Genomic DNA, 55817 nt, shown 5'->3' with positions numbered 1-55817 from the left:
GGTAAAAACTTATATTCTTAAAAAAGCTAACGATATGGCTGGGTATTTTGAACTTATTTTCCATGAGGAAAAAAAAGAGACAGAAATTGCTTATCTTGGTTTACTCAAAGAATATCAAAATAAAAAATTAGGCTCTTTCCTTTTAACATCAGCTATAAAAAATTCTTTTTCTGAAAATACTAATAGAGTTTGGGTACACACTTGCTCTTTAGACCATAAAAATGCATTAAATAATTATATTTCAAGGGGCATGAGAATTTATAAAACGGAGTCTATTTCGATTTAATTTTGTTGAGGTAAATTAAATAAATTACTATTTAATTTTTGATTTCTTTTAACCGAATCTAAAAAAGTGATACTAAGATTTTGATAAATATCTGTAGTTTGCCAACCAATCAAATCAAGAGTGTTATAATCAAAGAAAATATTCACTTCAAAATCTTCTTCAAAAAACTTAAAATTTATAAATTTTTTATCCAAGATTCTTTCATCTAAATTTTTGATTTTATTAATTAAAAATTTTTTATTTAATATTAAATTTAATGGTGTTCGTTTAAGGGGATATAAGTAATAGCTACTATTAGTTTTTATGACTATGGATTTTCCATTGGAAACTAAAATTTTGTTATTTTTTAAATTATATTTGCAAAATATCTTTTGAGGGTATGAAAGAGCACAATGACCATTTTCTGTTTTACCGTTAACGTTTTGCTCAAAGTTAAATGTTAAGTTATTAGTGGTTTCTAAGTTTTGAATAATCTTTTCTTTAATGTTCGCTGAAGCTTCAACAATTGAAAATAAAAGAAATAAAAAAATAAACCTATTCATCATTAAAGAACATCACGTTTTCCTACATGATTGGCTTTACTCACAATTCCCTCTTCTTCCATCATATCAATTATTCTTGCTGCTCGATTATATCCAATTTGTAGTTTTCTCTGTAAAAAAGACGTTGATGCTTTCCCTTCAGATTTTATTATTTCTACAGCTGTTTGATAAAGTTCATCTTTATCACCCATATTTTTGGATCCATCGCCTATTTCTTTTTCATCCGCAAAATTAAGAATTTCGTCCACATAATCTGGTTCTGCTTGAGATCTTAAAGAATTGTTTATATTTTCAATCTCATTGTCAGATACAAATGGGGCATGTATTCTCACAACTCTATTAGCAGATGACATGTATAACATATCTCCTTTACCTAATAATTGTTCAGCACCTTGTTCTCCTAATATGGTTCTACTGTCTATTTTAGATGTCACTTGGAAAGATATTCTTGTAGGAAAGTTTGCCTTAATCGTTCCTGTAATTACGTCAACACTCGGTCTTTGAGTAGCCATGATAATGTGTATGCCAGCTGCCCTTGCCATTTGAGATAATTTTTGAATATAGTTTTCAATTTCTTTTCCTGCAACCAACATCAAATCTGACATTTCATCGACTACTACGACTATATAGGGCATTGGAAGTTTATGTTTTGAATTGTAACCATCTATATTTCTAACTCCTTCTTTAGTCATAAGTCTGTATCTACTTTCCATCTCTTTAACCACCCATCCTAAAACTGAGGCAGCTTTTTTCGCTTCAGTTATCACCGGACACAAAAGATGAGGCACACCTTCATATGTTGATAGTTCAAGCATTTTAGGATCAATTAAAATAAATTTACATCTCTCAGGAGTATGTCGGTAAAGCAGTGATAATATTATTGTGTTGATGCAAACCGATTTTCCAGATCCAGTTGTTCCAGCTATTAATAAATGAGGCATTGAGGATAAATCACCAACTATTGGATTTCCAGAAATACTTTTACCTAAAGCGATCGGTAATTTAATTTCTTTTTTCTTAAAGTCGGAGTTATTTAAAATCTCACTTAAGTAAACATTTTCTCTTGATGAATTAGGTAGTTCAATTCCAACAGTGTTACTTCCTGGAATGGTTGAAATTCTTGCTGACTCAGAACTAGTATTTCTCGCGATATCGTCAGATAGATTTATAATCTTCGAAACCTTTACACCAGCAGCAGGTTCAAATTCATTCAATGTAACAACTGGTCCATGACTTATTTTTTTGATTTTTCCATTAACACCAAAATCTAATAATATTTTTTCTAAAAATTCAGGATCGCTTGATTGGTTTTTTTCAGAATTCTCTCTTTCCTTTTTAGACGGAATTTTAAGTAAATCTAGGCTAGGCAATTTAAATTTTTGTATTTCAGTTTTTTTTATTTCGTCAGCTTTTATAAAAGGTAGATCTTCTTGGATTAAATTTTTAATTTCTTCTTGTGGAATATATTCATTAATAACCTCACTTTTGTCTGTATAATTTTTGTTACTTTTAGGATTGAGAAAATTAATTTTTTTAAGAACATTAAAAAGTTTCTTTGGACTAAAATTTACACTAAGAAAAAAAAGGCTGACTATTAAGATGATTAAAAAATAATAGGATATATTTTCGTTTAAACTTAATAAATTTTTGAAAAAATTTTCATTTAAATAGTTTCCTATAAAACCCCCGTTTCCGTTAATAAAAAGGGCAAAAGCAGTATTATAAAAATGGTTTAAAAATATTGTTCCAAAAATTGAATATAAAATTGAATAAAAAATGTTTTCAATTATTAAAAAAAAATCCTTTCTTAAAATGATATTTATACCAGTAAAAATTAGAGTTAATGAGACTAAATAAGAGATCAAGCCAATTGATTGAAAAAAAATATCAGAAATATAACTTCCCCTAAAACCCAAAAGATTTCTGATTTCTGTATTCTCAGGAAATATAAAATTTGGGTCATCCGGAGAATATGAAACTAATGAGACAAATAAAAAGATACCAGCAGATAATATCAGGAAACCAAATATTTCTGTTAGCCTTTTAGCAATAAAAATAAGAGTTATATTAACAATTTTTTTTACGTTCATATTAAGTGAATCAAATTTATCACTTTGTATCATCTAATTTTTCTTGTTAAAATTAAATTTATTATGAAAGTCTGTATATTGGGTGATAACCTTACTAGCTTAGCTGTGGCAAAAGCCTTAGTTAAAAAAGAGATATTTGTTGATTTATTTAATAAGAAAAAAAACACTAAAATAGATACTAATCGTACAATTGGAATTTCAAAATCAAATATTGATTATTTTAATAGGGAAATATCAAATATTAAAAAAATGTTGTGGCCAATTAAAAAAATAAAAATTTTTACAGAAAACTCTAACAATAAAGAAATTTTAAAATTCGAGGATCAAAAGAACAATCTCTTTTCAATCTTACAGAATCAAAAAATATTTAATCAACTAACTATTGAACTTAAAAAGAATAAATTTTTTAAATCCAAAAAATATGTAAAATATAAAAAATCTGTTAATTTAGGTTACAATTTGATAATCAATTGTGACACCGGAAATGAAATAACAAAAAAATATTTTTCAAAAAAATTTGAAAAAAAATACAATAGTATTGCATTCACAACAATTATAGATCATAAAAAATTATCATTTAATAATGAAGCAACACAGATTTTTACAAATGATGGCCCGATAGCATTTTTGCCAATATCGAAAGACAAGACTTCAATTGTTTATTCTGCAAGAATAAAAAAAAATAAAACTGAATTAGAAATTAACAAAATAATTAATAAGTTTAATCCAAAATATGAAATTAAGAAAATTCATAAGATTTCAAAATTTGAATTAAAATCAATAAATTTGAGGGAATATTATAAAGATAACATTTTAGCTTTTGGAGATTTGTTACATAAACTTCATCCTTTAGCTGGTCAAGGTTTTAATATGTCAATTAGAGATATTAAGGAATTTTTAAAAATAGTTGATTATAAAATAAAGCTTGGTTTACCTATAGATCAAAGTGTATGTGTTGAATTTCAGAATAATGTAAAAAGTAAAAATTTTGTTTTTTCGGAAGGAATTAATTTTATCTATGAATATTTTAATTCTGAAAATAAGATCGGAGAGGATTTAATTGACTCAACAGCTAGATTAATTGGACAGAATAAAATATTAAACAAATATTTTAAAAATATCGCTGATATGGGTTTACAAAATTAATTTATTGAAGAGTGGTATTATCAAATTGATCGTAAGTATAAGTGTTTAAAATTTCAGAAATTTTTGTTTTTCTAATTTCTAGATTTTTAGCTTCTAATAAAACTTGTTTTTCCTCCAGACTAAATGGTGATGTCATCGCTAGAGCGTTTATTGTTTCGTCTAAACTTTGTTTTTCTAGAGCTTTCCAATTAATGATAAATCCTCTTTTTTCAAATAAAGTTTTTAAATCTTTGAAAATAAGTTCCAAATCAGAAAATTTTAAGTTTTCTTTTTTTTCTTCTAAATCATCTAAAAAATTCTCAAAATTTATCTCAAATTCTCTATACTTTTTATTTGAATCTATTTCTTTTTTGATTTCAAATCTAATTACACCCTTTAGGTCAATTAAATATCTTCCATCATCAGCTTCTTTGAAGCTTGTAATTTTACCTAAACAACCAACTTTATGAAGTGAAGGTAATTTATTATCATCGAAATTCTTTGTGATTTTTGGTTGAACCATGCCTATAAACTTATCTGCTTTCATACTATCATTGACCATATCTATATATCTTGGTTCAAAAATGTTTAAAGGCACTGTAGTTTTAGGAAAAATTATAAAATTACTGAGCGGAAAAACAGGTATAGTTTTTGGAAGTTTCATAATTTATTAAATATATATTAATAATATAAAAATAATTAAAAGATAAAAATATGATAATTTGGCTCGCTTCTTATCCTAAAAATGGAAACACATGGTTAAGATCGTTGATAAGTGCTTATTATTATACAAAAGACGGCATTTTTCTTGGTGATAATCATTTAAAGAATATTCAACAGTTTCCTGTAAAAAAATATTTAGAAAGTTTTGATTATGATTTATCAATACCAGGAGATACTTCGAGATTATGGGTCTTAGCGCAAGAAAAAATTAATGAAGACCGAAGGATAAAATTTTTCAAGACACATAATGCTTTAGTGAAATTGGGAAATTATGATTTTACAAATCGAGCTAATTCACTTGGTGGAATTTATATAGTAAGAGATCCTAGAAATGTTTTAGACTCCATGTCCAGACATTTTCAAATCGATCACGATAAAGCTTTAGAAGTGATGCAAGATAAAAAAAACTTTACTTATGATTTTAAGAAGAAAAAGGATTATAGTGATTATCAATTTATAAGTTCTTGGGAATTAAATTATCAATCTTGGAAAAATAACAACTTATTACCAACAAAATTTTTAAAATATGAAGATTTATTGTCAGAAACTTTTTTTGTATTTAAAGAGATAATAGAATTCATAAATAAACTAACAAATGATAAAAGTGGATTCAGTAGGGAAAAAGCTAAAAACGCTGTTAACACTACTTCTTTTGAAAACTTAAAAAAAATAGAAGAAACAAATGGGTTTAGTGAGTCTATTATCTCACGAGAAGAAAAAAAAAAGATACCTTTTTTCCATTTAGGTCCAAAGAATAATTGGCAAGAAAACTTTGATAAAGAATTTGTTAAGAAATTAAATAATATTTTTAAAAAGAATTTAATTGAATTAGATTATAAATAACTTAATTTCTTGAAATAATAATTTACTTTCTCTATATTAAATTATATTGCGGGCATAGCTCAGTGGTAGAGCGTCTCGTTGCCAACGAGAAGGTCGAGGGTTCGACCCCCTTTGCCCGCTCCAAAATTTAAATTGTCTGTAAATGAATATTGAAAATATATTTAATGACATAAGTTTCAAAGTTAGTCCAAAAGATGATTATAGATCTTCTTATAAATTTAGATTTATGAAATCTTTTTATAAAATTTTTAAAAAAGAAAAAAATTACGTTTTTGATAATTGTATTATAAACAAAGAAAAGATTGATTTAGATTTAAGAAAAGAATTAATTAAGATAGATAGCATGTCAACATACGCTATTGGATACTTGATAAACAGAATATGTAAAAATTTATCTAAAAATCAGGTTTACTTAAATATTGGATGTTGGAAAGGCTTTTCCTTAGTTGCAGGGATGATTAATACCCAATGTAAAGTAATTGGTGTTGATAATTTTTCTCAATTTACAGGACCAAAAAATGATTTCATTAAAAATTTTGAAAATTCAAAAAAAAGTAATCATTTTTTTTTTGAGCAAGATTATGAAAAATATTTTGAGTCTTTAGACCATACCAAAGATAAATTTGATTTTTATTTTTATGACGGAGAACATTCTTATAATAATCAATTTAAAAATTTAGAAATAGCTGACAAATTCTTAAATATTGGTTCTGTAGTATTAATTGATGACATAAACTTTGATGAAGTCTATGAGGGTACATTAGACTTTATAAACAAAACTAAATCTAACTTTAAAATCATAAAAGAGATAAAAACTGCTAATAACCATTGTCACCCAAGTTTTTGGAATGGAATAATGATATTAAAAAAAGTATAATTTTTATTTATGAGTGATTTATTAGAAAAAAAATGTGTTCCTTGTGAGGGTGGTGTTAAGGCTTTTGATATTTCTGAAATTCATAAATATCAAAAAAAAGTAGATGGCTGGGAAATTGTTCAAAATGATAAAAAAGTTTATCTTTTGGAAAAAAAATTTGAGTTTAAAAATTTTATAGAAAGTCAAAAATTTGTAAATGAGGTAGGAAGAGTCTCAGAGAACGAGGGGCATCATCCAGATATTATGTTTGGATGGGGATATGCTAGGATTAATATTACAACTCATGCTATCGAAGGTTTATCTGAAAACGATTTTATATTAGCTGCTAAAATTGATAAAATTATTAATGTCTAAAATGACGAGTTTTCGAAAAAATCAAAACAGTATTTGTTTCGTTAGCAAATTTTATAATTTCCTTATCTCTTATTGATCCAGCAGGCTGAACTATTGCACTAACTCCTGACTGAACTAGTTTTTCTACCCCATCAACAAATGGAAAAAAAGCATCTGATGCAGCTACAATATCATTTTTGATTTTTGAAAACTTGTTCATTTTGTCTACTGCAATCTTACAGCTGTCCAATCTACTGGGTTGTCCTGATCCAATGCCAATAGTAGATTTATTACTAGCAAGAACGATTGCATTTGATTTTGTATATCGACAAACATTAAATGCAAACATTAAATTATCAAGCTGAGATTTACTTGGTTGTTTTTTTGAAACAATTCTAAAATCTTTTTTTGAAAAAATCTTTTTATCTTCTGATTGCATAAGTGTAAAATTATCTAAAGAGTTGAATTTCCATACTTCACTGAATGAAATTTTTGAGGAATCTATCAGCCTAAGATTTTTTTTTGATTTTAATATTTTAAGAGCCTTTTTATCAAAACCATTGGCCACAATTACTTCAAGAAAAATTTTATTTAGCATAAAAGCGAGTTTTTGAGTGACCTTATAGTTACATGAAACGATACCACCAAATGCACTTATTGGATCGGTTTCTAAGGCAGATTTATAACTTTCTAAATTATTTTTTAAAGCCGAGACGCCACAAGGGTTTCCGTGTTTGACAATAACTGTACCAGTATTTTTTGGTAGTGATTTTGAAATGGTAAGTGCAGCAAAAATATCACTGTAATTATTATAACTTAAAGTTTTTCCATGTATTTGTTCTAATTTATTTTTTATGTTTTGAGAATAAAAGGCACCTAATTGGTGGGGATTTTCTCCATATCTAAGTTTTTCTACTAAATTAGTATAAAGAATTTTTCTTTTAGGGAAATTAATATTGTAAAACTTATTAAAATAATTAGAAATTACAGCATCATAATACGCAGTCTCACCAAATGCTAATCTAGACATTTTTTCTCTAAATTTAAGTGAAGTGCTACCTTTGTTTTTCTTTAATTCATTTATAAGTTCTGAATAATGATCAACAGATGTTATTACAGTCACATCATTATAATTTTTTGCAGCAGCTCTAACCATAGTTGGCCCGCCAACATCAATATTTTCTATTATTTTTGAATGATTCTTAGTTTGTTCAATTGTTTTTTCAAATGGATAGAAATTAACTATTACTAAATCAATATTCTCAAAATTATTTTTTTTAATATCACTAGAGTGAGATTTGTTACTCCTTTTGTTTAAAATTCCAGCATGTATTTTTGGGTGTAAAGTTTTGACTCTTCCATTAAGTATTTCCTTAAATCCTGTAAAATCTGAAACATCTAAACATTTGAATTTAAGTTTCTTAATTGCTTTAAATGTTCCACCAGAACTAATCATTTTGATATTATTTCTACTCAATTCTTGTAATAAAGGCTTAAGATTAGATTTATCAGATAATGATATTAAAGCTGATCTAATTTTTTTCATTATATCTTTTTAATTTCCCATCTAACGTTCTCTTCATTATTATTTAATATTCCAGATATAAAAATATTTTGGTTCTCAATATATGAATTTTTATTACCGAAGTATAATCCATTATCAATATTAATTTCATAATTATCACAAGTAAATTTCCAACCCTCATCTTCCAATTCTATTAAAATGGATTTATTATCTTGAGTTTTCATTAATTTAATATTTGGTTCTAAATGAAATCGAATATCAAACTTTAAATTATGATTATTTTTTTTTCTAATAATCTTATCATTTCCAACAAATTTCATTTGCTCAGGAAAAAATTCAATATTTCTCTCATGAATTGATTTAAATTTTTTCAAATATCCATCATGAGCAGCATTGATTTTCCAATAATTTTTCTCACACACAGAATTTCTTTGAGTAATTTTTAAACCTGTTTTTAAAATCAACTCATCTTTCTTTTTTGTAAATTTGCATGAGGAATTATCGTCAATTATTAATGTACTGTGTACGGCAGAAGATTTTGATATCTCATTAAGGTTTTGATTATTTTTTTTGTAATAACCACAATTAGTTATAAGCTTTCTTCCATTTGAAATTATTTCAAATGAAAGAGCACCCGATTGATAATCGTGAGTATACTTGGAATTCGGTGAAGATCCTGCATCCATTGCTAAACAAATTTTTTTGTTTTTTAAGATAATATATCCACCATAATCTTTGTTTTCATTTTTAAATTTATAACCAAGCCTCTTAAGATAATTATCTAAATCATAAGTATTAGAATTATTATTCCCATTAAACAAAAGATCTGTAGCTATATTTTGTCTTATAAAAGCATAACCTTGTCCAAAGTAATAAATATTTTCTTCTATGTGATCTGGAACTTCAACTTGAGCTTCTTTAAACCATTCTCTTATAAGAACAAAATATTTTAAAAAAAAAATTAACTGTTTTATATTTCTTGATCTTGTAAAACCTTGATTATCTATTGAGGAGACAGTAATTTTCTTTAGAAAACTTAATCCAATCTCTAAATAGTTTTTATTAATTTTGTAACATAGTCCTGTTAGAATTATTGCTGTGCAACCAATTACTTTATTTTCTAAATCTTTAGAGTTTTTTATCTCATTTAATAAATGATTAGTTTGTTTTTGAATCATGTGATCAAATATTGATCTATATTCTTTATCATTATCGTCATAAGTAAGCTGGTGATTAGATAGACAAGAGATAATACGTTTAGCAGTCATATCAAATTCCCAACTTTCTTTTTTGAAGTGACTATTATTGTTTATCCAATTAGTTATAACTTTTTTCACAGAATTTTTTGAGGATTTAAGGTCAAGACTAAACAACCAAAAAAAATTATTCAATTTTTTAAAATCTCTAGATTTAATTTGATTATTCCAAACTGTCTCTAGTTCAAAATCCTCAATTTTATATTTTTTGTTTTGGTATTTGATTATTGATGAAAGTAAGTGAGGACTTGGTTTGTATATGAACTCATTATCAAAAGTTTTAGAGATTTTCTTTTCGTAGAAACTCGAATTTTGGTAAATATTTCTGAATTTTTTTTTTATTATGTCTGTAAACTCACTTAAGGTTTCAAAAAATCCATCTAACAGCATTCTACACTTCTTTAAGTGTTTCTATATTTTTTTTAATGTTTCCGTTGTTTTCTTTAAATATTGTAGTTCCTGATACAAGAATATTTGCACCTGCATTTATTACATCCTTTGAATTAGAAAAATTTATCCCACCATCCACTTCAATATCGTATTTATAATTTTTATCATCTTTAAGTTTTTTTAATAATTCAATTTTTTTAATAACTTCAGGAATAAATTTCTGACCTCCAAAACCTGGATGTACACTCATGACTAAAATCAAATCTACATTTTCTAATTCATTTTCTATTATGTTGACCTCAGTATTTGGATTTAGAGAAATACCAACCTTTTTTTTAAAACTTTTAATATGTTTTATTGACTCTGCCAAATTATCAGTAGCTTCCGGGTGTATAGTAATTATATCAGCTCCTGCATCTGCAAAATCCTTTATATATTTGTGAACAGGTGAAATCATTAAATGCACATCAAAAGTTAATTCTGAATATTTTCTAAGAGCCTTAATGACTGGAGGTCCAATAGTTAAATTGGGAACGAAATGACCATCCATTACATCAACATGTATCATATCGGCTCCCGCATCCTCGAGTCTCTTAATTTCATTTCCTAATTGACTAAAGTCAGCAGATAATATCGAAGGAGAAATTTGTATTTTTTTCATTGGTTATCAAATTAACTAGTACCAAATTTTAAAATCTAATTTAATTAAAAAATTGATAAATTTGTCTTGAAATCTCACTTTCTAATGGAAATGATAACATACCCATCACTGAGTATCCTAAAACCCAAGGCATAAAGTAAAACCTTATCATGAAGAAAAACCAAGCGACATAAAGAGGTACGATTGGTTGTATGATAAAAGATGGAGTTATGGGTTTGAATAAGTTGATCAAAGGATTGGTAAATTTAACAAAGACCCTCATGAAAAAAAATTGAGAATCCTCCCTTTGAAAAATATTCATTGCAACCCTTCCAATCAAAGTCCACATGATTACCCCAAGAATATAGTCAATTATATATACTAAAGGATGAAAGTTAGCCGACATTAAGAAATTTATATTGGAAAAAGATCGAAATTAAAAGGGGCGAAATTAATCGCCCCTTAAAAAGATTATTTAGTGTTGTTTGCCAAGGATCGATTTACCAGCTGGTACACGAACCTCATCAACCATTTTCTGCGTTGCAGCGTTTGGTGCTTGAGTCATTAAACTCACTACAACCATTGCTACTAAGCTGACAGCTGAACCGAAGATACCAAACGTTAACTGAGTAATACCTAAGAATCCACTTCCGCCTGTTCTTACCCAAATTAGGTAAGCAGCACCAGAAACTAATCCTAAGAACATACCAGCAATAGCACCCTCTTTGTTAGCTCTCTTCCACCATACACCAAGTACAAGTGGGAAGAATAGTCCTGACATCGCAAAGTCAAAAGCCCAGATTACTGAACCTAAGATACCTTGGATCTCAAGAGCTGCGATTGTTGCTCCTGCAAAACCAATTACTACAAGTAATACCCTTGCAACAACTAGTCTCTTCGCAGTCTCAGCTTTTGGATCGATGATCTTATAGTAAACATCGTGTGAGATTGCGTTTGCAATTGCTAAAATCAAACCATCGGCTGTTGACATGGCAGCAGCCATACCTCCAGCAGCAACCAGACCTGAGATTACATATGGTAATCCAGCTATTTCTGGAGTTGCTAACACAACGGCTTTACCACCCATGAAAAACTCGTTTAATTCAAGAGTTCCATTTCCGTTAAAGTCGCTTACAAACATTAAGTTTGCTTGGTTCCAGTTTTGATACCAATCTATCGATTGAACTTCAGCTATTGATTTACCGATAATACCTGTTGGTAGTGACGGATCAATCAATGACAACTTAGATAGTGTCGCTAACATTGGAGCAGAAGAATAAAGTAGGAAGATAAAGAATAATGACCAACCTACTGATTTTCTAGCTGCTTTTACACTTGGAGTAGTAAAATATCTCATCATAACGTGAGGCAATGAAGCTGTTCCCATCATCATCGCTAACGCTAATGAAATAAATGCCCAAGGTGTTGCGTTCACCGCTGAGTGAGCTTTAGTTATTCCAGCCAAACCTTTTGGCACTTCTTTTAGATTTTCAGCAGAGTTTTTAACAAAACCAAACTGAGCCTCTAATTCAGCTATTCTAGAAACTTCATCAGCTAACATGAAGTGAGGGAAGAAACCCGCACCCATTTTGTTACTGATCCAGAATACTGGTAATAAGTAAGCTATGATTAGTACGATATACTGAGCTACCTGTGTCCAAGTTACCCCTCTCATACCACCAAGCATTGAACAAAGTAAGATACTTACAAGTCCAACGTATACAGCGTATTGGAATGGAATATCAAGTGCAACAGATGCAATTGTACCTGTGGCGTTAATTTGTGCAGTCACGTAAGTAAATGAAGCAACAGTTAATACCACTACCGCCATAAATCTACTTAAATTACCACCGTATCTTGTTCCTATAAAATCTGGAACTGTGTAACAGCCAAATTTTCTTAGGTATGGTGCTAATAGTGATGCAACTAATACATATCCACCAGTCCAACCTACAAGTAGTGCCATATAACCGTAACCTTTAAAGTAAATACCACCTGCCATTGCAACGAATGATGCACCAGACATCCAGTCTGCTGCTGTCGCCATTCCGTTGAACACGGTTGGTACTTGTCTTCCAGCTACGTAATACGCATCAGCTTGAGCTGTACGTGATAGATAACCAATTATAGCATAGATGGCTACCGTGAAGGCAACGAAACAAATACCAATTGTTTTCGCTGTCATACCCATCTGCTCGGCAATTGACATAATGATTATGAAAGCTAAAAAACCACCTGTATAGATTCCATAAACCTTAGGTAAATTGTCTATAAAATTACCTTTTATCATTAGTCATCTCCTCTTTCACTGAAGCCGAACTCTTCATCAATTTTTTCTTGCCTGTTCGCAAACCAGAAAATCAGTAATACGAAAATTCCAAGAGAACCTTGACATGTGAACCAATAAGTTAACGGATAACCAAATGGTCCCGTAACTTCGTTCATTTCAGCCCCGAATAGGAAGATGCCAATTGAGAAAACAAACCAAATTGCTAACGTCATCATTAGCAAACCCTTGGATTTTTCCCAGTGTTGTTCTTGTTTTGACATTTATACCTCTCTCTTTTTAGTTATAACTGGCCAAAACCATAACCATTATGAAATAGATTTAAAGTGTTAAAATTGGTAAATTTACTAGCCTTTTCTAGTTATAAGTGTCAAAAATAGGGCTTTTTATGGGGAAATACAAATTAACATGGAGAGACTTAACTTGGCATGATTTCAAGACTTATCTTTTCGCCATGTTCAAAGCTTTCATTCCAAAGGGAAAAATTAGCAATTTGGATGAACTTGAAATTTTTATTCAAACAAAATCTGCCTGGGTGAGTCAGGTTACTCTTTACGGTTATCTTAAAACGAGGATGGGAACTAGGTACGTTCTTCATTTCGAAAATGATACTTTTATGGACTCAGTAAACTTGGCTAAGTGGAATATTTATTCAGTTGCTCTTCAAGATCTTACATTGTTTACATTTTCAAAATTGAAAGCGAATTTTAATTACCAAGATACAGAGAAAGCAAAGGAAATTTTTTTAAAAATTTTAGATGATGAAACTTCTAATAAGATGCCAATTGATATTATAGAAAATGCAAAAAAAAGTTTTGATGAAAGAATACAAAATATTAATTGGGATGATCATCATAATGATTTACCATTCAATCCTAGCGCTTTATCATTATACAAGTGGGCCCCAATCGCAGAAGATTTAAAAACTTTAGATCGCAAAATAGTTCTAAACTCAGTTATTTTAAAATGGGATGTTGTAAAAAAAGAATTTAATGAAAGAATAAAATTTTAGATATTTTTTCTATTTTCAACTAAACTATCGACCACACCAGGATCAGCAAGAGTAGTTGTATCACCTAATTGTCCATGTTCATTTGCTGCAATTTTTCTTAAAATTCTTCTCATGATTTTTCCAGATCTTGTTTTTGGAAGCCCCGGGGTAAAATGAATTAGATCTGGTGTTGCCAAAGGTCCTATTTGTTTTCTTACCCAAAGTTTTAATTCTCTATCCAAATCACCTGTTTCACTTTCTCCAGCGTTTAAAGTTACATAACAGTACAATCCATTTCCTTTGATATCATGAGGATATCCAACCACTGCAGCTTCAGCTACTTTAGGATGTGCAACGAATGCACTTTCAATCTCAGCAGTACCAAGATTGTGCCCCGAAACGATAATTACATCATCAACTCTACCAGTTATCCAATAGTAACCATCTTTATCTCTTTTACATCCATCTCCAGTGAAATATTTTCCATCAAATTGAGAAAAATATGTATCAATAAATCTTTGATGGTCACCGTATACCGTTCTCATCTGACCAGGCCAAGATTGAGCTATACAAAGTCTACCTTCACCCTCACCTTTTATTTCTTTACCGTCTTTATTCACTAGCACTGGTTTAATTCCGTAAAAAGGTTTTGTTGCTGATCCAGGTTTAAGCGGAATAGCTCCAGTTTGTGGTGCTATAAGAATTCCTCCTGTCTCTGTTTGCCACCATGTATCTACTATTGGACATTTTGAATTACCAACAGTTTTGTAATACCACATCCATGCCTCTGGATTTATGGGTTCACCAACAGTTCCTAGTAGTTTTAAAGATTTTCTTGAAGTTTTATTAACTGGGCCATCACCCTCTCTCATTAAGGCCCTTATGGCTGTTGGTGCCGTATAAAAAGTATTTACTTTGTATTTATCTACTATCTGCCACCATCTCGAGCTATCTGGATAATTTGGAACACCTTCAAACATAATAGTAGTAGCACCATTTGCTAACGGCCCATAAATTATATAACTATGACCTGTGACCCACCCAATATCTGCTGTGCACCAATAAATATCATTTGGTTTATAATTAAAAATATATTGATGAGTCATGGAAGCATAAACCATATATCCACCAGTAGTATGCAAAACTCCTTTCGGTTTTCCAGTTGAACCAGATGTGTAAAGAATAAACAAAGGATCTTCCGCACTCATTTCTTCAGGTTCACAATGATTTGGAACATCTTTAATTAAGTCGTGATACCAAACATCTCGACCTTGATCCCAGTACACGTAATTACCAGTTCTCTTTACTACAATACATTTTTTAACATCTGGACAATTAGATAAAGCTTCATCTGTTGTCGCTTTTAAAGGAATAGTTTTACCCCCTCTTACTCCTTCATCAGCTGTAATTATGTATTCGGATTTACAATCATTAACTCTTCCTGAAATTGATTCTGCAGAGAAACCACCAAAAATTATTGAGTGTACGGCACCTATCCTTGCACAAGCCAACATCAAGATCGCTAATTCAGGTATCATCGTCAGATAAATAGTAACACGATCACCTTTTTGTATTCCAAGTTTTTTAAGACCATTTGCAGCCTTTGAAACCTTTTGATGTAATTGTTTATAAGAAATTTTTTGAGTGTCTTTAGGATCATCTCCTACCCAAATAATTGCAGTTTTGTCTTTTTTATCTTTTAAATGACGATCAATGCAATTAGCAGATGCATTTAAAGTGCCATCTTCAAACCATTTAATTCTAACTTCGTCTTTACTATATTTAACATCTTTAATTTTTTTGTAAGGTTTTATCCAAGTAATTCTCTTTCCTTCCTTTTTCCAAAATGAATTATTATTTTTAATAGAATCAGAATATTTTTTTTGATACTGAGCTTTATTCGCTAAACTTCTTTTCACCCATTCAGGTTTAGTTTTAATAATTTGCTCATTAGATGATATTTTATCAATATTTTTCTTTTTAGATCTTTTGACAGAAGCTCTTTTTGTTTTTGAAACTCTTTTTATTTTTCTTCTTTTTTTAGAATATTTTTTTTTCTTTACCTTTTTAGCTTTTTTCTTTTTTGATTTCTTTTTTTTTGGCATATTTTTTTTTAATATTTACTCATTTTATTTAAAAGCTTCCAGCTTTTAGAGTCAATAGGCATTACAGATAATCTACTTTGTTTAATTAAAGATAAATGGCTTAAATCCTTGTTTTTTTTAATCTCATCTAAAGATACAGGATTATCAAGTTTTTTTAAAAATTTAACAGTCACTGCAACAAATCTTCCTGATTTGTCTGTTTTATCAATGTAATGCTCTTTAACAACTTCTACAATTCCAACTATTTCTTTACCAATATTTGAGTGATAAAAAAAACATTGATCACCCTTTTTCATAGTTTTTAAATTCTTAGCTGCTTGATAGTTTCTTACACCATCCCAAGGCGCACCTTTTACACCAGCTTTTCTTTGCTGATCAATTGACCAAACATCAGGTTCTGATTTAAGTAACCAATATTGCATTATAATTTTACTCCTGCTCCCTTTAAAAAATTAGCGTTTTCATCCAATGGCCATCTTGGTTTTGCTGGATAATCTAAATGATTGAATTGTTTTAATTTAAATTTTTCTAAACCTACCATTCCTATCATTGCTGCATTATCACCACAGAGTTCTATTGGAGGAAATATGCTTTCATAACTTTTTTCTTTACATAGATTAATTAACATTGATCTAATTTCTTTGTTAGCTGCAACACCACCAGCGACAACAAAAATTTTTTTTTTCAAGTTATTTTGTTTTTCGAACTCTAAAAAAGCAGTTTTTGTTTTCTTATAGAGGATTTCTATTATAGTTTTTTGAAAAGAGGCTGCTAAATCAAATTTCTCTTGTTGTGTTTTTATTTTTTTTGATATTTTTAAAACTGCTGTCTTCAAGCCTGCAAATGATAAGTTACAACCCCCTCTGTTAATAATTGGCTTTGGCAGCTCATATCTTTCAGGATTTCCTTTATCAGCAAAAACTTCAATTTTGGGTCCTCCCGGAAATTCTATTCCTAATAATTTTGCAGTTTTATCAAATGCTTCTCCTAAAGCATCATCTATAGTAGTGCCCAATCTTTTGTAATCTCCGAGCCCTTGAACATTTAAAAATTGAGAATGTCCACCTGAAATTAACAAAAATAAATACGGATAATCTAATCCTGAATTTAATCTAGGACTTAAAGCATGACCTTCTAAATGATTTACAGCAATAAATGGTTTCTTAATTAAATTTGCAAAAGTTTTACCAAAACTTAATCCAACTGATAAACAAACGACCAGTCCTGGTCCGGCAGTTGCAGCAACTGCATCTATTTCTTCTATTTTTTTTCCACTTTCATCTAAAGCCTTTTGAACGATCCAATCAATTTTTTCTAAATGGGATCTTGCAGCAAGTTCAGGAACCACTCCACCAAAATTTTTATGCACTTCCGTTTGGCTAGAAATAACATTAGAGAGAATTATTGGTATTCCTTGGTCATTTTCCGAAATTAAAGATGCTGCAGTTTCATCACAGCTGGTTTCTATTCCAAGAATTAGGGGTTTTTTATTCATTCAAATAGTTTTTAATAATTGTACAATCCCAATACAAGTAAGAAATGATTTTTTTATGAAAAAGAAAATAAGAATTGGATCTCGAGGAAGTAAACTAGCATTGTTATATGCTCAAAAAGTAAAAGAGAGAATTATTGAGATAACTGATTTGATCGATCAAGATATAAATATTGAAAAAATTTCTACTAAAGGTGATGAGATACAAGATATAAGATTATCTGATGTTGGTGGCAAAGGTTTGTTTTCAAGTAGCATTGAACAGGAACTTCAAAACAATAATATTGATATAGCTGTTCACGCGCTTAAAGACATGCCAGCAATTGAGACCAAGGGTCTTTTAACAGATACATTTCTTGAAAGAACAGATGCAAGAGAAATTATAATAATTAATGGGAAGAAAAAATTCAAAGACTTAAAACAAAATGCTGTTATTGGAACATCTTCTTATAGACGTCAATTTCAAATTAAAAAAATTAGACCAGATGTTACTTGTAAACTTATAAGAGGGAACGTTGATACTAGAATTAAAAAATTAATGGATGGTGAGTACGATGCAATAATTTTATCTTATGCTGGAGTAAAATATTTAAAATTAGAAGATAAAATTTCTGAAATCTTTTCTGTTGAGGAAATAATTCCAAGTGCAGGTCAAGGTATAATTGCTATACAGTGTAGAGAAAATGATAAAGATATAATTAGAATGTTAAAAAAAATTAATCATCAAGAGACTTATAAAAGAGCTCATGCTGAGAGAAATATTCTAAAAATTTTAGAAGGAGATTGCGAAACGGCCATCGGTATTCATTCTAAAATAGATGAAAATAGAATTACAGTCGAAGCAGAGCTTTTTTCATTAGATGGCTCACAAAGATTTTATGAAAAAAAATCTGACAGTTCAGAAAATTTTAGAGAACTTGGAAACGAAATAGGTCAAATTTTAAAAATAAAATCGAATAACTCTTATAAGAAATAAAATGCATATTTTATTAACTAGACCTCTAGAAGATTGTTCTGAAATGATCATTAAGTTTCAGTCTCTTGGTCATAAAGTTTCACATCTACCTTTATTATCTATTAAAAAAATTCTTCATGAAAAAATAAATCTTTCAGAATTTAAAGGTATTATTTTTACAAGCTCTAATGCAGTAAGATTTTTAAATTTAAATGGGTTAGATAAAAACATAAAATGTTTTTGTGTAGGAAATGCAACAGAAAAAGAAGCAAGAGGTCAAGGTTTCTCTAATACAATTGCTGCAGAAGGAAATGTTCTTAATTTAAAAGAATTAATATTACAGAATTTTGATAAGACAGAAGGTAAATTAATTTATGTAAGTGGAGAAAACATTTCAGTAGATCTTGATAATCAACTTCAAAATGAGGGATATGATATTAAAAGATTAATAAATTATGAAACTGTACATAATGAAAAATTTGATGATGATTTTATCAATAGGTTAAAACTTGATATGCCTGATATGGTTTATGTTTATTCTCAAAATAGTGCATCTAGTCTTTTAAAGTTTATAAAACTTAATCAACTTGAGGGTCTTTGGATGAGTACTAATTTGATGTGTATAGGTGAAAAAACATCAGCTAAATTAAATGAAATTAAGTGGAAAAAGATATTTCTTTTTAATCCTGGAGAAGAGGAATTTTTGTTATATAAAATTTAACTATGGAAATAATAAATAATTTTTCTGAAGTCTTTTTATCAGTATGGAATAGAGGGATATTAGGTGTAGATATTTTTCAAATACTAATTGGTATTGGAATATTTTTGATATTTTTAATATTTAGAGGATTGATTAGTAAACTTATTATTAAAAAATTAGAAATAATTTCCAAAAGAACAACTAATAAATTAGACGACACTTTTGTTTCTGCATTAATAGGACCTGCAAGATTTTTACCAATTGTCTTGGGTTTTTTTATAGCAAGTTATTACATGACTTTTTCAATAGAAGGTAGAGAAGTTGTCGACACAATAAATAGAACTTTGATAACAATTTTAATTTTTTGGGTGATACATCAAATTATCGAACCTGTGTCTTATATTTTAAGTGGACTTGATAAGCTTTTAACAAGAGAGTTGATTGGGTGGATCATTAAATCCTTAAAAATACTTATTTTTATTTTAGGTTTAGCTGCAGTTTTAGAATTGTGGGGAATAAAGATAGGACCAATTATTGCAGGTCTTGGTTTATTTGGTGTTGCAGTAGCTTTAGGTGCTCAAGATTTATTTAAAAATTTGATTTCAGGTATTTTAGTTTTAGTTGAAAAAAGATTTAAAATCGGTGATTGGATACTAGTAGAAGGGATTATAGAGGGCATTGTTGAAAAAATTGGGTTTAGATCAACAACAATCAGAAAGTTTGATAAATCACTAGCAATTATTCCTAACTTTCAATTTGCTGAAAATGCAGTTGTAAATGTAAGCGAAACTTCAAATTGGCTAATAAGTTGGATTATAACTCTTCAATATGACACAACGGTTGATCAATTAAAAACTATAAGAAATGAAATCGAGGATCACATTCAAAAAAGTGAAGACTTTAACACAAGCATAGGAATTGCTGTGAGAGTTGATAAATTTTCAGATAGTTCAATTGATATGTATGTTCGTTGTTTTACTAAATCAGATAGTTGGAATGAGTGGTTATCAGTAAAAGAGAAATTGGCAATTGAAATAAAAAAGATTGTTGAAAAAAATAAGGCATCTTTTGCATTCCCTAGTTCTTCTATTTACATAGAAAAAAAATGATAGCTATTTTTTATTTAGCTTTACAAATATTAAAGCTTTATTCTTACGTAGTAATAGCGAATGTAATTGTAAGCTGGTTAGTTGCCTTTAATGTTTTAAACACACAAAATAGACTTGTTTATTCAATTTTAGAATTAACATATCGTCTAACAGATCCTATACTTAATAAAATTAGACGTTTTTTACCTAATTTAGGATCCTTAGATATCTCACCCATTATATTACTTCTATTGATTTGGTTTATAGAAATGTGTATGAAGCTCTACATCGCACCATTGATATTTTAAAACTTATGATTTTAATCGACGGAAAAAAAGCAGCAGCTGAATTAAGAGAAGAACTCAAGCAAGAAGTGACTGAGTTAAAAAACAAATTTAATAAAGTGCCAGGTTTAACAGTTATTTTGATAGGAGATCTTACACCTAGTCAAATATATGTAAGAAATAAAGAAAAATCAGCAAAAGAGGTTGGTCTAAAGTCAGAGGTTATTAAATATCCAGACTCTGTGGAAGAAAAAGTTATTTTGGACAAGATTAATGATCTAAATAAAGATAAGAGCGTTTCAGGAATTTTAGTTCAGCTACCTCTGCCAAAACATATAGATAAACAAAAAATTATTGAGGCAATCCATCCATCCAAAGACGTTGATGGATTTCATCCTATGAATGTTGGAAACCTTTCTTCAGGTTATGAAAGTTCTGTGCCGTGCACTCCTTTAGGATGTTATCTTTTAATTAAAAAAATTGAGCCAAACCTAAGTGGAAAAAAAGCTGTTGTAGTTGGAAGATCTAATCTAAATGGAAAACCAATGACACAACTTCTTTTGAAAGAAAATTGCACGGTAACAATTACCCATTCAAAAACAAAAGATCTCAAGGCCGAATGTTTAGAAGCAGATATTATTATTGCAGCAGTCGGTATTCCTGAGCTTGTAAAAGGAGATTGGGTTAAAAAAGATACAATTGTAATTGATGTTGGAATTAATAAAACCGATAAAGGTATTGTTGGTGATGTTGCTTTTGATGAAGTTTCAAAAAATGCCAAAGCTTTAACACCTGTTCCAGGTGGAGTAGGTCCAATGACAATCGCTTGTTTATTAAAAAATACTGTAGAGTGTTTCAAAAGATCGCAACTTTAACATTATAATCCACATAATTTTTTTGTTAGTTTAGGTTGTGAAAAAACCAAAGTATCCATATAGAATTGCCATTCTATTATTAATCTTAACAGTTCCTCCAATAGGAGCCACTCAATTAGGCTGGTATTTACATGATCAACAAACAGGGTTTGATTATGGTATGATAGTAGGTACATTTTCAGTAATATATGCAGCGTGGCTTATGTATGAAAAAAATTGGAGAGAAGAGGATGATGATTAAGTAATGGAAAAATTAATTTTCTTTGGACTAGTAATCCCTATTTTATTTTTTGTTTTGTACTTAGGCACAAGAGCTGTCATGAGTGGCGTTAGTGCAAAACAAGCCAATCGAGACAACAAAGATGGGAAAGAAATAGACGAAAATGTTGAAGAGTCAAACACTGATAAATCTTTAAGTGAGGAGTTAGAAAAACTTAATGCGTTAAGAGAAAGTGGTGTATTAACTCAAGAGGAATTTGAAAAAGCAAAAAATAAATTATTAAACAATTAAATTAAGTTGATCTTGTTAAAAGTAATAAAGTTGCCCCAATTATAAATATTAGAATTCCTAGAATCTCTACAAAAGTTATCTTCTCTTTAAAAAAATATTTTGAGGATATGTAACTAAAGAATATTTCGATTTGACCGACAGCTCTGACAAAAGATGCTTGAATTAAAGTGAAAGCAAAAAACCAGGATAATGTAGCTAGAAATCCAGCTAATCCTGTTAAGCAGATTTCAAATTTATTATCATAAAATTTTTTGAATTCTGCCTTTTCAAAAATAATAAGATAAGCACTGACAATTAATGTTTGAATTACTAAAGCAAAGAAAACGGTTGTGAGCGCTTTATCAAAATTAGAGGAAAAATTTTCAAGTGTTAGTGCTGCAGCCCTAAAATAGACAACACTCAGACCCAATAAAAGACCTGCACCTAATCCAATAAGAGTTACTTTTGAAAAAAAATTTTTAAAAAATAATTTATAATCTTTTAAGGAAATAATAATTACCCCAAGTGTTGCAATTATTATCCCAAAAACACCAAGTAAATTTAGTTTATCTTTCAATATGATATATTCAAAAATAGCAATTTGAATAACTTCAGTTTTACTAAGCGAAGTACCGACAACAAAATTTGAAAATCTAAAAAGATATAATAGCGTAATTGTAAATGTAACTTGTAAAATAGAACCTAAAAAAGTAAAAAAAATGAAGTTAGTTTGATTTAAAATATCTGAAACAACATTTAAATCATGAAAAAGAAAAAATAATATACACGCAAAAGGTAAAGCAAAAGCAAATCTTACATATGCTGAGGCAATCAATGATAAATTCTTATTTAATTTTTTTTGTAAAGAGGTTCTTAGATTTTGAAAAAAAGCTGCTAAAATTGTAAATACGACCCAATTCATAATTTTGTCTAGATATAATCTTTTAGTCTAATTAAGTGATTACTTATATCTAAAAAAATTAATTTTTCTCCATTAGCCAGAGAGCGTCTTCCCCTAAAAAGTAAATTTTTCCATTATTTGGATGTACTTGTATATCTCTTATTCTTCCAATTTTATTTTTAAATATGATATCCTCTTTTACATTTGATAAGTCATCAAATATTAATTTTCTCAAAGATTTGTCTTTAAGTGAGGTAATCAAAGCATGTCCATTCCATTCACTAAACTCTTCACCCTTATAAATAGTTATTGCACTTGTTGCTATGGATGGAACCCAATATTGTATCGCTTTTGTAAATCCAGGTTTCCATTTGGGGCCGATAGGAATACCTGAATAGTTTGTTCCTCCCCAACCTAAAATTTTCCATCCATAATTTTCGCCTTTTTTTGCTTCACCAAACCAATCCCCACCTCTTGCTCCATGATTACTCATATAAATTTTTCCATCAAACGGAGATAAAGTAAGACCTTGAGGATTTCTAATACCTATTTGATAAATTTCAGGCAACCAATCTGATTTACCCTGAAATTTTGGATTATCTCTCGGAATACTTCCATCAACATTTATTCTGATTACACTGCCAGGATGTTTTGTGGGATCTTGAGCAATCATTCCTTGGCCTCTTTCACCAGCAGAGGCAAATAGATAATTACCTTTGATCGCTAATCTTGACCCAAAGTGATATCCTGAATCAATAGGCGGGTCCGCTTGAAAAATATTTTTAAATATTAAATCTTTTTTATTAAATTTTGATTTTGCTATTGAGGTACTAGTTTTCCAATTTCCTCTATTTTCGGTATAAGCAATATAGACAAAATCATCTTTAAAAAGAATATCCAATAAACCACCCTGTCCATGCTCTAAATAATTAAGATTGTGATTTAATGAAGAAATTTTATTTGTATTTAGATCTATTAATTTAATTTCCCCACTTTTTTCAGTGATTAATAATTCTGTGTCACTAATAAAAGTAGACCCCCATGGACCTTTTAAATTTACAATCTTTTTAAAGTTTAAATTTTCTGCGAATGAATAACTTATACAAAATATAAACAAAAAAATTGTAACAAGTGATCTTTTCACCTTAAGAAAGTTTTGATCTACCACCATCTACAGCAATGATTTGACCTGTAACCCAAGAACTGTCATCAGTAATAAGAAATTTTGCAAGCGAGGCAGAGTCTTTACCTTCACCTAATCTTTTTAAAGGATGAGCTTTGGCTATTCCATCTGCTAGTGCTTTATTTTTTAACATTGGCTCAGCGATTTTTGAGTTAGTCAAACTAGGCGCAATACAGTTTACTCTTATATTAGGAGCAAATTCTGCAGCTAAAGAAACTGTTAGACCCTCAACAGCAGCTTTTGTAGATGCTATTATTGCATGATTTGTAAAACCTCTTTGAGCGGCAACTGTGGAAAATAAAACTACCGAACCTTTATTTTTTTTTAAATTATCTTGGTAGCCTTTTATAACCTCAACTGCTGAATATAGATTTAGTTTCATACACTTATTAAAATCTTGTTCACTAACCATTCTTAAAGGTTTCAAATCAATTGAACCCACACAATATGCGATGCCTTTTACATCAGAAATATCATTTTTAACCTTATCTACAAATCCATCTTGCAAAACGTCAGCTATTGTAAATGCACAACCTAATTTTTCAGAAACATTTTTAGTTTCACTTTCACTTCTACCAACTAAATGAACTAAATTTCCTGAGTTTACTAATTGTTCAGCCAAACTAGAACCGATTGATCCTGTCGCACCAAAAATAAGATATTTTTCTGACATAAAAAATTTTATTAGTTATATTTAAATATGAAGTTATTTTTTATACTGGGTAATCAATTATTTCCATCAAAATACTTGGACCGCTTCAAAAAAGACCACCTATTTTTTATGGCTGAAGACTACCAGTTATGCACTTATGAAAAACATCATAAAAATAAAATACTTCTTTTCTTATCATCAATGCGTTCGCATGCAGAAACTCTTAAAAAAGATAAGTTTAAATTAGAGTACTTTAGAATTGAGGATAAAGAATTTAAAGACGACTATTTAAAGAAATTAAAAAAAGTAATTACTTCAAAAAAAATAAAAGAAATTTCAAGTTTTGAGATTGAGGACAAATTTTTTGAAAAAAAAATTAATCAATTTCTTAAAAAAGAAAAAATAAAATGGAATGTTGTTCAAACTCCAATGTTTTTAAATTCAAGAGAAGAATTCAAACAATATTTATCTAAATCAAAAAAACCTTTCATGGCAACTTTTTATAAAGATGTCAGAAAAAAATCAGGGATATTAATGGGTTCAGATGGAAACCCAGTTGGAGGTAAATGGAGTTTTGATGAAGATAATAGAAATAAGTTACCAAAAGATATTTCTATTCCAAAGTTTCCTAAAATTAATGAAACAAATCATACAAAAAAATTGAAACCTATTATTGAAAAATTATTTAAAGATCATCCAGGAACAACCAAAAATTTTTGGTTTGCTACAGAGTATGATGATGTAGTCAAATTATTGAATTTTTTCATTAGAGAAAAATCTAATTTATTTGGCGATTACGAAGACGCAGTTGATCAAAAAGATAATATTTTGTTTCACAGCGCTTTAAGTCCATATATTAACCTTGGTCTAATTACACCTGAATTTATAATCAAAAAAGTTTTAGATTTCCATAAGAGTAAAAAAATCAGATTAAATTCTTTAGAAGGCTATGTTCGTCAGGTTATAGGATGGAGAGAATTTATGAGAGGAATTTACCAAAGTTACTCAAATGAAATGGAAACTGGAAACTTTTTTAGACAAAATCGTAAAATGAAAAAGTCGTGGTACGAGGGAACAACAGGTTTACCCCCATTAGATTACGCAATCAATAATGCATTAAATTATGGATGGTCCCATCACATCGAAAGATTAATGATTTTATCAAACATAATGAATCTTTGTGAGATCAAACCTGTGATTGTTTACAAATGGTTTATGGAGATGTTTGTAGACTCCTCTGATTGGGTTATGGTTCCAAATGTCTATGGCATGGGATTATTTAGTGATGGTGGAATTTTTGCAACCAAACCATATATTTGTGGATCAAGTTATTTTATGAAAATGATGGATTTTAAAAAAGGAGAGTGGTGTAACACGATGGATGGACTTTACTGGAGATTTATTGATCGTAATAGAAAGTTTTTTTTAAAAAATCCAAGACTTTCAATGATGGTTAGAATTTTTGATAAAATGAAAGTTGAAAGAAAAAAAATGATTTTAACTGCAGCTAATAAATTTATTAAACAAAATACAATTTAGTGAAAAAAGAGAATCTTCCTTCTAAAATTTGTCCTGTTTGTAAAAGACCTTTTGTTTGGAGAAAAAAATGGAGATTGAATTGGGATAGAGTTAAATATTGTTCTAAGAAGTGTTCTAAGTTAAGTTAATTTAATTGAATATTATTATTTTACAACATATCAAAATTGAAGATCCAGGTTATATTAAGGATCTTATGTTGGATGATGGTTTAAATCTTACAACAATCGAACTTGATGAAGGTGAAAAAATTCCAAATGATTTAACAAAGTTTGATGGAATGTTTTGCATGGGTGGACCTATGGATACTTACATGGAAAAAGAGTATCCTTGGCTAGTTGAAGAAAAAAAAAGAATTAAAGAATTTGTAATAAATCTAAAAAAACCTTATTTAGGTTTCTGTCTAGGCTGTCAGTTATTAGGAGAAGTAGTTGGCGGCAAAGTAGTAAAATCCAATCCAGCCGAGATTGGAATAATGGATATAAATTTTACTGATAATAAAAAAGAAGACAGTCTATTTTCTAAATTTCCAGATAATATCAAAAGTTTACAATGGCATTCTTATGAGGTCCAAGGAATTGATAAAGATCCTGATATTACTTTACTAGCATCATCTCCAGTAACCAAGTATCAAATCTTCAAATATCAACATCATGCTTATGGCATCCAATTTCATATAGAGATAAAAGATACAACAGTTAATGAATGGGGCTGTGTACCAGAATATAAAAAGGCACTTGAGGATCAACTTGGTAATGATGCATTAGAGAAATTTGATCAATCCGCTAAAAATAATATGAGAGATATGAATAATTATTCAAAAATTTTATACAACAATTTTAAGACACTCTTATGAGCAAAAAAAGAAAAAAAGTGAAAAAGAAAAATCCAATGGCCAAACTATTAAGTTCACCAATGTTAAGAAATAAAATAGTAAAAAATAAAAAAAAAATTTATAATAGAAAAAAATTCAAGCTAGGGAATGAATAAAAAGTATGAATAATAAAATTTTTGAATGGGCGGGAGTTATAACCGCAATCTTATATTCATTATTTGTAGCTATGAATATCGGAATAGAGTTTTTTGGTTTTTGTTTATTACTTATATCTGCAATTTTAATTGGAATTTGGGCTTATAGAGGTGGTCATAGAGGAATATTATTTTTACAATTTTTTTATGCGACAGCTGGAATTATTGGAATGTTTAGGTGGTTTTAATTAAAAGTTGTAATTATTTTAGGAATAAAATTTTTAAAATTAAAAAAACCTTTATTACAATATTGCCAAGAATATTGGTCGAGTTTTCTATATAAAAAATCTAATTCTAAATTATTTGAATTTAAATAATCCAGGTTTTCACCAACAGTTGGATATAAGGCAATAACTTTTTCATTTATATTTTTAATTTCACTTATATCTACTATTTCACAATTAATAGAATTATTTTCTAACCTTTGTTTTTGATCCATAATTAAAAGAGATTTAAATTTGATAACTTTTTCGCTTAGTTTGATAGATCTATTTTCATTTTTATTTGTGATTATATAAATTTTTTCAAATTTGTTATTTTGAAAATCAGTAGTTTCAAACGATAGATTATTTTCAAAAATCAAAAGATTTTTATCTTCTATATTTTTACTACTAAAATCATTTTTAACTATAGAGTAAGATTTTTCAGAAACTTTTGGAGGAGCGTTTTCGTTTAATTTAATATTATTAAACCTGTTGTTAGTGAATTTTTTAATATTCCACTCACTTGCTAAATAGTGTTTTCCCTGTGTTTGAATTCCAGCCACCCACCTCCAGCCGAGAGTATTAGATGCAGAGTCACCATCATAAAGATGCTGCATAAAAAGTTCCGCTCCTAATTGCCAAGGTAATTCTAAAGTGAAAATCCAAATACTAGCAAACCACATTCTAGTATGATTATGTAAATAATTATTTTCTCTAAGTTCTTTTATCCAGTAATTAAAGCATTCAATATCAGTTTTTCCATTAATTGCACTTTTGTAATTTTGGTTATCCTTATACTCTTCTCGAATTTTATCTAACTCTACCAAGTAATCTGTCCAAACGTTAGGTCGTAATTCTAACCAACCCTTCCAATATGTTCGCCACAAAACTTCTTGTATAAATTTTTCATTTTTTGAAAAAGAAAATTTGCTAAGTGATTTTTCAATTACCTCTTTTTCGTTGATTACCCCATGGGTGATATATGGAGATAAACCAGATATATTTGTTCTGTTTTCTGGACCAAAATCAAAATTTCTTAATTTGGAATATTCAGAAAGATTTTTTTCTACAAAATTATTTAATTTATTTAAGGCCGCAGCCTTAGAGGCTTCAAATTTCATTTCGATTTATTTTGATTTTTTTTTCTTTAGACCGAGTTTGTCGCTATGTCTTAATCTTAAAATAACAATTGCACCGGCAATTAGAACTATAGCAATAGCTTCATAAACTAATGCTGTTGGATCCATTTCCTTACCTTGAAGAATAATAAATCGTGCTAAAGCAGTAATTGCAATCAATAACGGAAGTGTAATACTTATTGATTGTTGATTCCAAAAAACTCTTACCATTGCCAGTACTTCTAGGTAAAGAAACATCAACAATAAATCTGCTAGAGTAACAGATCTATTTTGAAACATTTTGTACATTTCTATACCAACTGCAATAACGGTACTTATCAATATGATAACCATTAAAACAAGTTGTAAATTTTTTGCTATTTTTTCCATTATTTATCTTTACTAAAAGGCAACCATTTTTCAAATACTGATTTTGAAGAGCCATCATATGGAATTGAATAAGAATACGGATTTGGACTTGTTAGTACCTCAATTCCTTTTGAAAAAACAAATATAAATACGATTACAAAAACAAGCACCATTATTTTAAAAGGGTCAAAATTTTTTGTTTTAAAAACACTAGCTGAGTTTTCTTCCGCTCTATGAAAATGCTTAAAAGTCATATACACGGCAAAGATTAAACCAATATGAGCTAAAAAAAGTCCAGTCCAACCAAAAACAAAAGTTGTGTATGAGAAAACATATAAACTAAAAACTGTGGTCCAAATAAAGCTTAAAACTAATAAGATTTGTAACCTTACAGTTTTAGGAAGAGAACGTAGATCGTTTTTGCTATCATCAAACAAAATATTTGCGGTGTCTCTCATCCAATTTTTAAGTGATTCCATGATTCTAAGATATAACTAAAAATAATTTTAACAAACTATAAATTGTCCTAAAACTTATCAATATTGCAGTTTTTTCTTATGATAATTAATAAATCTTTCAACATTAGATTTATTAAATGTTTTATTTTCTTCAAAAGAAACTTTTTTCATTGAGTATGCATTACTTTTTGTAATTCTAGATTGAATAGTAATATTCCCTTTATATAGTTTAAGTTTTATTGACCCATTTACTTTATTTCTTTTCTGGTCAATTATTTTTTGTAATTTAAATCTTTCTTTAGAGTACCAATAACCATTGTAAATTAATTCAGCGTATCTAGGCATGATGGAGTCTTTTTTGTGCATTGTGTCTTTATCTAAAGTTACTGACTCAATAGCTCTATGGGCGTGAATTAAAAGTGTACCGCCTGGCGTTTCATAAACTCCTCTAGATTTTATTCCAAGAAATCTGTTTTCAACTAGGTCAACTCTCCCTACACCATTTTTTCCAGCAATTAAATTTAATTTAGTAAGAATTTTTTCAGGATTTAATTTTTTTCCATTAATTCCAACAGGATCACCATTTTTAAAATTGATTGAAATAAAAGTTGGTTTATTGGGTGCTTTTTCAGGAGCAGTTGTTCTTTGGAAAATAAATTCTGGAGCTGAATTTTTTGGATTTTCTAAAATTTTACCTTCAGTTGAGGTATGAAATAAATTATCATCAACAGAAAAAGGCGGTGCACCTTTCTTATCTTTTGGAATGGGTATTCCATGTTTTTTTGCATAATTTATTAAATCTCTTCTGGATTTTAATTTCCAAATTCTCCAAGGAGCAACAATTTTTATCTTTGGGCCAAAATAATGATAGCCTAACTCAAATCTTACCTGATCATTACCTTTTCCAGTCGCTCCATGAGATACTGCGTATGCTTTAAATTTTTTTGCTACTCTTATCTGGTCTTTAGCGATTAATGGTCTTGCTATGGAAGTTCCTAATAAATAAACTCCCTCATAAATCGCATTACCTCGTATCATGGGAAAAACGTAATCTTTTACAAAAAGATTTTTTAAATCTTTAATTATGATCTTTTTAACACCAAATTTTTTAGCATTATTGATTATTTTTTTTCGATTAATCTCTTGGCCTATATCAGCAGTGTAACAAATGACTTCTGCATTATAATTTTCTTGAAGCCATTTTAGAATTATAGATGTATCTAAGCCACCTGAATAAGCTAAGACAATTCTTTTTTTTGATTTCATTAATTAACTGCAAGCTTTTTTTGCAGAATTATAGGCCTTTGTGAATCCTAATAATGAATAATGATCTATGGTTTGTGAACCTTTTTCATTATAACCAGTAACCATAATTCTTGATCCTTTTTTCATAACTTTAACCATTATGTTTTCTTTTTTATTACTTGTCATCCAAGCAAAACCCTGTTGTTTAATATCAAATTTAAATTTGTTATTTCCTGAAGTTGCTAAAACAGTATTATTTTTGTTAAATTCATATCCAGCAGTCGCACTTATCTCATTAGAAATTTTTTCACTCGGTCTGAAAGTAACAAATAATCTAGCATCTCTCTTATTTGTTTTTGGTGCTTGTAAAACAGGGGTAGACTGAGCAAAACAAACTTTACCAGAACTTTCTTGTAATACTAATGTTTCCCAATCTTTGAATTTACCAACTTTTTTTATATCAGCTAAACTAATTGTAGTTGGAATGATTAAAAATAAAAAAGTGAAGATAAATTTTTTAATTATGGACATGGATTAGGATATTTCTGTTGAATTTTATTAATATCATTTATTATATCGCTGTTTAAATTTACATTTACACTTTCTATATTTGTTTTCAACTGTTCCATTGTCGTTGCTCCTATTATAACACTTGTTGTGAAATGTTGAATTTCACAGAATTTTAAAGACATTTGAGTAAAATCTAAATTATATTTTTTTGAAATTTTGTAGTATTCATCAATGGCTTTTTGACCATTTTCATTTTTATATCTGTTAAAATCTTTAAACAATTGCATTCTAGATTTTGCTGGTAATTTATTATTTCTATATTTTCCTGTTAGATATCCAAACGCCAATGGAGAGTAAGCTAATAATCCACTTTGTTCTCTTATGGAAATTTCCGCTAAACCAATCTCATACGTTCGATTTAGTAAGTTGTAAGGATTTTGAACAGACATCATTTTTGGAAGCCCTTTTATTTTTGAGAGTTCAAGAAATTTTGATAAACCCCAAGCAGTTTCATTAGACAAACCTACATATCTAATTTTACCTTGTTCAATAAATTTTTTTAAACTTTCTAAAATTTCTTCAAAAGGTGTCCAGTCTTTATCATTTTCGTCATGTTCATAACCGTAATCACCAAAAAAATTTGTACTTCTTTCAGGCCAATGAAGTTGATATAAATCAATATAGTCTGTTTTTAATCTTCTTAAGCTTTCATCTAATGCTTCTGTAATTTTTTTTTTACCAAAACTATTTCCACCACCTCTAATATATTTGTTCGACGTATTTCCACAAACTTTAGTAGCAAGAACAACATCATTTCTTTTTTTTGTTTTTTGAAACCAATTACCAATTATTTTTTCAGTTTCCCCATAGGTTTCTTCTCTCATTGGAATTGAATATATTTCAGCTGTATCCCAAAAATTTACTCCTTGGTTCAAAGCAAAATCCATTTGTTCAAAACCTTCTCTCTCTGTATTTTGTTCACCCCAGGTCATTGTACCGAGACAAATTGTACTTACATCTAGATCAGTATTTCCTAATTTTTTGTAATTCATCAGTGTTTCACAACATTAGTCATTTATTGTTTTTTTGATATCTTGAATAATTAACAAAAGATTATATATGTTATCTCATGGAATTTAATAAAAAAGGTATTTTAGGTAGAGCGAAAGAAGCTGCCCAACAATCAACAGCAGTAACAGATGAAGGCTTAAGAGCCTACATGTTAAAAGTCTATAACTACATGGCAACAGGAATTCTTATGACAGGGATAATTGCTCTTATAACTTTCAAAATGTCAGTTGTGACTGATAGCTCAGGATCTATAGTTGGACTAACTCAAGTGGGTAACGCAATTTATATGTCAGGGTTAAAATGGCTGGTAATGTTAGCTCCGCTTGGGATCGTGTTTTACATGAGCTTTGGCATAAATAAAATGAGTGCAGCTAAAGCACAAACAACTTTTTGGATTTTTGCAGCATTGATGGGTCTGTCTCTTTCATCGATTTTATTAGTTTATACTGGGATGAGTATCACAAGAGTATTTTTCATTTGCTCTGCTACATTTGGAGCGATGAGTATATATGGATACACAACTAAAAGAGATTTAACAAAATTAGGATCTTTTTTAATGATGGGTTTAATTGGAATTATAATCGCATCTATTGTTAACATATTTATGAAGTCTTCGATGATGTATTTCGTAATTTCTATTTTAGGAGTTTTAATTTTTGTAGGACTAACAGCTTACGACACTCAAAAAATTAAAAACATGTATGCTGCCAGCGACACAGGAGAGTTAATGGGTAAAAAAGCTGTAATGGGTGCATTAACGCTTTATTTAGACTTTATTAATTTATTTATCATGTTGCTTAGACTTTTTGGTCAAAGAAGATAATTTAAAGTTTTTTCCAATTAATATTTTTCAATAGATTATTTAAATCAGACGAATTTCTAAATATTTTTCCATTAGCATCGGTAATTAAGTATTTAAGATTTTTATTTTTTGGCTTAAAATTTTTGCAAATCTTATACAGAGCATTTTCTGTAGTATTTTTAAAAACACTAAAACCAACTTGTTTGCTTGAGATATTAAGTCCATAGTCTTTCCATGATCCTTCAGAGACCATTTTAGCGTATAAGTCTAAAATAATTTTAAGTTCATTTTTTTCAAAAAAATGTTTTTCTTCAATATTCTTTTTATTAACATTATCAATTATTAGACGTAAATTATTATTCATTTGTTTTATACTTATTTATTAAACCTATTTGAAAAGCAGTGAATATAAATGTAATTGGTAATAGTCCCCATACTTTAAAATTTACCCAAAATTCTTCAGATTGAGTTCGCCAAACTATTTCGTTAAGAATCGCAAGACCAAAAAAGAAATATATCCATCTTTTATTTAATATTTCCCATCCTTCATCAGTGAGCGAGACAGAGTTTCCCATTAATTTTTTTAAAACAGGTTCATTTGTGAAGTACCTCCCAAATATCAAAGCGAATGCAAAAAGAATATTTATAATTGTTGGTTTGACATAAATAAAAACTGGATTATCAAAGTAAATTGTTAAGCCACCAAATAAAGTGATTAAAACTCCACTTAACAAAGGAATTTTTGGTATTTTTTTTTCTAAAAACCAAACAATAGCTAATGCAATTATTGTCGCAATAATAAATGGAGGAATTGCAATTTTTAAGTCTTTTCCACTATCGTAGTAGTAGTAAAAAAAAATTACTAGAGGTCCAAAATCTGTTAAAAACTTTAAAAAAGATTTGTTCACAAACGAGATATTAACATAAATAATATTTTCATAAAAACTTTTAATTTTTCTTATTGATTTTTGTTTTTAAATACCCATACTAAACACGATGGCAATTCAAAAAGCTAAATTTTCAATTGGAGATATAGTAAAACATAAACACTTCGACTTTAGAGGTGTAATTTATGATGTTGATTTTGAATTTAATAATTCAGAAGAATGGTATCAATCGATTCCAAAAAATGTAAGACCAAGAAAAGATCAGCCTTTTTATCATCTGTTAGCTGAAAATGATGAAATCACATACGAGGCATACGTTTCAGAGCAAAATCTTTTAGTTGATGATTCAGATGAGCCAATAAAACATCCTTTAATTGAAGAAATTTTTTCTGGGAAAAAGGGATCTAGCTATTTCAAGCTATCTAATTAAATAAACCACTTTTTTAACACATTTAGTTCAAACCTTTGACACAGCAATTTGCTTTTATGAGGCTAATTCTGATCAAGGGTGCTACTTATTTACCCTTCGTTATTATCTCCCTCTGGCATTCTTGATCAGGCAGTTTTTTCATAATAAATATAATCTCATAAATGTTTAAATATTTTGAACCAAATAAAATTTTTTCAATAACGTCGAAAGCACCTAAATATGTGTTATTTTTATTTATCGTCATTCTCTCGATAGGATTAACAGAGGCATTAATATTATCTCCTGAGGATTATAAGCAGAGTGACACTGTCAGAATTATGTATGTTCATGTTCCAGCAGCTTGGATTTCGCTTGGAATTTTTTCCACTATTACTTTCTTGTCCATAGTTGGGTACATTTTTAAATTTAGAAATTTTTTTTTAATTGCAAAAAGTTTGGCACCTTCTGGATTAGTATTTAATATAATAGCTCTGGTGACTGGTTCGATATGGGGTAAACCTACATGGGGTACATGGTGGGCATGGGATGCAAGAATAACTTCAATGTTAATATTAGCACTTTTTTATTTAATGTATCTTGTTGCATGGAGAATTTTTGAAGATAATGACAAAGTATTTAAAGTCACATCAATTATTACGATTTTGGGAATAATTAATGTTCCTATAATTAAGTATTCTGTAGATTGGTGGAATACATTGCATCAACCAGCTTCAATCAACATACTTTCGAAGTCGTCAATTCACATATCAATGCTCTTTCCTTTATTGACAATGACTGCGGCATTTGCCCTATTTTCTCTACTGATTTTTTTAATGAAATATAATACAGAACTGATAAAAATTAAGAATAAAGGGTTAGATAGATTATGATTGAAAGTTTATTTTTTATGAATGGATTTGGACTGTATGTTTGGTTAGCATTCACATTTACTCTAGTAAGTTTTTTGACACTTTTTTTGGTCATCAAAATTCAATACAACAAAGAAAAAAATAAATTCATAGCAAAATTTGGGTCTTTAAATTCTGAGAAGGCAGCTTTTGCAAAATCTCAAAGTATAAATAAAGAAATTTTGTCAAACACTTCAAACATTTAACTTTTGAAACATGTATGGGCGAAAAGTTAAATTAAGATTTTTTTTCGTATTATTAATATTAGCAACATTAGCGTTATCAGTTTTTTTATTAATTAAGTCTCTAGAGGAAAATGTTATTTTTTTTAAGTCTCCAACTGAAATTAAAACTTTAAGTGAAATTAGCAAAAAAAAAATTAGAATAGGTGGGATGGTTAAAAAAGACTCTATAACTATAATTTCAAAAGAAATAAAATTTATTGTGACAGATTTTAAAAACGAGATAAATGTTATTTATTCTGGGGTTGTGCCAAATCTTTTTGCGGAGGAAAAAGGTGTTGTTGCTGAGGGATATTTAAAAGATAAAAATTTTTTTTTAGCTACAAAAATTTTGGCTAAACATGATGAAAATTATATGCCACCAGAAGTTAAGGCTGCATTAGAGGAGAAATAAATTTGGCGAGTTTGATAGGTTCTTATTCATTAAGTTTTGGGCTTTTTTTATCAGTTTTTATTATTTTTTTTTCAGTTAGAAATTTAAGAAATACTGAAATTTTAGATAAAAGAATAATATCTTTTACATTTACCCAATTTTTTTTTGTAGTCCTAAGTTTTTTTGGATTAATTATTTCTTTTATTAACTCAGATTTTAGTAACGAAACTGTTTTTAATCACTCTCATACGACCAAGCCATTATTTTATAAAATCTCAGGAACTTGGGGTAATCATGAGGGTAGTTTGTTGTTATGGTTGCTAGTATTAACTTTGTTTATTTCAATTTTTTTAATCAAATCTAGTCAGCAGCCAAAAAATTACAGAATTTTAACTTTATTATTTCAACAAATAATAATTATAGGTTTTTTTATTTTTTTAATTAAAACTTCAAGTCCATTTAATTATATTTTTCCAACACCAAATGAAGGTTTAGGTCTGAACCCAATTTTACAAGATCCTGCTTTAGCAATACATCCACCAATTTTATATTTGGGTTATGTCGGTTCTTCGATAATTTTCTCATCTGCTCTTGCTGCCATGGTTACATCACATGTATCAAAAGAATGGGCAAAGCATATTAAACAATGGGTTTTAGCATCTTGGGTTTTTCTAACACTAGGAATTTTGCTTGGATCTATTTGGGCATATTATGAGTTAGGCTGGGGAGGTTTTTGGTTTTGGGATCCGGTTGAAAATGTATCTTTAATGCCATGGTTTGCATTAACAACTCTACTTCACTGTATCTTAGTCTTAGAGAAGAAGAAAATTTTAACTTCATGGGCCATGATACTGTCAATTGCAACTTTTGCCTTAAGTATGAGTGGTACTTTTTTAGTAAGATCTGGAATTTTGAATTCAGTTCACACATTTGCCAATGATCCAGAGAGGGGATTGTTTATTCTAATTTTTCTTTTTACACTTATCTTTTTATCTATTTTTATTTTCATTTTTTTTCATTCAGGAAAAGAAAAAATAGAAAATAATTTTTTTTGGCTGAGTAAAGAGACATCTATTTTGATTAATAATTGGTTTATGATGTATTTTTTATCAGTAGTTTTAATAGGAACGATTTATCCAATATTTTTAGAAGTTATAACTGCAAATAAAATATCTGTTGGACCACCTTTTTATAATAAACTCATATTGCCTTTCTTAATTCCATTTTTAATAGCTATGGCAATTGGGCCAAATCTTAATTGGGTTAAATCAGATTTTAAAGATAAGTTTTATATGATGGTATTTTTGACAATATCATTTTTATTATCAGCATTAATAATTAAACAATTTGATATAAAATTCCTAGTTAACACCATTTTAGTTACATCTGCTTTTTTTTTATTTTTTTCTACTTCGAGAGAATTTTTTGTCAAAAGATTTAAAAATTTATCTCAGAACATTGCTCATTTTGGTTTCAGCTTACTAATTTTAAGTGTTTTATTTAACAATATTTTTTCTAATGAGGTAATTACCAATTTAAAAATTGGTGAAACATTTAAGACTGAAAAATTTACAATTAATTTTGAAAATATTGATCAAGAGGATGAAAAAAATTTTAAAGCAATCATAGGCAAATTTAATATCCAATATTTGGATGGATCATCAGATATCCTCAATCCTGAGTTAAGAATATATAATCAACCAAATATAATCACGAGTGAAGCTGATATTAAAACGAACTTATTCACTGATAAATTCATAACAATGAATTATGTTCAGAATCAAGAATATTTTAATATCAGATATCAAGTTAAACCTTTTATGATCTGGATATGGATTTCAGTATTATTGATAACTTTTGGAGGTTCTTTAAGTCTTTTCAACAAAAGATATGAAATCTAAATTTATTCCACTAATCTTAATTCTAATTTTTATAATAACTTTTGTAATTTTTTATAAAGGTTTAAAAAATCCAAATATTTATACTCCGAACACCAATCTAGAAAAAGAAGTTCCATCTTTTGAATTAAAATCTTTTGAGAACGATTCTAATATCATCTCAGAAAAAATTTTTGAAAATAATGATTATTATTTTATGAACATTTGGGCATCATGGTGCATCCCCTGTAAAGTGGAACATGAATTTTTGATGAAATTAAAAAATAATGAAAAAATTAAATTAATAGGATTAAACTATAAAGATAATTTTAAAAATGCCTCAAGTTTTTTAAACGATTTGGGAAACCCTTATGATTTAATTGTTTCAGATGGGGATGGTACAGCGTCAATAGAATGGGGAGCTTATGGGGTTCCAGAAAGTTTTTTAATATATCAAAGTAAAATTATAAAAAGATTTATTGGACCAATTAACAACGAAGATTTATTAGAAATCCAGAAATTAATTAGATGAAATTTATTTATATATTCTTGATTGTAATTAATATTTTAAATTTTAATTTATTAAAAGCAGATGAAATTAAGACTGAAAATGAAATAGCGAAAAATTTGAGATGTTTAATTTGTCAGGGTCAATCAGTGCATGACTCAGATTCAGAATTTGCAATAAGTCTTAAGTTGGTAATTAAAGATAAAATCCAACAAGGAATGAGTGAGGAAGAAATATATAGTTTTTTAAAAATGAAATACGGAGAATGGATATTGTATGATCCAGTTTTTAATAAAAATACCTACTTTTTATGGCTGTTGCCTATCTTGATATTCTTAGTAGGTGGTGCAATAATCATCAAAAAGTTTTATTATAAAAAATAATTTTAATTAAATATTATGATTTTAAAAAATTTTTTTTTGATCTTGTTAATTTTGACTTTACCCTCAAAATTGTTCGGGGATACTGATATCGATGATAACAACCATCAATTTAATTTATACCTTGGAAATTTTGATTTTAGTGATGATAAGCAAAAAGCAACATTGCTAGGTTTCCAGCACCAAAATGAAAATTTAAATAGAAATACATTTTTAGGAAATATTTCGCCAGTTACTGGAGGATTCATAACTGAAAATTCTGCTGCATACATTTACACAGGCGTGGAATGGAATATGGACATGGGACCATTTTTTTTCACACCAAGCTTTACACCAGGGCTTTATCATGAAGGAGATGGAAAAGATCTTGGACATGTTCTCGAATTTAAGTCAGAATTACAGCTTTCTTACAAAACAACAGATACAACTAATTTTGCCGTATCATATAATCATGTGTCTAATGCAAGTTTAGGGGATAAAAATCCTGGGGCAAATAGTTATATGTTTAATTTCCTCAAAAAGTTTTAAGTAAAATTATGAATTTAAAGGATTGTCACAATTTTAGTGATTTTAGAAAATTAGCTCAAAAAAAGTTACCATCACCAATCTTTCATTATATTGATGGTGCAGCAGATGATGAAGTTACATATGCTAGGAATACCAGTGCATTCGATGATGTGGATCTAGTTCCAAATGTTTTGCGTGGAGTTGAAGAAGTCGATTTGTCTACTACGATATTTGGAAAAAAATTAGATTTACCTTTTTATTTATCACCAACAGCTTTACAGAGACTTTTTCATTATGATGGAGAAAGAGCAGTTGGAAAAGCTGCAAAAAAATTTAATACTATGTTTGGTGTTTCTGCTTTAGCCACAGTCAGTGTTGAGGAAATTTCCTCAATGATTGATACACCTAAAATGTTTCAGTTTTATTTTCATAAAGATAGAGGTTTAAACGACTCTTGTTTGGAAAGAGCAAAGGCTGCAAAATTTGATGTGATGGCTTTAACAGTTGATACTATTACTGGAGGAAATAGGGAGAGAGATTTAAGAACAGGATTTACCTCTCCACCAAAATTAACTTTAGCAAGCTTATATAGTTTTGCTACTAAACCGATGTGGGGAATTAATTATCTAACCAAAGGTAAGTTTGAATTACCTCATTTACAAGATTTTGTAAAAGAAGGTACCGATGTTAACTCATCAATTGGAAATTATTTTTCAACTATGTTGGATCAATCTATGAATTGGAAAGATGCTGAAAATCTTTGTTCTAAATGGGGAGGTCATTTCGCTCTCAAAGGAGTTATGAGTGTAGAAGATGCAAAAAGAGCAGTAGACATAGGATGCACAGGTATAATGGTATCAAATCATGGCGGAAGACAGCTAGATGGATCTAGAGCGCCTTTTGATCAACTTGCAGAAATTGTTGATGCAGTTGGTGATAAATTAGACGTGATTTGTGAAGGTGGAATTCATAGAGGCACACATATGCTAAAAGCACTATCATTAGGAGCCAAGGCTTGTTCAGGAGGAAGATTATATCTTTATGCTTTAGCAGCTGGAGGTCAAGCAGGTGTTGAAAGAGCTTTAGAAAAATATAAAGCTGAATTAGTGCGTGATATGAAACTTATGGGATGCACTAAAATTAGTGATTTAAATAGAAGTAATTTAAGATTCAGAAAATAGTGGGTTTAAAAGATTGCCATAATTTTGATGATTTTAGAAATCTTGCAAAAAAAAAACTTCCCTCACCAATTTTTCATTATATTGACGGTGGAGCTGATGATGAGACTACTTTAAAAAGAAATACTGAAGCTTTTAATCAATGTGATTTAGTTCCAAATATCCTGGCAAGTGTTGGTAAGCCAGATTTATCAACTACAATATTTGGAAAAAAAATTGATATGCCGATTTTTTTATCTCCTTGTGCGATGCAAAGATTATACCACCATGATGGAGATAAAGCTTCAGCTAGAGCTGCTGAAAAATTTGGAACTTTTTATAGCATGTCTACAATGGCAAATAATACTATAGAAGAGATTTCAAATATTTCTGGTGGACCAAAATTGTTTCAACTATATGTCCATAAAGATCAATCAATAACAGATGATTTGATAGATAGATGTAAAAGATCAGGGTTTAATGGAATGTGTTTAACCGTTGATACATTAGTTGCAGGAAATAGAGAAAGAGATCATAGAACTGGATTTACAACACCTCCTAAATTAACTTTACAAAGTTTGATGAGCTTTGCGAGCCATCCTAGTTGGGTTTTTAATTACCTTGCACATGGAAAATTCAAATTAGCTAATGTTGCAACAAAAACTGGTAAAGGAACTAATATTGCCAAATCAGTCATAGAATATATTAACGAACAATATGATCCCTCAATGAATTGGAAAGATGCAGAGTACTGTATAAAAAGATGGAACGGTCCTTTTGCATTAAAAGGAGTTATGAGTGTTGATGATGCAAAAAGAGCAATTGATATTGGCTGTACTGCAATTATGGTTTCAAATCATGGGGGTCGACAGCTGGATGGATCTCGATCGCCATTTGATCAGATAAAAGCAATTTCAGATGCGGTAGGAGACAAGCTAGAAATAATCTTAGATGGTGGAGTAAGGAGAGGTACACACGTCCTAAAAGCCTTAGCAGCTGGGGCAAAAGCCTGTAGTTTTGGAAAAATATTTTTGTTCTCTTTAGCCGCAGGTGGACAACAAGGTGTTGAGCATCTACTGAAAAACATGCACGATGAGATAAATAGAAATATGATATTAATGGGTTGTAAAAGCTTAAAAGAGTTGAATAGTTCAAAATTAATTTATAGAAATTAGCATAAATTTAAAAATTATGAAGTTAGCAAAAAGTTTAGAAAGATTAGGCACTGAGTCTGCATTTACTGTTCTTGCGGAAGCAAAAAAATTAGAAGCCCAAGGTAAACCTATGATCCATTTAGGTTTAGGTCAGCCAGATTTTAAAACTCCTAAACATGTTGTTGAGGCAGCAAAAAAAGCACTTGATGATGGACATCATGGATATGTAATGTCAAATGGTATTCCTGAATGTCGTCAAGCAGTCACAAGATGGATAAAAAAACGTTACAATGTTGATATCAATTTTGAGAGAATTCTAATCATGCCAGGTGGAAAACCAACAATGAGTTATGCTATTCAATGTTTTGGTGAACCAGGAGCAGAGATTATACATCCAACACCTGCTTTTCCAATTTACGAGTCGATGATAAATTACACAGGCTCAACCTCAGTTCCATACGATCTAACAGAAAATAAAGACTTAAAATTTGATCCAGATAAAATATTATCCATGATAACAGATAAAACTCGATTATTAATTTTAATAAATCCAAACAATCCAACTGGAAGCTTTGTAGAGAAAAAAGATGTAGATGTTTTAGCTGATGGTCTGAAGAAGCACCCTCATGTAACAATACTTAGCGATGAAATTTATAGCAGACAAATTTTTGATGGAAAAGAAATGCCAACATTTTTTAATTATCCAGAGTTAAGAGAAAGATTAATTGTATTAGAAGGATGGAGTAAGGCTTATTCAATGACTGGATGGAGACTTGGTTGGAGTTTTTGGCCAGAACACTTAGTTGAACATGTTAATAAATTATTAATTAACAGTGTTTCATGTGTTAATGCTGCTGCTCAATTTGCTGGTATTGCTGCATTGGATGGACCAGACGATTCAATTGATGCAATGATGGAAAAATTTACTCAAAGGAGAGACCTAATTTATAAAGGTTTAAACGATTTACCAGGTGTAGAATGTAGTTTACCTGGAGGGGCTTTTTATGCATTTCCTAAAGTAATCGGCACAGGTATGAATGGTGCAGAGTTCGCGAGAAAGGCTATGCATGAAGCAGGAGTAGCAATAGTTCCTGGATCGGCTTTTGGTGAAACTTGCCAAAACTATGTTAGATTTAGTTTTGCCGCATCTAGAGATAACATTTCACAAGCATTGGAAAATATAAAGAAAATGCTTTCTAAATAAGGTGTATTTTTTTAGCATTATTTATTAATATCAACTTTTATGAACGATCAAGTACAAGCTGAGTTAAAAAAAATTTTTAATGGAAGATTTTCGACTTCTGTATCTACGAGAACAAATTATGCCAGAGGTGAAGATACTTATGATCCAATTTTATCAAAAGCTGTAGTATTCCCAGAAACTAATCAGGAGGTTTCTCAAATATTAAGATTATGTAATGAACATAAAATTCCTGTGGTGCCATTTGGTACAGGTACCTCTTTAGAGGGTAATGTGGTTGGAAATGAAAAAGGGATAACCATAAGTCTTGAAAAAATGAATAAAATTTTAACTGTTAATGCTGAGGACTTTGATTGTCGAGTGCAAGCCTGTGTTACAAAAGAACAATTAAATGAATATCTTAGAGAGGATGGTGTCTTTTTTCCAATTGATCCAGGTGCTAATGCAGCAATCGGAGGCATGGCTTCGACATCAGCTTCAGGAACAATGGCTGTAAAATACGGTACAATGAAAACTGTAATTACCGGTCTGACTGTTGTTTTGCCTAATGGAGATATTATCAACACAGGAGGTAGAACAAAAAAAACCTCAGCAGGATATAATCTAACTAATTTATTCATTGGTTCTGAGGGAACTTTAGGCGTTATAACGGAAGTTCAATTGAGGCTTTCTCCCATACCAGAGAGTATAATGTCAGCTGTTTGTCACTTCCCAACTTTAGAAAAAGCAGTACAAACTGCACAACAAGTTATTCAGTACGGTGTGCCAATCGCAAGAATTGAAATGTTAAATAAAGATCAAATGGGAATAAGCATAAATTATTCAAAATTAAAAGATATTGAGGAAACGCCGACATTATTTTTTGAATTTCATGGATCTGAATTATCTAATAATGAAAATATCAAAATAGTTGAGGAAATATCTAAAGATAATAACGGAAGCTCTTTTAAATGGGCAAAAGATTTAGAGGAAAGAAATAAACTCTGGCAAGCAAGATGGGACGTTTACTATTCTGTAAAAGCCTTAATAAATAATGGAAGAGTTTATTCAACAGATGTGTGTTTACCTATTTCAAATATAACTGAATGTGTAAATTATGCAGAGGAACAAGCAAAAAAGTTTGGACTTAGAGCTCCAATGGTAGGCCACCTAGGGGATGGAAACTTTCATGTATTGTTACCTTTTGATCCTGAAAAAAAAGAAATGTATAAAAAGATAAGAGAATTTAATGATTTATTAATAAAAAAGGCCTTAGAGCTTAAAGGGACGATTACAGGAGAACATGGTGTAGGCCTTCATAAAAAAGAATATCTTTTAAAGGAGCATGGAGACAACATCCCTGTTATGAAATTGATCAAAAGAAGTATTGATCAAAATAATATAATGAATCCAGGTAAGATATTTGATCTCAATTAACAAAAATATTTTATGAAAAAAATCTTGATTACAAGAAAACTAATCAAAGAAAGTGAGGATAAAGCTTCTAAAACATTTAATCCGATATTCAATTCTAATGATGAATTATATTCACAATCAAAAGTTATAGAGATGAGTCAAGGTTGTGATGGTATTTTGTCGTCCCTTACAGATAAGATGGATAAAGAAACTATAAACAAATTACCAGACACAGTAAAAATTATTTCAAATTTTGCAGTTGGTTTCGGAAATATAGACTTGGAAGCTGCCAAAAAAAGAGGAATTGCAGTAACTAATACACCTGAGGTTTTATCAGATGCAACAGCAGAGATTGGTATTTTATTAATATTAGGAGCTTGCAGAAGAGCAGCAGAAGGAATTGAGTCTGCTAGAGAGGGTGGATGGAAATGGTCTGCAGATTATTTAATCGGCAAACAATTGACAGGCACAAGACTTGGGGTTTTAGGGATGGGTAGAATTGGTCAAAAAATTGCAAGGATTGCTAAATCATTAGGAATGATTATTCACTACCATAACCGATCAAAATTAAGCGAAGATAAAGAGCAAGGTGCTATTTACCACGACAATTTAAAAAGTCTTTTTTCAGTTTCTGATGTTTTATCTATTTGTTGTCCAGCAACAAAAGAAACAGAAAATATGATAAATAAAGAGACAGTTGAGTATTTCCCCAAAGGTGCAGTCATAACTAATGTCGCAAGAGGTGATATCGTTGATGATGATGCATTGATAGATGCACTTAATAGAAGAAAAATTTATGCTGTAGGACTCGATGTTTATAAAAATGAGCCAAATTTAAATCCAGGGTATTTAAAGATTAAATCAGCTTTTATTTTACCTCACTTAGGCAGCGCAACTAAAGATACTAGAATTGCAATGGCAAACCTTGCGATAGACAACATTGATGAGTTTTTTAAGACAGGAAACTGCATAAATAAAGTCAACTAATTCTACTTCAGATTGAAATTAATTCAAATTCTGCGACATCTACCCCATTTTTTGGAAAGACTCTAAAAAGATTCTGTGCTTAAATTAGATGAGTTAATTAACTTTAATAGGAGTAAAAATGACGAAAGAAAATAAATCATTGAAGGTGAAAACATCTTCAAGACGTAAGTTCTTTAAAACTGCTGCAAAAGCTAGCGCTGTAGCTGCAGCTGCCGTTGCAATGCCAAACATAGCAACTGCTGGAGGTCATAAAACTTTAAAGATGCAAGCTGCATGGCCAAGTGGAGCAAACATCTTTTTTGAAATGGCCGGTGACTACTGCAAAATGGTAGATGAGATGTCTGGAGGTACACTTAAGATTGATCTTCAACCAGTTGGAGCAGTCGTAAAGACTTCAGAAATCGGACAAGCAGTAAGTTCTGGTGTAGTAGATATGGGTCACTGGGTGACAGCATATTGGTATGGTAAAAATCCAGCTGCATCATTATTTGGAACTGGTCCTTCATACGGTATGTCATCTCAAGAAGTTATGGGATGGATGGAGTATGGTGGAGGAAGAAAACTGTATGATGAAACACTTGCAAAAGTAGGTTTCGATTACATTGGTTTTTTCCATATGCCTATGCCAGCACAGCCTTTTGGTTGGTTCAAAAAGAACGTAACTAAAGTGTCTGATGTTAAAGGTATGAAGTACAGAACAGTTGGTCTAGCGACTAACGTTTTGACTGCAATGGGAATGGTAGTTAGACAATTACCAGGTGGTGAAATTCAGCCAGCTATGAAAACTGGTTTGATTGAAGCTGCTGAGTTTAACAACCCAACTTCAGACTCTCAATTTGGTATGCAAGACGTTTCTAAGCACTATCACTTAGGAAGCTTCCACCAATCTCAAGAGATGTTTGAGATACCAGTTAACAAAAAAACATATAATAGTTTATCACCTGCGCACCAAGCAATATTGAAAAATGCTGCTTACGCTGCAAACAGTGATAACTACTTTAAAGCTTTAGTAAGATACTCAGCTGACTTAGCTAAGTTGATGAATGAGCATAAAGTAAATGTTTACCAAACTTCAGATGAGATTTTGGCTCAACAGTTAAAAGGTTGGGACAAAGTAATTGGCGATTTTAATAAGAAAGATCCTTTCTTTAAGAAAATTGTTGATTCTCAAAAAGCTTATGCGAAGAGAGTAATGAAGTACTTGCTGATGAATCAGCCTAATTACAAACTTGCATATGAAAATGAGTTTGGTCCAATTGGAAAAGTTAAGATATAATTAACTTTTATAAATTTTAATGAGGGGGCTTCGGCCCCCTTTTTATTTGATTAATTCAAGACAATTCAATAAAAGTCTTTATTTATGATGAGATCATTTATAAAATTTTCAGATAGATTAAGTATCTCGATGGGTAAAGCCTTTTCATGGTGCATAGTGATCTTGATGGGAGGAACATGCTACGAAGTTTTTATGGCGTATGCACTTAATGCTCCTACTTTATGGAATTTTGATTTTAGTCTTCAGATGTATGGTGCTATATTTATGATGGCTGGTGCTTATACGCTTTCAACTGAAGCACATGTTAGGGGAGATGTAATTTACAGATTATTCTCCCAAAAAACACAAGCGTATATTGATTTAGTTTTATACTTTATTTTCTTTTTTCCTGGCGTTATTGCTTTAGCTTTTTATGGTTATGAGTATGCAGCGTTGGCTTGGAAAATAAAAGAGACAAGTTGGAACAGTCCAGCTCAAATTCAAATTTATATGGCAAAATCTTTAATACCGTTGTCAGGGGCGCTCTTGACTATTCAAGGTGTTAGTGAAGTTTTTAGATGTATTATTTGTATTCAAACTGGCAGTTGGCCAGTTAGAGATTCTGCTGATGCAGAAGAAACAGAAAAATTGTTAATGAGAACTGCACAGAAAGGTAATACCGACGATGTTATTTAGTTTAACAAATCCCGAAGTTGCAATTTTAATGATGGGAATATTTTTATTTGCAGTCTTGTTAGGTTTCCCAATAGCATTCACATTAATGGCAATGGGGTTAGGTTTTGGATACTACGCTTATTTTGATCCGACAAAAATGGAACACCTATTTGATAATAGGATTTTTCAACTTTTTGTTCAGAATACCTATACAGTAATGGATAATAATGTTTTGACCGCCGTCCCACTCTTTTTATTTATGGGATATTTAGTTGAGAGAGCAGGAATAGTTGCAAAATTGTTTTTTGCAATACGATTAGCTTCACACAGGCTTCCTGCATCTATGGCAGTTGCAGCCTTAATAACTTGCACATTATTTTCGACAGCAACTGGTATTATTGGTGCGGTAGTAACTTTAATGGGACTTTTAGCTTGGCCAGCAATGGTTAAAGCAGGATATGATAAAAAATTTGCATCTGGAATTATTTGTGCAGGTGGATGTTTAGGGATCTTGATACCACCTAGCATTATGTTGATTGTTTATTCAGTAATTGCACAATTGTCTCCATTAAGATTATTTGCAGCAGCTATATTTCCAGGATTAATGTTGGCAGGACTTTACATTGGTTATGCAGTTTTCAGAGCTTGGTTAAATCCATCAATAGCTCCAAGACCAGCAGCTGAGGAGATACCCCCTACCGCAGTAATTATGAAAGAAGTTTTAGTTTCATTTTTACCTTTGTTTTCATTAATCATTTTAGTTCTAGGTACGATACTTGCAGGTATTGCTACTCCAGCAGAAGCAGCAGCTGTAGGAGCATTTGGAGCATTAGTGTTATCTTATTTTTATAAAACATTGAAATGGAAGAATTTTAAAGAGTCAGTGTTTTTAACAGCTAAAACAACTGCAATGATAATGTGGTTATTCATTGGTTCTTGGACCTTCGCTTCAGTATTTTCATATTTAGGTGGTCATGAAGTGTTTGAACATTTCTTTAAATCTTTAAATCTCCAACCTTGGCAGTTTTTAGTTATTACTCAAATAATTATTTTTTTATTGGGATGGCCGTTAGAGTGGACTGAAATATTAATTATTTTTGTACCAATTTTCTTACCATTAGTAGAATTTTTTGGAGTAAATCCATATTTCTTTGCAATGTTGATTGCTTTAAATTTACAAACATCATTTTTAACGCCTCCAATGGCAATGTCTGCTTATTATTTGAAAGGTGTTCAGTCTAGAAATGTTGAATTGATGGATATATTTAGAGGCATAATGCCATTTTTAGCTATTGTGATATTAGCGATGGTTTTAATGTACTGGTTCCCAGGAATAGCACTTTGGTTACCAGAGACATTATTTGCAAATTAATTTTGAATGACAGATATATTTTCTTTAAGTCTCGAGGAATTAGCAAAAAAAATTAAAGACGCTGAACTTACATCAGTTGAAGTTTGTGAAAAATATATAGAGAGAATTAACATGTTTGAAAAAGATGTAAAAGCCTGGGCTCATTTTGATAAAAAGGTTTTATTAGAAAAAGCAACTGAGGCTGATGATCATAGAAGATCAGGAAAACCAGTTGGACTATTGCATGGCGTGCCGATTGCAGTAAAAGATATTATTGGTACTGTTGATATGCCCACAGAATGCGGGACTGTAATTAGGAAAGGAAAATCATATTCTCAAAACGCTGAAATAATAGATTTGCTTCATGCATCAGGAGCAATTGTTATGGGCAAAACAGCAACCTCAGAACTTGCCTATTTAGGGCCTCCAGCAACAACTAATCCTCACGATAAAAATAGAACACCAGGTGGTTCATCTAGCGGATCTGCAGCTTCGGTTGCTTCCTTTATGGCCCCAGCTTCTATTGGCTCTCAAACAGGAGGATCAGTAATTAGACCAGCATCTTATTGTGGTGTTGTCGGTTATAAACCAAGTTATGGGCTTATTTCAAGAAACGGGGTTTTAAGAACTTCATATAGCCTAGATCAAATTGGTATGTTTGGACGTAAAGTTGAAGATGTGGCTATGTTAGCAAAGGTGTTAATAAAGAAAGATAAATATGATGCAGCTACGATTCATTATTCGACGGAAAACATTTTATCTGAAACGAAGAAAGGTCCAATTTTTGAACCTAAATTTATTTTTTATAAAACTGATCATTGGAAAATAATTGATAAAAAATCACGAGAGTCTTTTGAATATTTCATCAAATCTTTTAAAAAAAATATTGAGATATTTGATACTCCCTCCTACTTTAAGGATATACATAAATATCACCAGATTATTCACGAAACAGACTTGGCTAATAATTTTTCTGTTTATTTTAAAAAATTTAAAAAGAAGCTTTCTAAGTATATGCAGGATGCTATTTCAAATGGAAATAAATACACCGCAAAAGAATATGCTGAAGCAATTGATTTTATGAAAAGAAGTTACGAGTCATATGAAGAAGTGTTTGAAGATTATCATGGAGTTTTATCCCCTTCTAGTCCTGGCGTTGCACCTAAAGGATTAAAGAGTACTGGAACAGCTGAATTTAACAAAGTCTGGTCATATCTAGGCACACCATGTATTTCGCTCCCTTTACTTGAGGGTGAAAATAATCTACCATTAGGAGTACAATTAATTGGTAACAAATATGACGATCATAGATTTTTAGGTGTTGCCAATTGGTTAGAAAAGGAGTGTCAAGAATAACTTAATGAATAAAATAACAACAATAATAGGTTTATCATTTGCTGTTTTCTTTTTAATTGGTCTAGCAACTACTCTTACCAGATCAATGATGATTGGATTTTTAGATGTATTACCTGTTTATCTGTTAATGGGTGCTGCTATCATAATGATGATTTACGAAGCCTTCTTCGATAAAAGTTAATTAATCGTAAATTGAATAATTCGAAAAAAAATTTTTTTTCATTTTCATTATTATTTATTCAACCAATTTTTATGGCCAGTAATCTTGTTGTAGCAAGAGGTGGTGTTGAGTTTGTCCCTCCAATATCATTAGCTTTTTGGAGATGGACACTAGTTTTTTTTATATTATTGCCTTTTACTTACATAACATTAAAAAAAAATTTTAAGATCATTAAAAAAGAATATAAAAAATTATTTTTTTTGGGCTCAATGGGATGTGGTGTATGTGGGGCCTTTCCATTTTTAGCAGGTGAAACTACAACTGTAACAAATATGGGAATAATTTATACATCTTCACCTGTGTTCATAATTTTGATTTCATACTTTTTTTTTCATGAAAAAATAAATTTCACAAAAATAATTGGATTAATTGCATGTTTAATAGGTGTATTTACAATCATTATAAAAGGAAATTTAAATTTATTAATCAATCTACAATTTACTATTGGAGATCTATGGATGTTGGCTGCCGCCATTGGATGGGCATTATATTCAATTTATTTGTTTTACTGGAATTCAGAACTTAAAATTTTTGAGAGATTTACTTTAATATCATTTTTTGGTGCTTTAAGTTTATTACCATTCTATATCGGTGAAGAAATATTTTATAAAGAAACAGTTTTTATACCTGAATTTTATTTTTGGGTAATTTTTGCTGCGATTTCACCAGGAATAATAGCTTTTACACTTTATACTGTTGCTCAAAAAAAATTAGGTGCATCTTTAACGGGATTTACTCTTTATGTTTTTACAGTATATGGTGCAATTTATGGGTATTTTTTATTTGATGAACAATTTGAAAATTATCATTTCATTGGAACGATCTTAGTGTTTTTTGGCATATATTTAGCAAAGAAAAAAAATGTTAAAAAAGTTTAGGAATAAATTGTTGTTATTTTTTCAAATAGTTATTTTTGTTTATCTTTTAATCTTAGTTTTTTTATATTTTTATCAGAGAAATTTATTGTATCATCCGAATGAAAATAATTATTCTGGCGATCAAATATCAGTCCCCATAGAAAAAGTAAAAATAAATACAGAGGATAATATTGAATTACTAGGCTGGTTTCATAAAAAAGACTTACAAAAATATAAGACAGTTTTATATTTTCATGGAAATGCCGGCTCTCTTGAAAACAGAATTCATAAATTAAATCATTTCCATAAAATGGATGTCAATTTTTTAATAATTGCCTGGAGAGGTTTCAGTGGCAATAAAGGAAAACCATCTGAAAAAGGCCTTTATAAAGATGGAAGCAGTGCAATAAATTGGTTAGTTAGAGAAGGTGTCAAAGAGGAAAACATTGTTATTTATGGTGAGTCATTAGGAACTGGAGTTGCAACTCATTTGTCACAAAATAAAAATTTTGCTGGCATTGTATTAGAAACTCCTTTTACTTCTATGATTGATGCAGCCAAAACATTTTATCCCTACATACCTGTAAGTTTATTGTTAAAAGATAAATTTGATAATAAAAGCAAAATTAAGAATATAAAGGTTCCAATTTTAATAATGCATGGAGAAGCTGATCAAATAGTTCCATTTTTTATGGGAAAAAAAATGTATGAAAAAGCAAATGAACCAAAATATTCTTATTTTACAAAACATGACAATCATATGATGGAGTATGATGAAAACCTTATTAAAGCCCTTAGCTCATTTTTAAAAAGTTTAAATTAAGCCACAATATTAACAAATATACCTCAGATTTTAGTTTTATTATGAGATAATGAAAAGACTATCTTTTTTATTTATTTCACTCTTTATTTTAATTACCAACGTTTATTCACAAGATGAATTTTTTCAACCAGATGATTTATTTCATATAGATCATATGGATTCACACAACAAAGAATTTAGCTTATATTTTAAAGGTAGAGAAAAATCTATTTTAGCCAAAGGCGAAAATGATAATTATATAAATGATTATCCAAAAGATCTTTATATTTATAATCATTTAACAAAGTCTTCTTCACCTTTAATTTCTTATGAGTGGTTTCCATCGCAAGCTAAATATTTTTTACGAGAATATGATTTCCCAGTATTTCCTGATGATTTTGCATATTATTTGTTAAGAGATGACAAAACATTAGTAATGATTAGTGCAGTGAAAAGCTTAAATGCTAATTTTAAATATGATATCATCAGTAAAAAACTAGAACTTTATCCTACCACCGGTAAGTTCGATTTTATAATTTCCTCGTTTTCTAAAGATTGTGGTCACTATAAATTTGATGACAATTATAAATGTAATATCTACAAACCTTTGATCTCAAGCAATTTGATTAATTAATTTGCGTAAAAGCCTCAGCAAATTTTTCTGCTTCGAATAACTGTAAGTCGTCCTCTTTTTCACCTAAACCAAGTGCAATAATTGGAATTTCATATTTCTTTGCTAACGCTAACAAAATTCCTCCCTTCGCTGTGCCGTCTAATTTTGTCATCACGATACCTGTTATAGGGATGATTTTATTAAATTCTTCGACTTGATTTAATACATTTTGTCCTGAGGTTGCATCTAAAACTAAAATAACATTATGAGGTGCGTTGGGATCTATTTTTTTGGTAACATTTGCAATCTTTTTATATTCTTCCATTAAATTTTTTTTATTTTGGAGTCTTCCAGCGGTATCTATCAAAACTTGATCAAAATTATTTTTAATAGCTTCATCTACAGCCTTAAAAGCAACTGAAGCGGGATCGGCTCCTTGAGATGATTTTACTATTTGAACTTCTACTTTACTTGCCCAATTTTCTAGTTGTTCAATCGCAGCGGCACGAAAAGTATCTGAAGCTGCAAACATGACTTTACTTCCGTTAGTCTTCAATATTTTTCCTATTTTACCTATAGTCGTTGTTTTTCCAACACCATTCACACCAGAGACTAAGGTTGCATTAAGTTTTTCTTTTTTCTCAAAAAAAGATTTATTTTCAAGAGGTTTCATCAAAGAAACTATATATTCATTTAAAACAGAGTTTATTTCTTTAGTTAAATCTTTATTTGGATCAATTTTTTTTCTAGAAATTATTTCTTTTATCTCAGATGCAGCCTCAACCCCCACATCTGATCGAATTAAAAATTCCTCAATTTTATTTAAATTTTCATCATTAATTTCCTTTTTAACAATTATTTCCTTAAGCCCAGATGTTAAAGCTGATGCACTTTTCTTAAATCCGTTTTTAAATTTATCAAAGATTCCCATTACAATTTTATCTGTATTTCTTTAATATCGGAAACAGGTCCTTTCATGTGAATAGAATTATTTTCATCTATTGAAATTGATAATTTTCCAGATGCAAACTCTATATCAGTTTTATTTTCTGTAAGATTATTTAACTTACCTGCATATGCTGTAGCACACGCTGCAGTTCCGCAAGCTTTAGTAAGACCAGCTCCTCTTTCCCAAACTTTTACTTTGATCAAATTTTTATTAACAATTTGAGCAATTGTTACGTTACATTTCTCTGGGAAGATTTTGTGATTTTCTATCTCAGGGCCAATTTTTTCTATATCAAAATCTTCAATCGTTTTAACAAAAAAAACTATATGTGGGTTACCCACATTAATTGCAGTGCCACCTGAGTACTCATTATTATTTTTATCAATAATTTTGATATTTAAGTTCTTTGTATCTATTTCTTTTGATAAAGGTATTTCGTTCCATTTTAACTTTGCTTTACCAATTTCTGTTGTAACAATTTTTTTTTCTAAAATTTCAGATTTTAATTTTCCAGATAGCGTATTTAAAATTATTAATTTGTTATTTTTTTCATTTGAAATCAAATTTGCAACACATCTAGTTCCATTTCCACATGCCCCAGACTCACCTCCATCTGAATTAAAGAATCTTAAACTTGCATCTGCAGAACTATCTGGTTCAATAAATATTAGTTGATCACAGCCAATAAAATTTCTGTCACAAATTTTAACCATCTGATCTTTCGTCAAATTGATAATTTTTTCTCTATTATCGATAATCACAAAATCATTACCCAATCCGTCCATTTTAAAAGCTTTGATGTCCATATATAGTTATTTAACTTATTTATTGACTTTTTGAACCTCTATTATAATTTGTGGCAGTTTCCGCAAAAACATTAAATTTGCGGTGTCTTTGGAAACAAAGAGATCGACACTAGTCAGCGAGGGTTCGCCCACTAGTGCGATTACTGCTGTGTGTAATAAATATGTTTGAAAATTTAACAAATAAATTTGAGGAAGTTTTTTCCTCTCTAAAAAAAGCCCCATCACTTGATGAAAATCAGGTTGATGAAGGATTGAGAGGAATAAGACAAGCTTTATTAGAAGCTGATGTATCTCTTGAAGTTGCTAAAGATTTTATTGAAAAGGTTAAACCAAAAGCATTAGGTCAAGAAATCATTAGATCAACATCACCTGGTGATATGGTGGTAAAGATTGTTTATGATGAATTAGTTAATCTTTTAGGTGAAAAAAATAATGATGTAAATTTAAATGCAGTTCCACCAGTGCCAATGATGCTGGTCGGGTTACAAGGTTCAGGTAAAACAACAACAACCGCTAAACTTGCAAGATATTTAGAGAATACAAAAAAAAAGAAAGTAATGATGGTCAGTTTAGATATTTACAGACCAGCTGCTCAAGAGCAGTTAAAATCCTTGGGTGAACAAAATAACATATTAACTCTCCCAATAATTGAAGGTCAACAACCCAGTGATATTTGTCAAAGAGCAATTAATGCAGCAAACTTGAATGGCGCAGATATTATCTTATTCGATACTGCTGGTAGAACACAGATAGATTTGCAGATGATGAGTGAAATTAAACAAATTGAAAATACCATCAAACCGGCAGAAACGTTTTTAGTTGCTGACTCGCTTACTGGACAAGTAGCTGCATCAGTAGCAAAAGAATTTACTAATACGGTAAATTTATCTGGAATTATTTTAACGAGAGCAGATGGTGATGCCAGAGGTGGAGCTGCTGTAAGTATGAAATTTGTTTCACAGGTTCCAATTAAATTTTTAGGTATTGGTGAAAAGATTGAAAATCTTGAAGTTTTTCATCCAGACAGAATTGCAAATAGAATTCTTGGGATGGGAGATATTGTTTCTCTTGTTGAAAAAGCAGCACAAGATCTTGGGGAAGAAAATATAAAAAAAACAGAAGAAAATTTAAAAAAAGGACAATTCTCTATGCAGGATTATTTAACTCAACTGAGACAAATGAAAAAAATGGGGGGGATCGAAGGCATCATGTCTTTCATGCCAGGAGTTTCAAAGGTTAAATCTCAAATGGATGCAGCGGGCATTGATGAGAGTGTTATTACAAAAAACGAAGCTATAATTTTATCAATGACCAAAAAAGAAAGAGAGAACCCAAAAATAATTGATGGTTCTAGAAAAAAAAGAATTGCTAATGGTTCAGGAACTGATCCAGCCACTATCAATAAATTGTTAAAACAATTTAAAATGATGTCTGAAATGATGAAAAAGATGTCAAAAGGAAATCTGAAAGGTATGTCTGATAAAGGAATACCTCCAGAATTATTTAATCAATTAAAATAAAAAGGAGAGTAAATGTTAAAATTAAGATTATCTAGAGGTGGCACAAAAAAGAGACCTGTTTATAAGGTTGTTGTAGCCGACAGTCGATTTGCTAGAGATGGTAGATTTATAGAGAAAGTTGGTTTTTTTAATCCATTGTTACCAAAAGAAAAAAAAGAAAGAATTGGATTAGAGGCTGAAAGAATAAAATACTGGCTTGGTCAAGGTGCACAACCTACAACAAGAGTAGCTAGAATCTTAGGTGAGAATGAATTGATGCCTATGCCTGCTAATGGAAACAATCCACAAAAAGCAATTCCAAAAAAAGATAGAAAAAAAGAAGGTTCAGAAGAGACTAAAAAGGAAGAGTCTCCAAAGGCAGATGCTGCTCCAGTTGGAGAAGCTAAAAAAGAGGAAGCTCCAAAAGCAGAAGCTAAAAAAGAGGAAGCTCCAAAAGCAGAAGCTAAAAAAGAGG

The 55817-nt window shown here is 29.9% G+C and carries 66 protein-coding genes, 1 tRNA gene and 1 pseudogene (1 of these 68 running past the window's edge); 43 read left to right on the top strand and 25 right to left on the bottom strand.

All coding sequences use genetic code 11. The annotated features are described in order from the left end of the window. Window positions 1-286 carry the 3' portion of a GNAT family N-acetyltransferase gene (locus B5L73_RS00330; RefSeq protein WP_085146671.1) on the top strand. Its footprint begins 218 nt before the window's first position, so 286 of the gene's 504 nt are visible here — the last part of the coding sequence; its start codon lies off the left edge, out of view; the stop codon is at window positions 284-286. Here B5L73_RS00330 and B5L73_RS00325 read toward each other — a convergent pair. Further along, the gene (locus tag B5L73_RS00325) at window positions 283-831 is read right to left on the bottom strand and encodes a LolA family protein (protein ID WP_232309661.1); all 549 of its coding nucleotides are present in this window, start codon (window positions 829-831) and stop codon (window positions 283-285) included. The two genes, B5L73_RS00330 and B5L73_RS00325, sit on opposite strands and share 4 nt — an antisense overlap. Further along, entirely contained in the window at window positions 831-2951 is a 2121-nt protein-coding gene (locus B5L73_RS00320; protein ID WP_232309660.1) for a DNA translocase FtsK, read from the bottom strand. Before B5L73_RS00320 ends, B5L73_RS00325 begins: the two co-directional genes overlap by 1 nt. A 30-nt stretch (window positions 2952-2981) precedes the next feature. Here B5L73_RS00320 and B5L73_RS00315 point away from each other — a divergent pair, with 30 nt between their 5' ends. Further along, window positions 2982-4064, top strand: coding sequence for an FAD-dependent monooxygenase (locus tag B5L73_RS00315; protein WP_232309659.1), 1083 nt, complete (start codon window positions 2982-2984; stop codon window positions 4062-4064). A gap of 1 nt (window position 4065) precedes the next feature. Here B5L73_RS00315 and B5L73_RS00310 read toward each other — a convergent pair whose 3' ends face one another. Beyond that, window positions 4066-4707 carry an LON peptidase substrate-binding domain-containing protein gene (locus tag B5L73_RS00310; protein WP_085146666.1) on the bottom strand — a complete coding sequence of 214 codons (642 nt, stop codon included), beginning with the start codon at window positions 4705-4707 and terminating at the stop codon, window positions 4066-4068. A 50-nt stretch (window positions 4708-4757) separates the two neighbouring features. Here B5L73_RS00310 and B5L73_RS00305 point away from each other — a divergent pair, with 50 nt between their 5' ends. The 4 genes from B5L73_RS00305 (at window position 4758) to B5L73_RS00290 (ending at window position 6840) form a co-directional block, all read left to right on the top strand. Continuing rightward, window positions 4758-5609 carry a sulfotransferase domain-containing protein gene (locus B5L73_RS00305; protein ID WP_085146665.1) on the top strand — a complete coding sequence of 284 codons (852 nt, stop codon included), beginning with the start codon at window positions 4758-4760 and terminating at the stop codon, window positions 5607-5609. 48 nt (window positions 5610-5657) lie between these two features. After that, window positions 5658-5732 (top strand) — tRNA-Gly (locus B5L73_RS00300). A 19-nt stretch (window positions 5733-5751) separates the two neighbouring features. Then, window positions 5752-6486 (top strand): class I SAM-dependent methyltransferase, encoded by a 735-nt coding sequence (locus B5L73_RS00295; RefSeq protein ID WP_085146663.1) that lies wholly within the window; start codon window positions 5752-5754, stop codon window positions 6484-6486. A gap of 9 nt (window positions 6487-6495) precedes the next feature. Next, the gene (locus tag B5L73_RS00290) at window positions 6496-6840 is read left to right on the top strand and encodes a 4a-hydroxytetrahydrobiopterin dehydratase (protein WP_085146661.1); all 345 of its coding nucleotides are present in this window, start codon (window positions 6496-6498) and stop codon (window positions 6838-6840) included. Here the strand turns inward: B5L73_RS00290 and purH are convergent. From purH to B5L73_RS00260, 6 genes are all read right to left on the bottom strand, one after another. Beyond that, window positions 6830-8365 carry a bifunctional phosphoribosylaminoimidazolecarboxamide formyltransferase/IMP cyclohydrolase gene (purH, locus tag B5L73_RS00285; RefSeq protein WP_085146659.1) on the bottom strand — a complete coding sequence of 512 codons (1536 nt, stop codon included), beginning with the start codon at window positions 8363-8365 and terminating at the stop codon, window positions 6830-6832. The genes B5L73_RS00290 and purH overlap by 11 nt on opposite strands. Continuing rightward, window positions 8365-9990, bottom strand: coding sequence for a heparinase II/III family protein (locus B5L73_RS00280; RefSeq protein WP_085146657.1), 1626 nt, complete (start codon window positions 9988-9990; stop codon window positions 8365-8367). Before B5L73_RS00280 ends, purH begins: the two co-directional genes overlap by 1 nt. Window position 9991: 1 nt before the next feature. Further along, entirely contained in the window at window positions 9992-10651 is a 660-nt protein-coding gene (gene rpe, locus B5L73_RS00275; protein WP_085146655.1) for a ribulose-phosphate 3-epimerase, read from the bottom strand. 40 nt (window positions 10652-10691) lie between these two features. Then, window positions 10692-11036: a hypothetical protein gene (locus tag B5L73_RS06550; RefSeq protein ID WP_085146653.1), complete on the bottom strand. Its 345-nt coding sequence runs from the start codon at window positions 11034-11036 to the stop codon at window positions 10692-10694. 69 nt (window positions 11037-11105) lie between these two features. Further along, on the bottom strand, window positions 11106-12920 hold the full coding sequence (locus B5L73_RS00265; RefSeq protein WP_085146650.1) for a sodium:solute symporter family protein: 1815 nt from the start codon (window positions 12918-12920) through the stop codon (window positions 11106-11108). Beyond that, window positions 12920-13180 carry a DUF4212 domain-containing protein gene (locus tag B5L73_RS00260; protein ID WP_085146648.1) on the bottom strand — a complete coding sequence of 87 codons (261 nt, stop codon included), beginning with the start codon at window positions 13178-13180 and terminating at the stop codon, window positions 12920-12922. The genes B5L73_RS00265 and B5L73_RS00260 overlap by 1 nt, the downstream gene beginning before the upstream one ends. 125 nt (window positions 13181-13305) lie before the next feature. Here B5L73_RS00260 and B5L73_RS00255 point away from each other — a divergent pair, with 125 nt between their 5' ends. Then, window positions 13306-13929: an esterase gene (locus B5L73_RS00255; protein WP_085146638.1), complete on the top strand. Its 624-nt coding sequence runs from the start codon at window positions 13306-13308 to the stop codon at window positions 13927-13929. On the opposite strand, the gene acs is transcribed toward B5L73_RS00255, so the two are convergent. From acs to tsaD, 3 genes are read right to left on the bottom strand one after another with little or no spacing between them, the layout of a single operon-like run. Beyond that, window positions 13926-16013: an acetate--CoA ligase gene (acs, locus tag B5L73_RS00250; protein WP_085146636.1), complete on the bottom strand. Its 2088-nt coding sequence runs from the start codon at window positions 16011-16013 to the stop codon at window positions 13926-13928. The two genes, B5L73_RS00255 and acs, sit on opposite strands and share 4 nt — an antisense overlap. 8 nt (window positions 16014-16021) lie before the next feature. After that, entirely contained in the window at window positions 16022-16435 is a 414-nt protein-coding gene (locus B5L73_RS00245; protein WP_085146634.1) for an EVE domain-containing protein, read from the bottom strand. Continuing rightward, window positions 16435-17508 carry a tRNA (adenosine(37)-N6)-threonylcarbamoyltransferase complex transferase subunit TsaD gene (gene tsaD, locus B5L73_RS00240; RefSeq protein WP_085146632.1) on the bottom strand — a complete coding sequence of 358 codons (1074 nt, stop codon included), beginning with the start codon at window positions 17506-17508 and terminating at the stop codon, window positions 16435-16437. Before tsaD ends, B5L73_RS00245 begins: the two co-directional genes overlap by 1 nt. Before the next feature lie 55 nt (window positions 17509-17563). Here tsaD and hemC point away from each other — a divergent pair, with 55 nt between their 5' ends. The 7 genes from hemC to B5L73_RS00205 are packed head-to-tail and all read left to right on the top strand — an operon-like array spanning window position 17564 to window position 21918. Continuing rightward, window positions 17564-18481: a hydroxymethylbilane synthase gene (gene hemC / locus B5L73_RS00235; RefSeq protein WP_085146630.1), complete on the top strand. Its 918-nt coding sequence runs from the start codon at window positions 17564-17566 to the stop codon at window positions 18479-18481. A 1-nt stretch (window position 18482) separates the two neighbouring features. Further along, window positions 18483-19181 carry a uroporphyrinogen-III synthase gene (locus tag B5L73_RS00230; protein ID WP_085146628.1) on the top strand — a complete coding sequence of 233 codons (699 nt, stop codon included), beginning with the start codon at window positions 18483-18485 and terminating at the stop codon, window positions 19179-19181. 2 nt (window positions 19182-19183) lie between these two features. Beyond that, complete coding sequence (locus tag B5L73_RS00225) at window positions 19184-20269, top strand: mechanosensitive ion channel family protein (protein ID WP_085146626.1); 1086 nt, start codon at window positions 19184-19186, stop codon at window positions 20267-20269. Next, window positions 20266-20556, top strand: coding sequence for a YggT family protein (locus B5L73_RS00220; RefSeq protein ID WP_085146624.1), 291 nt, complete (start codon window positions 20266-20268; stop codon window positions 20554-20556). Before B5L73_RS00225 ends, B5L73_RS00220 begins: the two co-directional genes overlap by 4 nt. A gap of 5 nt (window positions 20557-20561) precedes the next feature. Further along, window positions 20562-21407 carry a bifunctional 5,10-methylenetetrahydrofolate dehydrogenase/5,10-methenyltetrahydrofolate cyclohydrolase gene (locus B5L73_RS00215; RefSeq protein ID WP_085146620.1) on the top strand — a complete coding sequence of 282 codons (846 nt, stop codon included), beginning with the start codon at window positions 20562-20564 and terminating at the stop codon, window positions 21405-21407. A 37-nt stretch (window positions 21408-21444) separates the two neighbouring features. Beyond that, window positions 21445-21648, top strand: a complete 204-nt coding sequence (locus B5L73_RS00210) for a hypothetical protein (RefSeq protein ID WP_085146618.1) — start codon at window positions 21445-21447, stop codon at window positions 21646-21648. A 3-nt stretch (window positions 21649-21651) separates the two neighbouring features. Then, the gene (locus tag B5L73_RS00205) at window positions 21652-21918 is read left to right on the top strand and encodes an SHOCT domain-containing protein (RefSeq protein ID WP_085146616.1); all 267 of its coding nucleotides are present in this window, start codon (window positions 21652-21654) and stop codon (window positions 21916-21918) included. 1 nt (window position 21919) lies between these two features. Here the strand turns inward: B5L73_RS00205 and B5L73_RS00200 are convergent, their stop codons facing one another. Genes B5L73_RS00200 through B5L73_RS00190 form a run of 3 tightly spaced genes read right to left on the bottom strand, consistent with a single transcriptional unit; the run spans window position 21920 to window position 24654 of the window. Next, window positions 21920-22819, bottom strand: coding sequence for an EamA family transporter (locus B5L73_RS00200; protein WP_085146613.1), 900 nt, complete (start codon window positions 22817-22819; stop codon window positions 21920-21922). Between the two features lie 58 nt (window positions 22820-22877). Continuing rightward, window positions 22878-23969 (bottom strand): PQQ-dependent sugar dehydrogenase, encoded by a 1092-nt coding sequence (locus tag B5L73_RS00195; RefSeq protein ID WP_085146611.1) that lies wholly within the window; start codon window positions 23967-23969, stop codon window positions 22878-22880. Next, window positions 23944-24654 (bottom strand): SDR family NAD(P)-dependent oxidoreductase, encoded by a 711-nt coding sequence (locus B5L73_RS00190; protein ID WP_085146609.1) that lies wholly within the window; start codon window positions 24652-24654, stop codon window positions 23944-23946. The genes B5L73_RS00195 and B5L73_RS00190 overlap by 26 nt, the downstream gene beginning before the upstream one ends. Before the next feature lie 27 nt (window positions 24655-24681). On the opposite strand from B5L73_RS00190, the gene B5L73_RS00185 reads away from it, so the two are divergent. Genes B5L73_RS00185 through B5L73_RS00170 form a run of 5 tightly spaced genes read left to right on the top strand, consistent with a single transcriptional unit; the run spans window position 24682 to window position 27386 of the window. Further along, window positions 24682-26172 (top strand): cryptochrome/photolyase family protein, encoded by a 1491-nt coding sequence (locus tag B5L73_RS00185; protein ID WP_085146607.1) that lies wholly within the window; start codon window positions 24682-24684, stop codon window positions 26170-26172. Further along, entirely contained in the window at window positions 26172-26300 is a 129-nt protein-coding gene (locus tag B5L73_RS06510) for a DUF2256 domain-containing protein (protein ID WP_085146605.1), read from the top strand. The genes B5L73_RS00185 and B5L73_RS06510 overlap by 1 nt, the downstream gene beginning before the upstream one ends. A gap of 5 nt (window positions 26301-26305) precedes the next feature. After that, the gene (locus B5L73_RS00175) at window positions 26306-27025 is read left to right on the top strand and encodes a type 1 glutamine amidotransferase (RefSeq protein WP_085146603.1); all 720 of its coding nucleotides are present in this window, start codon (window positions 26306-26308) and stop codon (window positions 27023-27025) included. Then, entirely contained in the window at window positions 27022-27159 is a 138-nt protein-coding gene (locus tag B5L73_RS06450) for a hypothetical protein (RefSeq protein ID WP_198150118.1), read from the top strand. The genes B5L73_RS00175 and B5L73_RS06450 overlap by 4 nt, the downstream gene beginning before the upstream one ends. Window positions 27160-27164: 5 nt before the next feature. Then, a complete protein-coding gene (locus tag B5L73_RS00170; RefSeq protein WP_075519603.1) occupies window positions 27165-27386 on the top strand; it encodes a hypothetical protein in 222 nt (73 codons plus the stop codon). Here the strand turns inward: B5L73_RS00170 and B5L73_RS00165 are convergent. Genes B5L73_RS00165 through B5L73_RS00140 form a run of 6 tightly spaced genes read right to left on the bottom strand, consistent with a single transcriptional unit; the run spans window position 27383 to window position 32153 of the window. Continuing rightward, window positions 27383-28522, bottom strand: a complete 1140-nt coding sequence (locus tag B5L73_RS00165) for an FAD-binding domain-containing protein (RefSeq protein ID WP_085146601.1) — start codon at window positions 28520-28522, stop codon at window positions 27383-27385. The genes B5L73_RS00170 and B5L73_RS00165 overlap by 4 nt on opposite strands. 6 nt (window positions 28523-28528) lie before the next feature. Beyond that, window positions 28529-28909 (bottom strand): phosphate-starvation-inducible protein PsiE, encoded by a 381-nt coding sequence (locus tag B5L73_RS00160; RefSeq protein ID WP_085146599.1) that lies wholly within the window; start codon window positions 28907-28909, stop codon window positions 28529-28531. Beyond that, the gene (locus B5L73_RS00155; protein ID WP_085146597.1) at window positions 28909-29367 is read right to left on the bottom strand and encodes a UbiA family prenyltransferase; all 459 of its coding nucleotides are present in this window, start codon (window positions 29365-29367) and stop codon (window positions 28909-28911) included. Before B5L73_RS00155 ends, B5L73_RS00160 begins: the two co-directional genes overlap by 1 nt. A 57-nt stretch (window positions 29368-29424) precedes the next feature. After that, window positions 29425-30612: an argininosuccinate synthase gene (locus B5L73_RS00150; RefSeq protein ID WP_085146594.1), complete on the bottom strand. Its 1188-nt coding sequence runs from the start codon at window positions 30610-30612 to the stop codon at window positions 29425-29427. Window positions 30613-30615: 3 nt separating this feature from the next. Then, on the bottom strand, window positions 30616-31122 hold the full coding sequence (locus B5L73_RS00145; RefSeq protein WP_085146592.1) for an invasion associated locus B family protein: 507 nt from the start codon (window positions 31120-31122) through the stop codon (window positions 30616-30618). Continuing rightward, on the bottom strand, window positions 31113-32153 hold the full coding sequence (locus B5L73_RS00140) for an aldo/keto reductase (RefSeq protein ID WP_085146590.1): 1041 nt from the start codon (window positions 32151-32153) through the stop codon (window positions 31113-31115). The genes B5L73_RS00145 and B5L73_RS00140 overlap by 10 nt, the downstream gene beginning before the upstream one ends. Window positions 32154-32230: 77 nt before the next feature. On the opposite strand from B5L73_RS00140, the gene B5L73_RS00135 reads away from it, so the two are divergent. Beyond that, window positions 32231-32995, top strand: a complete 765-nt coding sequence (locus B5L73_RS00135) for a Bax inhibitor-1/YccA family protein (protein WP_085146588.1) — start codon at window positions 32231-32233, stop codon at window positions 32993-32995. Between the two features lies 1 nt (window position 32996). Here the strand turns inward: B5L73_RS00135 and B5L73_RS00130 are convergent, their stop codons facing one another. Together B5L73_RS00130 and B5L73_RS00125 are read right to left on the bottom strand one after the other, a co-directional pair. Then, window positions 32997-33338: a DUF2794 domain-containing protein gene (locus B5L73_RS00130; protein ID WP_085146586.1), complete on the bottom strand. Its 342-nt coding sequence runs from the start codon at window positions 33336-33338 to the stop codon at window positions 32997-32999. Continuing rightward, a complete protein-coding gene (locus B5L73_RS00125) occupies window positions 33331-33882 on the bottom strand; it encodes a septation protein A (protein WP_085146584.1) in 552 nt (183 codons plus the stop codon). The genes B5L73_RS00130 and B5L73_RS00125 overlap by 8 nt, the downstream gene beginning before the upstream one ends. 88 nt (window positions 33883-33970) lie before the next feature. On the opposite strand from B5L73_RS00125, the gene hspQ reads away from it, so the two are divergent. The 21 genes from hspQ (at window position 33971) to B5L73_RS00025 (ending at window position 52109) form a co-directional block, all read left to right on the top strand. Beyond that, a complete protein-coding gene (hspQ, locus tag B5L73_RS00120) occupies window positions 33971-34291 on the top strand; it encodes a heat shock protein HspQ (protein ID WP_085146582.1) in 321 nt (106 codons plus the stop codon). 161 nt (window positions 34292-34452) lie between these two features. Further along, window positions 34453-35160, top strand: a complete 708-nt coding sequence (ccmC, locus tag B5L73_RS00115) for a heme ABC transporter permease CcmC (RefSeq protein ID WP_085146578.1) — start codon at window positions 34453-34455, stop codon at window positions 35158-35160. Beyond that, complete coding sequence (locus B5L73_RS00110) at window positions 35157-35384, top strand: heme exporter protein CcmD (RefSeq protein ID WP_085146576.1); 228 nt, start codon at window positions 35157-35159, stop codon at window positions 35382-35384. The genes ccmC and B5L73_RS00110 overlap by 4 nt, the downstream gene beginning before the upstream one ends. A gap of 10 nt (window positions 35385-35394) precedes the next feature. Continuing rightward, a complete protein-coding gene (gene ccmE / locus B5L73_RS00105) occupies window positions 35395-35814 on the top strand; it encodes a cytochrome c maturation protein CcmE (RefSeq protein WP_085146574.1) in 420 nt (139 codons plus the stop codon). A gap of 2 nt (window positions 35815-35816) precedes the next feature. Continuing rightward, entirely contained in the window at window positions 35817-37694 is a 1878-nt protein-coding gene (locus B5L73_RS00100) for a heme lyase CcmF/NrfE family subunit (RefSeq protein ID WP_085146572.1), read from the top strand. After that, window positions 37684-38202: a DsbE family thiol:disulfide interchange protein gene (locus B5L73_RS00095; RefSeq protein WP_085146570.1), complete on the top strand. Its 519-nt coding sequence runs from the start codon at window positions 37684-37686 to the stop codon at window positions 38200-38202. Before B5L73_RS00100 ends, B5L73_RS00095 begins: the two co-directional genes overlap by 11 nt. Continuing rightward, window positions 38199-38561 (top strand): cytochrome c-type biogenesis protein, encoded by a 363-nt coding sequence (locus B5L73_RS00090; RefSeq protein ID WP_085146568.1) that lies wholly within the window; start codon window positions 38199-38201, stop codon window positions 38559-38561. The genes B5L73_RS00095 and B5L73_RS00090 overlap by 4 nt, the downstream gene beginning before the upstream one ends. Before the next feature lie 15 nt (window positions 38562-38576). Then, window positions 38577-39086 (top strand): acyloxyacyl hydrolase, encoded by a 510-nt coding sequence (locus B5L73_RS00085; RefSeq protein WP_085146566.1) that lies wholly within the window; start codon window positions 38577-38579, stop codon window positions 39084-39086. 8 nt (window positions 39087-39094) lie between these two features. Then, entirely contained in the window at window positions 39095-40246 is a 1152-nt protein-coding gene (locus B5L73_RS00080; protein ID WP_085146564.1) for an alpha-hydroxy acid oxidase, read from the top strand. Further along, window positions 40246-41397 (top strand): alpha-hydroxy acid oxidase, encoded by a 1152-nt coding sequence (locus B5L73_RS00075; RefSeq protein ID WP_085146562.1) that lies wholly within the window; start codon window positions 40246-40248, stop codon window positions 41395-41397. Before B5L73_RS00080 ends, B5L73_RS00075 begins: the two co-directional genes overlap by 1 nt. 16 nt (window positions 41398-41413) lie before the next feature. Continuing rightward, the gene (locus B5L73_RS00070) at window positions 41414-42580 is read left to right on the top strand and encodes a pyridoxal phosphate-dependent aminotransferase (RefSeq protein WP_085146560.1); all 1167 of its coding nucleotides are present in this window, start codon (window positions 41414-41416) and stop codon (window positions 42578-42580) included. A 39-nt stretch (window positions 42581-42619) separates the two neighbouring features. Continuing rightward, a complete protein-coding gene (locus B5L73_RS00065) occupies window positions 42620-43993 on the top strand; it encodes an FAD-binding oxidoreductase (protein WP_085146556.1) in 1374 nt (457 codons plus the stop codon). A gap of 12 nt (window positions 43994-44005) precedes the next feature. Then, window positions 44006-44959 carry a 2-hydroxyacid dehydrogenase gene (locus B5L73_RS00060; protein WP_085146554.1) on the top strand — a complete coding sequence of 318 codons (954 nt, stop codon included), beginning with the start codon at window positions 44006-44008 and terminating at the stop codon, window positions 44957-44959. Between the two features lie 118 nt (window positions 44960-45077). Beyond that, a complete protein-coding gene (locus B5L73_RS00055; RefSeq protein ID WP_085146552.1) occupies window positions 45078-46235 on the top strand; it encodes a TRAP transporter substrate-binding protein in 1158 nt (385 codons plus the stop codon). 87 nt (window positions 46236-46322) lie between these two features. Next, complete coding sequence (locus B5L73_RS00050) at window positions 46323-46910, top strand: TRAP transporter small permease subunit (RefSeq protein WP_445082223.1); 588 nt, start codon at window positions 46323-46325, stop codon at window positions 46908-46910. Then, window positions 46900-48261: a TRAP transporter large permease gene (locus B5L73_RS00045; protein ID WP_085146548.1), complete on the top strand. Its 1362-nt coding sequence runs from the start codon at window positions 46900-46902 to the stop codon at window positions 48259-48261. The genes B5L73_RS00050 and B5L73_RS00045 overlap by 11 nt, the downstream gene beginning before the upstream one ends. A 6-nt stretch (window positions 48262-48267) precedes the next feature. Next, window positions 48268-49596: an amidase gene (locus tag B5L73_RS00040; protein ID WP_085146546.1), complete on the top strand. Its 1329-nt coding sequence runs from the start codon at window positions 48268-48270 to the stop codon at window positions 49594-49596. 4 nt (window positions 49597-49600) lie between these two features. Beyond that, window positions 49601-49777, top strand: a complete 177-nt coding sequence (locus B5L73_RS06445; protein WP_198150117.1) for a hypothetical protein — start codon at window positions 49601-49603, stop codon at window positions 49775-49777. 11 nt (window positions 49778-49788) lie between these two features. Beyond that, the gene (locus B5L73_RS00035; protein WP_085146544.1) at window positions 49789-50694 is read left to right on the top strand and encodes a DMT family transporter; all 906 of its coding nucleotides are present in this window, start codon (window positions 49789-49791) and stop codon (window positions 50692-50694) included. Further along, entirely contained in the window at window positions 50678-51496 is an 819-nt protein-coding gene (locus tag B5L73_RS00030; RefSeq protein WP_085146542.1) for an alpha/beta hydrolase, read from the top strand. Before B5L73_RS00035 ends, B5L73_RS00030 begins: the two co-directional genes overlap by 17 nt. A 49-nt stretch (window positions 51497-51545) precedes the next feature. Continuing rightward, window positions 51546-52109 carry a hypothetical protein gene (locus B5L73_RS00025; protein WP_157101061.1) on the top strand — a complete coding sequence of 188 codons (564 nt, stop codon included), beginning with the start codon at window positions 51546-51548 and terminating at the stop codon, window positions 52107-52109. Here B5L73_RS00025 and ftsY read toward each other — a convergent pair. Together ftsY and dapF are read right to left on the bottom strand one after the other, a co-directional pair. Next, window positions 52102-53019, bottom strand: a complete 918-nt coding sequence (gene ftsY / locus B5L73_RS00020; RefSeq protein ID WP_085146538.1) for a signal recognition particle-docking protein FtsY — start codon at window positions 53017-53019, stop codon at window positions 52102-52104. The two genes, B5L73_RS00025 and ftsY, sit on opposite strands and share 8 nt — an antisense overlap. Then, window positions 53019-53843 carry a diaminopimelate epimerase gene (dapF, locus tag B5L73_RS00015; RefSeq protein ID WP_085146536.1) on the bottom strand — a complete coding sequence of 275 codons (825 nt, stop codon included), beginning with the start codon at window positions 53841-53843 and terminating at the stop codon, window positions 53019-53021. The genes ftsY and dapF overlap by 1 nt, the downstream gene beginning before the upstream one ends. Window positions 53844-54004: 161 nt before the next feature. Here dapF and ffh point away from each other — a divergent pair, with 161 nt between their 5' ends. After that, entirely contained in the window at window positions 54005-55363 is a 1359-nt protein-coding gene (gene ffh, locus B5L73_RS00010; protein ID WP_085146534.1) for a signal recognition particle protein, read from the top strand. Window positions 55364-55375: 12 nt separating this feature from the next. Continuing rightward, window positions 55376-55813: pseudogene (rpsP, locus tag B5L73_RS06535) on the top strand (30S ribosomal protein S16); the annotation flags it as partial. Window positions 55814-55817: the final 4 nt, after the last annotated feature.

The organism is Candidatus Pelagibacter sp. RS39, assembly GCF_002101315.1.
GTDB lineage: Bacteria > Pseudomonadota > Alphaproteobacteria > Pelagibacterales > Pelagibacteraceae > Pelagibacter.
This window is presented reverse-complemented; position numbering and strand designations above follow the sequence as displayed.

What these genes read in the sequence shown, in the direction of transcription:
- B5L73_RS00230 (WP_085146628.1), top strand. Translation starts at nt 18,483, where the DNA reads ATGCATATTTTATTAACTAGACCTCTAGAAGATTGTTCTGAAATGATC.
- B5L73_RS06450 (WP_198150118.1), top strand. Translation starts at nt 27,022, where the DNA reads ATGAGCAAAAAAAGAAAAAAAGTGAAAAAGAAAAATCCAATGGCCAAA.
- B5L73_RS00290 (WP_085146661.1), top strand. Translation starts at nt 6,496, where the DNA reads ATGAGTGATTTATTAGAAAAAAAATGTGTTCCTTGTGAGGGTGGTGTT.
- B5L73_RS00200 (WP_085146613.1), bottom strand. Translation starts at nt 22,819, where the DNA reads ATGAATTGGGTCGTATTTACAATTTTAGCAGCTTTTTTTCAAAATCTA.
- B5L73_RS00225 (WP_085146626.1), top strand. Translation starts at nt 19,184, where the DNA reads ATGGAAATAATAAATAATTTTTCTGAAGTCTTTTTATCAGTATGGAAT.
- acs (WP_085146636.1), bottom strand. Translation starts at nt 16,013, where the DNA reads ATGCCAAAAAAAAAGAAATCAAAAAAGAAAAAAGCTAAAAAGGTAAAG.
- B5L73_RS00195 (WP_085146611.1), bottom strand. Translation starts at nt 23,969, where the DNA reads ATGGTGGTAGATCAAAACTTTCTTAAGGTGAAAAGATCACTTGTTACA.
- hemC (WP_085146630.1), top strand. Translation starts at nt 17,564, where the DNA reads ATGAAAAAGAAAATAAGAATTGGATCTCGAGGAAGTAAACTAGCATTG.
- hspQ (WP_085146582.1), top strand. Translation starts at nt 33,971, where the DNA reads ATGGCAATTCAAAAAGCTAAATTTTCAATTGGAGATATAGTAAAACAT.
- B5L73_RS00205 (WP_085146616.1), top strand. Translation starts at nt 21,652, where the DNA reads ATGGAAAAATTAATTTTCTTTGGACTAGTAATCCCTATTTTATTTTTT.
- B5L73_RS00045 (WP_085146548.1), top strand. Translation starts at nt 46,900, where the DNA reads ATGTTATTTAGTTTAACAAATCCCGAAGTTGCAATTTTAATGATGGGA.
- B5L73_RS00095 (WP_085146570.1), top strand. Translation starts at nt 37,684, where the DNA reads ATGAAATCTAAATTTATTCCACTAATCTTAATTCTAATTTTTATAATA.
- dapF (WP_085146536.1), bottom strand. Translation starts at nt 53,843, where the DNA reads ATGGACATCAAAGCTTTTAAAATGGACGGATTGGGTAATGATTTTGTG.
- B5L73_RS00305 (WP_085146665.1), top strand. Translation starts at nt 4,758, where the DNA reads ATGATAATTTGGCTCGCTTCTTATCCTAAAAATGGAAACACATGGTTA.
- B5L73_RS00325 (WP_232309661.1), bottom strand. Translation starts at nt 831, where the DNA reads ATGATGAATAGGTTTATTTTTTTATTTCTTTTATTTTCAATTGTTGAA.
- B5L73_RS00315 (WP_232309659.1), top strand. Translation starts at nt 2,982, where the DNA reads ATGAAAGTCTGTATATTGGGTGATAACCTTACTAGCTTAGCTGTGGCA.
- B5L73_RS00130 (WP_085146586.1), bottom strand. Translation starts at nt 33,338, where the DNA reads ATGAATAATAATTTACGTCTAATAATTGATAATGTTAATAAAAAGAAT.
- B5L73_RS00215 (WP_085146620.1), top strand. Translation starts at nt 20,562, where the DNA reads ATGATTTTAATCGACGGAAAAAAAGCAGCAGCTGAATTAAGAGAAGAA.
- B5L73_RS00280 (WP_085146657.1), bottom strand. Translation starts at nt 9,990, where the DNA reads ATGCTGTTAGATGGATTTTTTGAAACCTTAAGTGAGTTTACAGACATA.
- tsaD (WP_085146632.1), bottom strand. Translation starts at nt 17,508, where the DNA reads ATGAATAAAAAACCCCTAATTCTTGGAATAGAAACCAGCTGTGATGAA.
- B5L73_RS00055 (WP_085146552.1), top strand. Translation starts at nt 45,078, where the DNA reads ATGACGAAAGAAAATAAATCATTGAAGGTGAAAACATCTTCAAGACGT.
- B5L73_RS00295 (WP_085146663.1), top strand. Translation starts at nt 5,752, where the DNA reads ATGAATATTGAAAATATATTTAATGACATAAGTTTCAAAGTTAGTCCA.
- B5L73_RS00245 (WP_085146634.1), bottom strand. Translation starts at nt 16,435, where the DNA reads ATGCAATATTGGTTACTTAAATCAGAACCTGATGTTTGGTCAATTGAT.
- B5L73_RS00310 (WP_085146666.1), bottom strand. Translation starts at nt 4,707, where the DNA reads ATGAAACTTCCAAAAACTATACCTGTTTTTCCGCTCAGTAATTTTATA.
- B5L73_RS00030 (WP_085146542.1), top strand. Translation starts at nt 50,678, where the DNA reads ATGTTAAAAAAGTTTAGGAATAAATTGTTGTTATTTTTTCAAATAGTT.
- B5L73_RS00165 (WP_085146601.1), bottom strand. Translation starts at nt 28,522, where the DNA reads ATGAAATTTGAAGCCTCTAAGGCTGCGGCCTTAAATAAATTAAATAAT.
- B5L73_RS00065 (WP_085146556.1), top strand. Translation starts at nt 42,620, where the DNA reads ATGAACGATCAAGTACAAGCTGAGTTAAAAAAAATTTTTAATGGAAGA.
- B5L73_RS06550 (WP_085146653.1), bottom strand. Translation starts at nt 11,036, where the DNA reads ATGTCGGCTAACTTTCATCCTTTAGTATATATAATTGACTATATTCTT.
- B5L73_RS00220 (WP_085146624.1), top strand. Translation starts at nt 20,266, where the DNA reads ATGATAGCTATTTTTTATTTAGCTTTACAAATATTAAAGCTTTATTCT.
- B5L73_RS00260 (WP_085146648.1), bottom strand. Translation starts at nt 13,180, where the DNA reads ATGTCAAAACAAGAACAACACTGGGAAAAATCCAAGGGTTTGCTAATG.
- B5L73_RS00255 (WP_085146638.1), top strand. Translation starts at nt 13,306, where the DNA reads ATGGGGAAATACAAATTAACATGGAGAGACTTAACTTGGCATGATTTC.
- B5L73_RS00135 (WP_085146588.1), top strand. Translation starts at nt 32,231, where the DNA reads ATGGAATTTAATAAAAAAGGTATTTTAGGTAGAGCGAAAGAAGCTGCC.
- B5L73_RS00185 (WP_085146607.1), top strand. Translation starts at nt 24,682, where the DNA reads ATGAAGTTATTTTTTATACTGGGTAATCAATTATTTCCATCAAAATAC.
- B5L73_RS00110 (WP_085146576.1), top strand. Translation starts at nt 35,157, where the DNA reads ATGATTGAAAGTTTATTTTTTATGAATGGATTTGGACTGTATGTTTGG.
- B5L73_RS00140 (WP_085146590.1), bottom strand. Translation starts at nt 32,153, where the DNA reads ATGAATTACAAAAAATTAGGAAATACTGATCTAGATGTAAGTACAATT.
- B5L73_RS00070 (WP_085146560.1), top strand. Translation starts at nt 41,414, where the DNA reads ATGAAGTTAGCAAAAAGTTTAGAAAGATTAGGCACTGAGTCTGCATTT.
- ftsY (WP_085146538.1), bottom strand. Translation starts at nt 53,019, where the DNA reads ATGGGAATCTTTGATAAATTTAAAAACGGATTTAAGAAAAGTGCATCA.
- B5L73_RS00190 (WP_085146609.1), bottom strand. Translation starts at nt 24,654, where the DNA reads ATGTCAGAAAAATATCTTATTTTTGGTGCGACAGGATCAATCGGTTCT.
- B5L73_RS00150 (WP_085146594.1), bottom strand. Translation starts at nt 30,612, where the DNA reads ATGAAATCAAAAAAAAGAATTGTCTTAGCTTATTCAGGTGGCTTAGAT.
- B5L73_RS00145 (WP_085146592.1), bottom strand. Translation starts at nt 31,122, where the DNA reads ATGTCCATAATTAAAAAATTTATCTTCACTTTTTTATTTTTAATCATT.
- B5L73_RS00170 (WP_075519603.1), top strand. Translation starts at nt 27,165, where the DNA reads ATGAATAATAAAATTTTTGAATGGGCGGGAGTTATAACCGCAATCTTA.
- rpe (WP_085146655.1), bottom strand. Translation starts at nt 10,651, where the DNA reads ATGAAAAAAATACAAATTTCTCCTTCGATATTATCTGCTGACTTTAGT.
- B5L73_RS06445 (WP_198150117.1), top strand. Translation starts at nt 49,601, where the DNA reads ATGAATAAAATAACAACAATAATAGGTTTATCATTTGCTGTTTTCTTT.
- B5L73_RS00320 (WP_232309660.1), bottom strand. Translation starts at nt 2,951, where the DNA reads ATGATACAAAGTGATAAATTTGATTCACTTAATATGAACGTAAAAAAA.
- B5L73_RS00040 (WP_085146546.1), top strand. Translation starts at nt 48,268, where the DNA reads ATGACAGATATATTTTCTTTAAGTCTCGAGGAATTAGCAAAAAAAATT.
- B5L73_RS00155 (WP_085146597.1), bottom strand. Translation starts at nt 29,367, where the DNA reads ATGGAATCACTTAAAAATTGGATGAGAGACACCGCAAATATTTTGTTT.
- B5L73_RS00160 (WP_085146599.1), bottom strand. Translation starts at nt 28,909, where the DNA reads ATGGAAAAAATAGCAAAAAATTTACAACTTGTTTTAATGGTTATCATA.
- ccmC (WP_085146578.1), top strand. Translation starts at nt 34,453, where the DNA reads ATGTTTAAATATTTTGAACCAAATAAAATTTTTTCAATAACGTCGAAA.
- purH (WP_085146659.1), bottom strand. Translation starts at nt 8,365, where the DNA reads ATGAAAAAAATTAGATCAGCTTTAATATCATTATCTGATAAATCTAAT.
- B5L73_RS00090 (WP_085146568.1), top strand. Translation starts at nt 38,199, where the DNA reads ATGAAATTTATTTATATATTCTTGATTGTAATTAATATTTTAAATTTT.
- B5L73_RS00050 (WP_445082223.1), top strand. Translation starts at nt 46,323, where the DNA reads ATGAGATCATTTATAAAATTTTCAGATAGATTAAGTATCTCGATGGGT.
- ffh (WP_085146534.1), top strand. Translation starts at nt 54,005, where the DNA reads ATGTTTGAAAATTTAACAAATAAATTTGAGGAAGTTTTTTCCTCTCTA.
- ccmE (WP_085146574.1), top strand. Translation starts at nt 35,395, where the DNA reads ATGTATGGGCGAAAAGTTAAATTAAGATTTTTTTTCGTATTATTAATA.
- B5L73_RS00025 (WP_157101061.1), top strand. Translation starts at nt 51,546, where the DNA reads ATGAAAAGACTATCTTTTTTATTTATTTCACTCTTTATTTTAATTACC.
- B5L73_RS00060 (WP_085146554.1), top strand. Translation starts at nt 44,006, where the DNA reads ATGAAAAAAATCTTGATTACAAGAAAACTAATCAAAGAAAGTGAGGAT.
- B5L73_RS00080 (WP_085146564.1), top strand. Translation starts at nt 39,095, where the DNA reads ATGAATTTAAAGGATTGTCACAATTTTAGTGATTTTAGAAAATTAGCT.
- B5L73_RS00265 (WP_085146650.1), bottom strand. Translation starts at nt 12,920, where the DNA reads ATGATAAAAGGTAATTTTATAGACAATTTACCTAAGGTTTATGGAATC.
- B5L73_RS00085 (WP_085146566.1), top strand. Translation starts at nt 38,577, where the DNA reads ATGATTTTAAAAAATTTTTTTTTGATCTTGTTAATTTTGACTTTACCC.